The organism is Savagea serpentis (assembly GCF_015351395.1).
GTDB classification, from domain to species: Bacteria; Bacillota; Bacilli; order Bacillales_A; family Planococcaceae; genus Savagea; species Savagea serpentis.
Map to the genome: position 1 here is coordinate 1 of NZ_JADKPV010000005.1, position 57,671 is coordinate 57,671.

General features: G+C 39.9%; 54 protein-coding genes and 1 tRNA gene. 5 read left to right on the top strand and 50 right to left on the bottom strand.

Going from position 1 to position 57,671, the window contains the following annotated elements; translation table 11 throughout:
- Positions 1–66: 66 nt before the first annotated feature.
- From IRY55_RS09545 to IRY55_RS09600, 12 genes are all read right to left on the bottom strand, one after another.
- Complete coding sequence (locus IRY55_RS09545; protein ID WP_213086698.1) at positions 67–606, bottom strand: phosphoribosyltransferase family protein; 540 nt, start codon at positions 604–606, stop codon at positions 67–69.
- 10 nt (positions 607–616) lie between these two features.
- Positions 617–1,672: a SulP family inorganic anion transporter gene (locus IRY55_RS09550; RefSeq protein ID WP_194563095.1), complete on the bottom strand. Its 1,056-nt coding sequence runs from the start codon at positions 1,670–1,672 to the stop codon at positions 617–619.
- A gap of 270 nt (positions 1,673–1,942) precedes the next feature.
- The gene (locus IRY55_RS09555; protein ID WP_194563096.1) at positions 1,943–3,472 is read right to left on the bottom strand and encodes an acyl-CoA carboxylase subunit beta; all 1,530 of its coding nucleotides are present in this window, start codon (positions 3,470–3,472) and stop codon (positions 1,943–1,945) included.
- A 24-nt stretch (positions 3,473–3,496) separates the two neighbouring features.
- Positions 3,497–4,276, bottom strand: coding sequence for an enoyl-CoA hydratase (locus tag IRY55_RS09560; protein WP_194563097.1), 780 nt, complete (start codon positions 4,274–4,276; stop codon positions 3,497–3,499).
- The gene (locus tag IRY55_RS09565; protein ID WP_194563098.1) at positions 4,258–5,190 is read right to left on the bottom strand and encodes a hydroxymethylglutaryl-CoA lyase; all 933 of its coding nucleotides are present in this window, start codon (positions 5,188–5,190) and stop codon (positions 4,258–4,260) included. Before IRY55_RS09565 ends, IRY55_RS09560 begins: the two co-directional genes overlap by 19 nt.
- Positions 5,191–5,204: 14 nt before the next feature.
- Positions 5,205–5,417, bottom strand: a complete 213-nt coding sequence (locus tag IRY55_RS09570; protein ID WP_194563099.1) for an acetyl-CoA carboxylase biotin carboxyl carrier protein subunit — start codon at positions 5,415–5,417, stop codon at positions 5,205–5,207.
- A 17-nt stretch (positions 5,418–5,434) separates the two neighbouring features.
- On the bottom strand, positions 5,435–6,772 hold the full coding sequence (locus IRY55_RS09575; protein ID WP_194563100.1) for an acetyl-CoA carboxylase biotin carboxylase subunit: 1,338 nt from the start codon (positions 6,770–6,772) through the stop codon (positions 5,435–5,437).
- 2 nt (positions 6,773–6,774) lie between these two features.
- Complete coding sequence (locus tag IRY55_RS09580; RefSeq protein ID WP_194563101.1) at positions 6,775–8,418, bottom strand: AMP-binding protein; 1,644 nt, start codon at positions 8,416–8,418, stop codon at positions 6,775–6,777.
- 69 nt (positions 8,419–8,487) lie between these two features.
- The gene (locus IRY55_RS09585; RefSeq protein ID WP_194563102.1) at positions 8,488–9,627 is read right to left on the bottom strand and encodes an acyl-CoA dehydrogenase family protein; all 1,140 of its coding nucleotides are present in this window, start codon (positions 9,625–9,627) and stop codon (positions 8,488–8,490) included.
- Between the two features lie 84 nt (positions 9,628–9,711).
- On the bottom strand, positions 9,712–10,320 hold the full coding sequence (locus IRY55_RS09590) for a TetR/AcrR family transcriptional regulator (RefSeq protein WP_194563103.1): 609 nt from the start codon (positions 10,318–10,320) through the stop codon (positions 9,712–9,714).
- A gap of 359 nt (positions 10,321–10,679) precedes the next feature.
- Positions 10,680–11,576, bottom strand: a complete 897-nt coding sequence (locus IRY55_RS09595; RefSeq protein ID WP_194563104.1) for a 3-hydroxyacyl-CoA dehydrogenase — start codon at positions 11,574–11,576, stop codon at positions 10,680–10,682.
- Positions 11,577–11,657: 81 nt separating this feature from the next.
- Positions 11,658–12,611 (bottom strand): NAD(P)H-dependent flavin oxidoreductase, encoded by a 954-nt coding sequence (locus IRY55_RS09600; protein WP_194563105.1) that lies wholly within the window; start codon positions 12,609–12,611, stop codon positions 11,658–11,660.
- A 157-nt stretch (positions 12,612–12,768) separates the two neighbouring features.
- On the opposite strand from IRY55_RS09600, the gene chrA reads away from it, so the two are divergent.
- Both chrA and IRY55_RS09610 read left to right on the top strand, forming a co-directional pair.
- A complete protein-coding gene (chrA, locus tag IRY55_RS09605; RefSeq protein ID WP_235961117.1) occupies positions 12,769–13,935 on the top strand; it encodes a chromate efflux transporter in 1,167 nt (388 codons plus the stop codon).
- Between the two features lie 45 nt (positions 13,936–13,980).
- The gene (locus tag IRY55_RS09610; RefSeq protein WP_194563107.1) at positions 13,981–14,415 is read left to right on the top strand and encodes a hypothetical protein; all 435 of its coding nucleotides are present in this window, start codon (positions 13,981–13,983) and stop codon (positions 14,413–14,415) included.
- A gap of 51 nt (positions 14,416–14,466) precedes the next feature.
- On the opposite strand, the gene IRY55_RS09615 is transcribed toward IRY55_RS09610, so the two are convergent.
- The 16 genes from IRY55_RS09615 to IRY55_RS09690 all read right to left on the bottom strand — a co-directional run bounded on the left by IRY55_RS09615 (position 14,467) and on the right by IRY55_RS09690 (position 28,072).
- Positions 14,467–14,540: transfer RNA gene (locus IRY55_RS09615), tRNA-Arg, on the bottom strand.
- A gap of 69 nt (positions 14,541–14,609) precedes the next feature.
- Positions 14,610–15,104: a metallophosphoesterase gene (locus IRY55_RS09620; RefSeq protein WP_194563108.1), complete on the bottom strand. Its 495-nt coding sequence runs from the start codon at positions 15,102–15,104 to the stop codon at positions 14,610–14,612.
- Between the two features lie 16 nt (positions 15,105–15,120).
- Positions 15,121–15,708, bottom strand: coding sequence for an XTP/dITP diphosphatase (locus IRY55_RS09625; RefSeq protein ID WP_194563109.1), 588 nt, complete (start codon positions 15,706–15,708; stop codon positions 15,121–15,123).
- Complete coding sequence (gene rph / locus IRY55_RS09630) at positions 15,701–16,456, bottom strand: ribonuclease PH (protein WP_194563110.1); 756 nt, start codon at positions 16,454–16,456, stop codon at positions 15,701–15,703. Before rph ends, IRY55_RS09625 begins: the two co-directional genes overlap by 8 nt.
- 77 nt (positions 16,457–16,533) lie before the next feature.
- Complete coding sequence (gene racE, locus IRY55_RS09635) at positions 16,534–17,346, bottom strand: glutamate racemase (protein ID WP_194563111.1); 813 nt, start codon at positions 17,344–17,346, stop codon at positions 16,534–16,536.
- Between the two features lie 10 nt (positions 17,347–17,356).
- Positions 17,357–17,803, bottom strand: a complete 447-nt coding sequence (locus IRY55_RS09640) for a MarR family winged helix-turn-helix transcriptional regulator (RefSeq protein ID WP_194563112.1) — start codon at positions 17,801–17,803, stop codon at positions 17,357–17,359.
- 73 nt (positions 17,804–17,876) lie between these two features.
- On the bottom strand, positions 17,877–18,341 hold the full coding sequence (locus IRY55_RS09645; RefSeq protein WP_194563113.1) for an acyl-CoA thioesterase: 465 nt from the start codon (positions 18,339–18,341) through the stop codon (positions 17,877–17,879).
- Positions 18,342–18,467: 126 nt separating this feature from the next.
- Positions 18,468–20,120, bottom strand: coding sequence for a long-chain-fatty-acid--CoA ligase (locus tag IRY55_RS09650; RefSeq protein WP_194563114.1), 1,653 nt, complete (start codon positions 20,118–20,120; stop codon positions 18,468–18,470).
- Between the two features lie 12 nt (positions 20,121–20,132).
- Positions 20,133–20,840 carry a 2-phosphosulfolactate phosphatase gene (locus IRY55_RS09655; RefSeq protein WP_194563115.1) on the bottom strand — a complete coding sequence of 236 codons (708 nt, stop codon included), beginning with the start codon at positions 20,838–20,840 and terminating at the stop codon, positions 20,133–20,135.
- Complete coding sequence (locus IRY55_RS09660; protein WP_194563116.1) at positions 20,833–21,894, bottom strand: phosphotransferase family protein; 1,062 nt, start codon at positions 21,892–21,894, stop codon at positions 20,833–20,835. The genes IRY55_RS09655 and IRY55_RS09660 overlap by 8 nt, the downstream gene beginning before the upstream one ends.
- 59 nt (positions 21,895–21,953) lie before the next feature.
- Positions 21,954–22,520 carry a TetR/AcrR family transcriptional regulator gene (locus tag IRY55_RS09665; protein WP_194563117.1) on the bottom strand — a complete coding sequence of 189 codons (567 nt, stop codon included), beginning with the start codon at positions 22,518–22,520 and terminating at the stop codon, positions 21,954–21,956.
- Between the two features lie 52 nt (positions 22,521–22,572).
- Positions 22,573–23,340, bottom strand: a complete 768-nt coding sequence (locus IRY55_RS09670; RefSeq protein ID WP_194563118.1) for an SDR family oxidoreductase — start codon at positions 23,338–23,340, stop codon at positions 22,573–22,575.
- Positions 23,341–23,352: 12 nt separating this feature from the next.
- Entirely contained in the window at positions 23,353–24,561 is a 1,209-nt protein-coding gene (locus IRY55_RS09675; protein WP_194563119.1) for an acyl-CoA dehydrogenase, read from the bottom strand.
- Positions 24,562–24,865: 304 nt separating this feature from the next.
- On the bottom strand, positions 24,866–25,633 hold the full coding sequence (gene sdhB / locus IRY55_RS09680) for a succinate dehydrogenase iron-sulfur subunit (RefSeq protein WP_194563120.1): 768 nt from the start codon (positions 25,631–25,633) through the stop codon (positions 24,866–24,868).
- A gap of 27 nt (positions 25,634–25,660) precedes the next feature.
- A complete protein-coding gene (gene sdhA, locus IRY55_RS09685; RefSeq protein WP_194563121.1) occupies positions 25,661–27,406 on the bottom strand; it encodes a succinate dehydrogenase flavoprotein subunit in 1,746 nt (581 codons plus the stop codon).
- Positions 27,407–27,463: 57 nt separating this feature from the next.
- Positions 27,464–28,072, bottom strand: coding sequence for a succinate dehydrogenase cytochrome b558 subunit (locus IRY55_RS09690; protein ID WP_194563122.1), 609 nt, complete (start codon positions 28,070–28,072; stop codon positions 27,464–27,466).
- Positions 28,073–28,262: 190 nt separating this feature from the next.
- On the opposite strand from IRY55_RS09690, the gene IRY55_RS09695 reads away from it, so the two are divergent.
- Positions 28,263–28,679: a YslB family protein gene (locus IRY55_RS09695; RefSeq protein WP_328799652.1), complete on the top strand. Its 417-nt coding sequence runs from the start codon at positions 28,263–28,265 to the stop codon at positions 28,677–28,679.
- A 21-nt stretch (positions 28,680–28,700) separates the two neighbouring features.
- On the opposite strand, the gene uvrC is transcribed toward IRY55_RS09695, so the two are convergent.
- The 12 genes from uvrC to zapA form a co-directional block, all read right to left on the bottom strand.
- A complete protein-coding gene (gene uvrC, locus IRY55_RS09700; protein ID WP_194563123.1) occupies positions 28,701–30,491 on the bottom strand; it encodes an excinuclease ABC subunit UvrC in 1,791 nt (596 codons plus the stop codon).
- Between the two features lie 60 nt (positions 30,492–30,551).
- Positions 30,552–30,866 carry a thioredoxin gene (gene trxA / locus IRY55_RS09705; protein ID WP_194563124.1) on the bottom strand — a complete coding sequence of 105 codons (315 nt, stop codon included), beginning with the start codon at positions 30,864–30,866 and terminating at the stop codon, positions 30,552–30,554.
- A gap of 200 nt (positions 30,867–31,066) precedes the next feature.
- Positions 31,067–32,035: an electron transfer flavoprotein subunit alpha/FixB family protein gene (locus IRY55_RS09710; RefSeq protein WP_194563125.1), complete on the bottom strand. Its 969-nt coding sequence runs from the start codon at positions 32,033–32,035 to the stop codon at positions 31,067–31,069.
- A 32-nt stretch (positions 32,036–32,067) separates the two neighbouring features.
- Positions 32,068–32,841 carry an electron transfer flavoprotein subunit beta/FixA family protein gene (locus IRY55_RS09715; protein WP_194563126.1) on the bottom strand — a complete coding sequence of 258 codons (774 nt, stop codon included), beginning with the start codon at positions 32,839–32,841 and terminating at the stop codon, positions 32,068–32,070.
- A 65-nt stretch (positions 32,842–32,906) separates the two neighbouring features.
- Entirely contained in the window at positions 32,907–33,674 is a 768-nt protein-coding gene (locus IRY55_RS09720) for an enoyl-CoA hydratase (protein WP_194563127.1), read from the bottom strand.
- A gap of 94 nt (positions 33,675–33,768) precedes the next feature.
- Positions 33,769–34,350 (bottom strand): TetR/AcrR family transcriptional regulator, encoded by a 582-nt coding sequence (locus IRY55_RS09725; protein ID WP_194563128.1) that lies wholly within the window; start codon positions 34,348–34,350, stop codon positions 33,769–33,771.
- A gap of 136 nt (positions 34,351–34,486) precedes the next feature.
- A complete protein-coding gene (locus tag IRY55_RS09730; RefSeq protein WP_194563129.1) occupies positions 34,487–36,169 on the bottom strand; it encodes a long-chain-fatty-acid--CoA ligase in 1,683 nt (560 codons plus the stop codon).
- A gap of 239 nt (positions 36,170–36,408) precedes the next feature.
- Positions 36,409–36,822, bottom strand: coding sequence for a DUF350 domain-containing protein (locus IRY55_RS09735; protein WP_194563130.1), 414 nt, complete (start codon positions 36,820–36,822; stop codon positions 36,409–36,411).
- Positions 36,823–36,838: 16 nt separating this feature from the next.
- Positions 36,839–39,187 carry an endonuclease MutS2 gene (locus tag IRY55_RS09740; RefSeq protein WP_194563131.1) on the bottom strand — a complete coding sequence of 783 codons (2,349 nt, stop codon included), beginning with the start codon at positions 39,185–39,187 and terminating at the stop codon, positions 36,839–36,841.
- A gap of 15 nt (positions 39,188–39,202) precedes the next feature.
- Entirely contained in the window at positions 39,203–40,903 is a 1,701-nt protein-coding gene (gene polX / locus IRY55_RS09745; protein ID WP_194563132.1) for a DNA polymerase/3'-5' exonuclease PolX, read from the bottom strand.
- Positions 40,904–40,944: 41 nt separating this feature from the next.
- The gene (locus IRY55_RS09750) at positions 40,945–41,487 is read right to left on the bottom strand and encodes a CvpA family protein (protein ID WP_194563133.1); all 543 of its coding nucleotides are present in this window, start codon (positions 41,485–41,487) and stop codon (positions 40,945–40,947) included.
- A gap of 9 nt (positions 41,488–41,496) precedes the next feature.
- Positions 41,497–41,757 carry a cell division protein ZapA gene (zapA, locus tag IRY55_RS09755; protein ID WP_194563134.1) on the bottom strand — a complete coding sequence of 87 codons (261 nt, stop codon included), beginning with the start codon at positions 41,755–41,757 and terminating at the stop codon, positions 41,497–41,499.
- A gap of 141 nt (positions 41,758–41,898) precedes the next feature.
- Between zapA and rnhC the strand changes: the two genes are divergently transcribed.
- Positions 41,899–42,825 (top strand): ribonuclease HIII, encoded by a 927-nt coding sequence (gene rnhC, locus IRY55_RS09760; RefSeq protein WP_235961120.1) that lies wholly within the window; start codon positions 41,899–41,901, stop codon positions 42,823–42,825.
- A gap of 80 nt (positions 42,826–42,905) precedes the next feature.
- On the opposite strand, the gene IRY55_RS09765 is transcribed toward rnhC, so the two are convergent.
- The 5 genes from IRY55_RS09765 to IRY55_RS09785 are packed head-to-tail and all read right to left on the bottom strand — an operon-like array spanning position 42,906 to position 50,017.
- Positions 42,906–43,631, bottom strand: a complete 726-nt coding sequence (locus IRY55_RS09765; RefSeq protein ID WP_194563136.1) for a Cthe_2314 family HEPN domain-containing protein — start codon at positions 43,629–43,631, stop codon at positions 42,906–42,908.
- A gap of 19 nt (positions 43,632–43,650) precedes the next feature.
- A complete protein-coding gene (locus IRY55_RS09770; protein WP_194563137.1) occupies positions 43,651–44,829 on the bottom strand; it encodes a protein kinase family protein in 1,179 nt (392 codons plus the stop codon).
- Positions 44,830–44,856: 27 nt separating this feature from the next.
- Positions 44,857–47,820, bottom strand: coding sequence for a type III restriction-modification system endonuclease (locus IRY55_RS09775; RefSeq protein ID WP_194563138.1), 2,964 nt, complete (start codon positions 47,818–47,820; stop codon positions 44,857–44,859).
- 14 nt (positions 47,821–47,834) lie between these two features.
- Positions 47,835–49,793 carry a site-specific DNA-methyltransferase gene (locus tag IRY55_RS09780; protein WP_194563139.1) on the bottom strand — a complete coding sequence of 653 codons (1,959 nt, stop codon included), beginning with the start codon at positions 49,791–49,793 and terminating at the stop codon, positions 47,835–47,837.
- Between the two features lie 17 nt (positions 49,794–49,810).
- The gene (locus tag IRY55_RS09785; protein ID WP_194563140.1) at positions 49,811–50,017 is read right to left on the bottom strand and encodes a helix-turn-helix domain-containing protein; all 207 of its coding nucleotides are present in this window, start codon (positions 50,015–50,017) and stop codon (positions 49,811–49,813) included.
- Positions 50,018–50,277: 260 nt separating this feature from the next.
- On the opposite strand from IRY55_RS09785, the gene IRY55_RS09790 reads away from it, so the two are divergent.
- Complete coding sequence (locus IRY55_RS09790) at positions 50,278–50,436, top strand: hypothetical protein (protein WP_194563141.1); 159 nt, start codon at positions 50,278–50,280, stop codon at positions 50,434–50,436.
- Positions 50,437–50,724: 288 nt separating this feature from the next.
- On the opposite strand, the gene pheT is transcribed toward IRY55_RS09790, so the two are convergent.
- From pheT to IRY55_RS09815, 5 genes are all read right to left on the bottom strand, one after another.
- Positions 50,725–53,139 carry a phenylalanine--tRNA ligase subunit beta gene (pheT, locus tag IRY55_RS09795; protein ID WP_194563142.1) on the bottom strand — a complete coding sequence of 805 codons (2,415 nt, stop codon included), beginning with the start codon at positions 53,137–53,139 and terminating at the stop codon, positions 50,725–50,727.
- 13 nt (positions 53,140–53,152) lie between these two features.
- Positions 53,153–54,190, bottom strand: coding sequence for a phenylalanine--tRNA ligase subunit alpha (gene pheS, locus IRY55_RS09800; RefSeq protein ID WP_194563143.1), 1,038 nt, complete (start codon positions 54,188–54,190; stop codon positions 53,153–53,155).
- Positions 54,191–54,513: 323 nt separating this feature from the next.
- The gene (locus IRY55_RS09805; RefSeq protein ID WP_194563144.1) at positions 54,514–55,260 is read right to left on the bottom strand and encodes a TrmH family RNA methyltransferase; all 747 of its coding nucleotides are present in this window, start codon (positions 55,258–55,260) and stop codon (positions 54,514–54,516) included.
- A gap of 128 nt (positions 55,261–55,388) precedes the next feature.
- Positions 55,389–56,324 carry an ornithine carbamoyltransferase gene (gene argF, locus IRY55_RS09810; protein WP_194563284.1) on the bottom strand — a complete coding sequence of 312 codons (936 nt, stop codon included), beginning with the start codon at positions 56,322–56,324 and terminating at the stop codon, positions 55,389–55,391.
- Positions 56,325–56,535: 211 nt separating this feature from the next.
- A complete protein-coding gene (locus IRY55_RS09815) occupies positions 56,536–57,624 on the bottom strand; it encodes a M42 family metallopeptidase (RefSeq protein WP_194563145.1) in 1,089 nt (362 codons plus the stop codon).
- Between the last annotated feature and the right edge of the window lie 47 nt (positions 57,625–57,671).

Below are 57,671 nucleotides of genomic sequence, written 5' to 3' on the forward strand. Positions count from 1 at the left end.
GCAACTTCTCCAAAATCACATTTACCATTACTTCGTATCTTTTTCGTTCATCTTCCTGTACTATCTTTATGAAAATAGTGGCAACTCCTCTAAATAAATAATATCATCTCGCTCTGCCGCTGATCCTTCTGCTAATATGGCTGCTTTTGCAACGACGACGCCACCTGCTGCTTCGACTAGTTGTTCTAAAGCTGCGAGCGATTGTCCTGTGCTAATGACATCATCGATTAGCGCGACACGTTTTCCTCGAATTGCTTCGACGTCTTTTTCGTCCAAACATAGCATTTGCTCTTCTGTCGTCGTAATCGACTTTACTTTCTGTATGAGCGGTGTACCCATATATGCTTTAATACTTTTTCGTGCGACGTAATAGCGCGACATATGTAATACAGCACTCACTTCATGAGCGAGCGGTATCCCTTTCGCTTCCGCTGACACAATGACATCAACTTCCGGCAAACGTTCTGCTAAAAGAGGTGCTGTTGCTTTGACCATTTCTGTATCACCTAAAAGAACGAAACTCGCAATGACCGTATCTTCTGAAACTCTCATTAATGGAAGTTCTCTTGTTAACCCTGCTACGTGTAATGTATATGTTCGTTTCAATTTTCTCATCCTATTCAAATAATGATAATAATACTTGTGTGATAATTCCAGCAAGCATTCCTAAAAATGGATCTGTTAGCGCTGTGACTGCCATCGTCACGCCACCTACAACAGAATCTTCGCCTCCCGCTAATGCTGCTGTCGCATTCGTCGGTAATGTGACAAGTAATCCTAATACGAATAAAAAGCCAGCGATGCTCGTACTCGGAATAAATCGTCCAATTTTCGGTAAAAGTCCTGCAAGTAAAATGACTCCCATCATCACCATCATTAAAACACCAGCAAAGACAGCATGTGGTGCGGTAGAAGTAGCGGATATAACGACTTCTACTGGAGCTCCTCCAAACAATGCGGAAACCATATCTGCAATACTACTAATGACCGTTAAATGATCAACATTCACTTCTTGGTTGCCAATTTCACCGTTTATTTTTCCAAACGCGATATTCGCTCCTATGTTTAACGCAACCATAGCGAGTGCACCACGAATGACCGTTTGATTCACTGTTAACTTTTGCAATTGTAATTTCTCATTATCTAAAGGTGGAATCGGCGCAATCGTCCCCGCTATACGACCGACAATACTAGATAAGACGACAGAACCTAATATCGTATATACCAAGTCTTTCGTCAAAAAATAAATGAGCACCGCAGAGACTAAAGATGATGCCCCTACTAAGCGGTCTGTTTTCGTCATATCGATGGAAACTTTCGCTAACATAATCCCAACGCCCGCCATCATACCATTCGTAATGATCGGTCCGATAAATTCAACAATTTTTTCCAAAAATCCGAACAATCCGATGATGAGCATAATTGCTGCTCCAAAGAAAATCATCGAGAGACGTTCTTTCATCGTTTTTCCCATCGTACCAGCTACGGTAATCGTTTCTGCTTGATAAGAAATGACAGAGATCGATCCGACCGCTGTATTTCCAATCGCTCCTACAAAGAAGGCGAGCGCTGTTGGGACAGATGCAAAACCGAACGTTAATGCGAGTAATCCTTGAGGAAGACCATTTAATAAAACTCCTAATGCCGCTAAAAAATCCTTGAAATATTCCACAAAAAGGAACCACCTTTTCTTTAATTTGCCCTTTATAAAAAACGAACATTTTCTTGTTTTTTAACAAGAACGTTCCTAATTATACAGTGGTTGTTTTTTAAGTGCAATATCTTTTTTATCGTCTTTTTTTATATTCCAACAATAAAAAACAGAATTGTAAGCGAAGCGTACTCGCACAATTCCGTTTTCTATACTACTCTTAAACCAATTTCGTGAATATACATTTTAGCTTTATTAAGCTTCATAATTGCCATCGCATCTTCCTATCGATTAGACAGGATGAACGCCGTGTTTCCGTTCTGTGAATTGAAGTTCTTTCGTCTTATATAAGTCGAGTTGTGTTTGCAATACTTGACGCAAATCATTCGGGTGAATGACTTCATCAATAATGAGTTCTGACGCTAAACGATACACGTCAATTTCTTCTTGATATTCTTCCCGCATCTTTTGAACGAATGCCGCTTGTTCTTCTTTCGGTAGTTCGGCAATTTTATTAGCATACACTGCATTTACAGCAGCTTCAGGCCCCATAACAGCGATTTGTGCACCATCAAATGCAATGCAACAATCAGGCTCAAATGCAGGACCAGCCATCGCGTACAATCCCGCTCCGTACGCTTTACGGACAATGACCGTTAACTTGGGAACTGTCGCTTCGCTCATCGCAAAAATCATTTTTGCACCATGACGAATGATTCCCATACGTTCTACTTGAGTACCGATCATGAATCCAGGCACATCCGCTAAAAAAATGAGTGGAATATTAAATGCATCACATAAGGAAATGAATTTCGCTGCTTTATCTGCAGAATCATGGAATAATACGCCACCCTTCACTCGAGGTTGATTCGCAATAATTCCGACCGATTGCCCATTAACTCGCGCTAATCCTGTAATGAGTTCAGCGGCGAATAATTTTTTCACTTCACACCACGAACCTTCATCGATAAAACGCTCTATTAAATCATACATATTAAACGGGGCATTTTGGTTTTTGGGTACTATTTCATCGATTGTCTTTTCAAATGTCGCGGGCATCTTTGGACTTTTCACTTCTGGTTTATGCTTATAATGACTTGGGAAGTAGCCGATATATTTGCGCGCATATTCAATCGCTTCTTCCTCCGTTGTTACGAGCACATCGCCTACACCTGAGACTGAACAATGCATGCGTGCGCCACCCATTTCTTCCAACGTCACTTTCTCTCCAATAACCATCTCTGCCATGCGAGGTGATCCGAGATACATCGAGGCATTTCCTTCAACCATAATCACGGTATCACAAAAAGCAGGAATGTATGCTCCACCTGCTGCTGACGGACCGAATAGTAAACATACTTGCGGTACTTTACCACTCATTTTGACTTGATTATAGAAAATACGTCCCGCACCGCGACGTCCTGGAAACATTTCAATTTGATCCGTAATTCGTGCGCCTGCAGAATCTACTAAATAAAATATAGGAACATTTAATTTATTCGCTTTTTCTTGAATGCGGATGATTTTTTCAACTGTACGCTTGCCCCAAGAACCTGCTTTTACAGTGGAGTCGTTCGCCATCACGCATACCGTTTGTCCGTTAATTTTACCCATTCCTGTAATGACGCCATCTGCTGGTAAATCTTCTTCTAAACAATTCGCAAAGATGCCATCTTCTGACTGAAGCCCATCGTCTAATAATAAACGGAGACGCTCTCGCGCAAATAACTTTCCTTTTGCAGCGTTTGCTTCATGATACTTCGTTCGTCCTCCTTTTAATACTCGCTCTAAAATTTCACTTCCACGTTTTTCTTCACTCATATTTATTTCCCCCTACTCCTATTGTTATTTCCCTTTGTAGTGCGGTGTGCGTTTTTCTTGGAAAGCTTGTAAACCTTCTAATCGATCTTCAGTCGGGATCAGTGTGGCATAAGCGAGCGATTCGATTTGGAGTGCTGTCTGTATGTCCGCTTCCACTCCTTGATTGATCGCTACTTTCGCTTGTCGAAGGGCAAGTGGTGCATTTCTAGCAATTTGCTTTGCATATTTTACAGCTTCTTCTTGTAAATGCTTCGAAGAATAAAGCGCTTCCAATATTCCGTAACGAACAGCTTCCTCCGCTTGCAAGCGACGCGCACTATAAATGAGGGATTTCGCTTTGCCGATGCCAATGAGACGCGGCAATCGTTGTGTTCCTCCAGCTCCTGGAATAATGCCGAGCGAGGTCTCTGTCAAGCCCACTGCCACATGATTACCAGCGATTCGTATGTCACATGCGAGCGCGAGTTCTAACCCTCCTCCAAATGCCACACCATTCAATACAGCAATTACCGGCTGTGGCAACAATTCCACTTTCCGAACGACCGAGCCAATAAGAGTGACCGTTTGACTTACCTCTCGTTCCGACATGCCTTTGCGTTCTCTTAAGTCCGCTCCTGCACAAAATGCTTTCTCTCCTGCGCCTGTCAATAAAACAACGCGGATGTCGAATGTTTTCGCAACTTCATCTAATGCTTCACTAAGCTCGTTTAATAATTGAATAGACATCGCATTTGCCGCCTCGGGACGGTTCAACGTAATGCGAGCAATCGTACGTTCAATCACTTCTATCTTGACGAGTGACATGGATGCTCCCCTTCCTTTCCTAAGCGATAAATATCCATTTGCTTGGACTTAACGGGTTCTCCTAATTGTCGTTCGATAAATAGGGCAGCTTGTAACAGTTTGTCCATATCGATACCTGTTTGTATCCCCATCCGATGGAACATGTATAGCAAGTCTTCTGTCGCAACATTCCCTGAAGCCCCTTTTGCATAAGGACATCCTCCAAGGCCGCCGAGTGAACTATCAAATTTAGTAATTCCCATTTCAAGAGATTTCACCACATTCGCTAATGCTGTTCCACGCGTATCATGAAAATGCATCGCAAACTGTTCTGCTTCATACTTAGCAAGTAATACATCGAGTAGTGCTTCCACTTCATTCGGCGTCCCTACTCCTATCGTATCGCCTAATGAAATTTCGGTAACACCGAAACTAAATAGTCGATCCACCACTTCTAATACTTTTTTCGGTTGAATGTCTCCCTCAATCGGACAAGCAATGACGGTAGAAACATATCCACGCACAGTCATGTTCTCTTTTAGTGCTTCTTCAATGACTTCTTGTAATACTGGATAGGTGTCTTCGATCGTTTTATTAATGTTGCTTTGATTATGACTTTCACTCGCTGACATAAATACACTCGCTTCATCAATATTTACTTCAAGCGCTCGCTCAAGGCCTCGCATATTCGGCACTAATGCCGCATAAGTGATATCATGTTCTCTTTTGATCGAGCGCAACACATCCGCTGCATCCGCTAATTGAGGAATCCATTTTGGATGAACGAACGATGTCACTTCAATATAAGATAAGCCTGTCTTCGACAACATATTTATCCATTCAATCTTGTTCTGGGTATCGATTAATTGCGTTTCATTTTGCAAACCATCCCGTGGCCCTACTTCTTTTACGACTACTTTTTCTGGTAATTGCATACGCTTTATGCTCCTTATTCAATTTCAACGAGAGGTTCATCCACATTGACGAAATCCCCTTCGTTCGCCACAATTTTAGTCACTGTGCCTGCTACTTCAGCCGAAATGGGAATTTCCATTTTCATCGACTCTAAAATGACAACGTCTTGTCCCGCTGTTACTTCGTCACCTTCACTCACCAAAATTTTCCATACTGATCCTGCCATAGATGCTTTTACTGTCGTCATATAAATCCCTCCGCTTTTTATAAGTAATATTCATCAACAAATTTAGTCGTTGTCTGTCCTTTTTTAAACTGTTCATGTGTAATGACATCAACAATCATAGGTATGTTCGTTTCAATTCCTTCAATTACATACTCTCGCAATGCTCGTTCTAAACGTTCAATCGCCTCATCGCGCGTACTCCCCCATGTAATGAGCTTGCCTATCATTGGATCATAGAAAGGTGTGACTACTGAGCCACTTTCTACCCCTACTTCATTCCTTACCCCTCTTCCTTCAGGTAAAACAAAATTGGTAATTGTTCCTGGAGATGGGAAAAATGTCTTTGGGTTTTCAGCATAAATTCGAACTTCAATCGCATGCCCTTTTTTCTCCACATTGCTTCGAGTAAAACTTAATCGTTCTCCATTTGCTATTCGCAATTGCGCTTCCACTAAATCTAATCCTGTAATTTCTTCCGTCACTGGATGCTCAACTTGCAACCTAGTATTCATCTCTAAAAAATAGAAGTTTTCATCAGCGTCCACTAAGTATTCAATAGTTCCCGCATTCGTATATCCGATATGTTTTGCCGCCTGTTCACTCGCTACTAGCATTTTTTCACGTGTTTCTGATGAAATAAATGGAGAAGGAGCTTCTTCAACTACTTTTTGATTGCGGCGTTGAATGGAACATTCGCGATCAAATAATGCGACAGCATTGCCATGTTCGTCTACGATGAGTTGCACTTCGATATGATGCGCGTCTGCGACGAAACGTTCCATATACATCGTTCCTTCACCGAAAAATGATTGCGCACGCTTTTGATTCCCTTCGAAAGCTGAAGCCATTTCTTCTTCACTATGAATGAGTTGCATCCCGATGCCACCGCCACCTGCCGAAGCTTTTAACATAATAGGATAGCCGATTTCACCGGCGATCTTCACTGCTTCTTCTGCATCTTGTATCGCCGCGTCAATGCCTTCTACAACTGGAACACCTGCCCCTTTCATCGTTTTGCGTGCTTCAAGCTTATCTCCCATTTTGGACATAACATCTGCTGATGGACCTATAAAGACGAGATCCACATCTTCGCACGCTCTAACGAACTGGGCATTTTCTGAAAGGAGACCGTATCCAGGATGCACGGCCTCTGCTCCCGTTTTTTTTGCAATTTCTATAATTTCATCGATATTTAAATAGCTCTGGGCGACAGGAGGCTTTCCTACACAATAAGCTTCTGTAGCTTCTCGCACATGCAAACTATTTTCATCTGCTTCTGAATAAATAGCCACTGTTTCAATTCCAAGACGGTCACACGTTCGAATAATTCGACGCGCAATTTCTCCACGATTGGCGATGAGAATTTTTTTAAACATCGTTATTCCCCCGTTCCTAGTTCTCGAATAAACTGTTCTCGCAACTTAAATTTTTGAATTTTCCCCGATGCTGTCATCGGATATTCTGCCGTAAAGATGATATAACGCGGAATTTTATGACGTGAAATTTTATCCTTACAAAACACTTTAATCTCTTCAGCCGTTGCATGTTCTCCTTCTTTCAAAATAATCCATGCTCCTACTTCTTCTCCATAGCGCTCATCTGGAACACCTGTCACTTGAATATCAAAAATTTTCGGATGGGTGTATAAAAACTCCTCAATTTCACGTGGATAAATATTTTCTCCACCTCGGATAATTACTTCTTTCAAACGTCCAGTAATTCGAACAAATCCCATCTCATCCATCGTTGCTAGATCACCAGTTTTTAACCAACCATCCTCAGTAATCGTTTCTTTCGTCTCTTCAGGTGCATTATAGTAGCCTTTCATGACATGATAGCCACGCGTCCATAATTCCCCTTGTTCTCCGATGTTAGCATCCTCATTCGTTCCAGGGATGACGATGCGCACTTCAACATTTGGCATCGTACGCCCGACCGTTTCGACTTTCGAAACAAAATCATCATCATAACGTGTTTGGGTGATGACTGGTGAAGACTCTGTTTGCCCATAGCAAATTGTAATATCTGTCATCCCCATTTTATCAATGACGCTCTTCATCACTTCCACAGGACAGTTAGATCCAGCCATCACACCTGTACGTAAAGAACTAACATCATATTCTTCAAATTTTGGATTGTTCAAAATACTAATGAACATCGTCGGCACTCCATGAACTGCTGTACATCGTTCCTTTTCTACTGCTCGCAATACTTCTTCCGCATCAAACTCTTGGATTGGCACCATCGTTCCGCCTTGTGAAACAATCGTTAAACTTCCGATAACACAACCGAAAGTATGGAAAAAAGGTACTGGAATACAAAGTCGATCCTGATGCGTTAAATTCATATTATTCGCGATACTACGAGCGTTGTTAATTAAATTGTAATGGGTCAACATCACACCTTTAGGAAATCCAGTCGTTCCTGATGTGTATTGAATATTAACAACGTCATGAGGAGTCAATTCGGCATGGCGAGCATCGAGCTCTTCGTCTGTTACAGTTTGCGCAGCTTCCAATAAATCATCCCAACTTAACATACCTGGTTCTCGACGCTTTCCAAGTAAAATGACACGTTTCAAATTAGGCAAGCGCTCACATTGTAAATTCCCTGGTTCGCTTTTTTCAAGCTCTGGACAAAGTGATTTTAATGTTTCAACATAAGAATTATCACGATAACCTTCAATTAAAACGAGCGTGGTCGATTCAGACTGTTGCAGTAAATATTCCAATTCAGTTTCTCTGTAATTCGTATTCACTGTGACCAAAGTAGCTCCCATCAATCCCGATGCATATTGCAATTGAATCCACTCCGGAACATTCGTCGCCCAGACTGCCATATTCTCCTCGATTTCTAAACCGAGCCCCATCAATCCTTTTGCCACATTACGAACTGCTTCATAAAATTGTGCATAAGTTAAACGTAGATCACGGTCTGGATAAACGACCGCCTCTTCGTTCGATCGTAACTTTGCTTGTTCTGCTAACATTTGGCCTATTGTTTGTTCTACTAATGTCGTCATGTAAATCCCCTTTCATCTTTCCGCCTTTAAAGTACTTGATGACCGAAAACAATAGTGACAAAGTGATTTTTAACAGCCGATCGCGCGTGAAATAACGATGCGTTGAATTTCTGACGTCCCTTCCCCAATTTCCATTAATTTCATATCTCTTAAATGACGCTCGACGTCATATTCTTTCATATACCCGTACCCGCCATGTATTTGAATCGCTTGATTACATGTACGGAATCCCATTTCTGATGCAAATAATTTCGCCATAGCAGCCTCTTTATTGAATGGTTTATCATGATCTTTTAACCATGCTGCTTTGTGTACCATATTTCGTGCAAGTTCAATTTCCATCGCCATATTTGCAAGTTTAAATTGTGTCGCTTGAAATTGGGATAATGTTTTACCAAATTGCATACGCTCCTTCGAATAATGGAGCGCTTTTTCGTAGGCCGCTTGCGCAATCCCTACTGAAAGTGCAGCGATGGAAATACGACCACCATCCAATGTCTTCAAAAATTGTGAAAATCCACGCTTCGGATCACCGAGAATATTTTCCGCTGGTACATGTACGTCTTCTAAAATAATTTCACAAGTGTTCGAACCACGAACTCCCATTTTATTGTAGTTACAATTGATCGTGACACCTTTCGTGTCTGTCGGTACGATGAAAGCAGTAATAATTTTTCTACCTGCTTCTTCTCCTGTTACAGCAGTCACAATAATTTGACGCGCAAATCCTGCGTTCGTAATCCATACTTTTTCTCCGTTAATAATATATTCATCTCCGCTTTTTTTCGCTGTCGTACGTGTTCCTCCAGCGTCGCTCCCTGCACTCGGTTCCGTCAGTCCAAATGAACCAAGTGTCTCTCCTTTAGCAAGCGGTACGAGCCATTCTTGTTTCTGTTCTTCTGTACCAAATTGATAAATCGGCGTCGCTCCGAGACTGAGCGCCGCTGCGTAACTTAATCCCGTTCCACCACAGGCACGCCCGATTTCCTCAACTGCTAAAGTGTACGAAATCGTGTCCGCTCCAGAGCCCCCATACTCTTCAGGAAACGGCAATCCCATCAGTCCAAGTTCAGCCATTTTATGAAATGTTTCGATTCGCATCTCTGCTTTTTCATCAACTTCTTGCGCATAAGGCTTCACTTCATTTTCTGCAAACTCTCTTACCATGTCCCGAATCATCTTCTGTTCTTTCGTCAATTCAAAGTTCATGTATATTTCCCCCTTTTAAATGAAACCGACTAGTCGGTCTGTGAATGGTTAATATAAAAACCAGTGGTCATTCACCTGGTTCCTTTACAAGTAGTATGGAGTTGCTTCAACTTTCCCTTTTTCCGTCACAATCGAGCGTAAAATCATATCGACAAAAATAGAAGTAATATCTTCCATCGCCAGCTTCCCTTTTTTGTCAAACCATTTATGTGTCCAGTTCACCATCCCTGTAATGGATAAAGCGACAATCGTGACCGGTAATTCTTTACGAAAATCCCCAGTTTCTTGCCCTTCTCGTATAACTTCTTCTAAAATTTCCCGATATCGTCTACGTTTCGCTTTCATTTCAGGATGATAACGTTCCGGTAGTGACTGACTCTCTTGATAAAACACTCGAATATGCGGTTGGTACATATCAAATACTTTCGTAAAAGATACGAGCATTTGTACGAGTCGAGCTACCGGCGTCTCGTACTCTTCACAAATTCTTTCAGAATCTCGAATGACATAAGTAATAAAGACGTCGTGAATTTCATAGAGCAATTGATCTTTTGAAGTGAAATAGTGATAAAATCCACCTTTTGAACTTCCCGCGGCTTGGACGATATCATTTACTGTCACATGATTATAGCCGTGCTCTTCAAACAATTGTAAGGAAACTTCAACGAGACGTTCTTTTAAATTTTTTTTCATATTTTCATCATTCCCTTACTTCGCTCATCAGCTCATTGACTGTACACAATTAACCGATATAGCCGAATTTTGTTAGCGCTTTCAAAATGTTTAGCGATGAACTTATATCTATCATACAGAGCACTTTCCAATCATTCCAATACATAAAATGAATAAACATTATGCTTAATCGTTATAAATGATTTTCTTTTAATTTATCGCCTCTCTTTTTATATGCAAAAAGTGTTAGCCTATCCTTATCGACACTAAATTACTTCATTAAAAATCCCCTTCGTAAGGGTGGACAATATTTATCTCGAGGTACAATCACTAATGAACAGAAAAAAGCGAAATCGCTAAAATCGATTTCGCTTTTGTTGTTATTTCAAAAACTCAGGATGAGCAAAGCTTGGATTTGGATATTTATAAAACCCTTCTCCCGTTTCGCGCCCTAATTTTCCTTGATCGATGTATCGTTCTTTCAACAATTGAGCTAAGCGGATGTAGTTATCATTTTTTGTAGCTTCCGCCTTCATTTGAACGATATTGTACGCTGTCTTAATTCCAACAATGTCTAAAATAGCAAACGGTCCAAGTGGAGCACCTGTGCCGATCATCCATGTTTTATCAATCGTTTCAGGATCTGCGACTTCATTCACATAGAGCATTTCTGCTGCATCTAATAGTGGGACGAGCAATGAATTTAAAATGTAACCAGGTTGTTCTTTATACAATGGAAGAGCGACCATGCCAATCGATTGAGCAAAGTGAACGACTTCGTCGAAATACTTTTGTTCTGTCCCTTCATGCCCCATCACTTCAGCTGTATTGTTACGCCAAATGTGATTGGCAAAGTGAAGAGCTAAAAACTTTTCAGGTCGACCTGTTGCTTCCGCAAATTGACTCGGTAAAAGCGTCGATGTATTCGTCACAAATACCGTATATTCAGGTGCTAATGTTGCTATTTTTTTATAAAAATCTACTTTGATTGTAATCACTTCTGGAATCGCTTCAATGACAAGATCGGCTTCTTTTACAGCCTCAGCTAAGTCGCTCGTATACGTCAAACGCTCGTGCGCCGCTTGTAACTGTTCATCTGTCGCTTTTAAATCTTGTCGATACGGTTCATTGAGTGCCGCTGTGCGTTCTTTTGCTTGTGCAATCGCTTCTTCAGAAATGTCATACAATGTGACATCATATCCAAAATATGCTGTTTGCATTGCAATTTGACTGCCTAAGACGCCTCCACCTGCTACTGTTACATGCTGATAATTCATAATCATCCTCCTCATTATTTTAAAATAGAGATGTTCTCTTTTATCATAGCGGACTTCTACACCTGTTACCAGCATTTACCTTCAGCTTAATATTCGTTTTTTAGCCTCTTCATATTGCATACTGAGCGATTCGATATACTCAGAAGCTTTTTGAATTTCTTTCACTGCTCCAATCCCTTGCCCCGCTCCCCAAATATCTTTCCACGCTTTATGCGCACTATCTCCGCCAAAATTCATTTTTGTCGGATCGCTTTCAGGAAGATTGTCAGGATCCATACCTGCTGCGCGAATAGAAGGCGCTAAATAATTGCCATGTACGCCCGTGAAGTAATTGCTGTACACGATATCGTCCGAATTGCTTTCAACGATCGTCTGTTTATAATCTTCTACTGCATTCGCTTCTTCTGTCGCAATGAACGGTGAACCGATATAGGCAAAATCTGCCCCCATCGCTTCTGCTGCTAACACACTACCTCCTGTTGCGATTGATCCTGCAAGCGCGAGTGGTCCGTCAAACCATTCTCGAATTTCTTGGACGAGCGCAAATGGACTTTTAACACCCGCATGTCCGCCAGCTCCGGCAGCGACAGCAATCAAGCCATCCGCTCCTTTTTCAATCGCTTTTTTAGCGAAGAAATTGTTAATGACATCATGAAATACAATCCCTCCGTATTCATGCGCTGCTTCATATATATCTTCTCTCGCACCGAGTGATGTAATGATGATCGGTACTTTATACTTTTGACATAAAGCCATATCTTCCTCTAATCGCTCATTCGACCGATGAACGATTTGATTAATCGCAAAAGGTGCAGCAGGACGTTCTGGATTTTGTTTATTGTAAGCGTCTAATGTTTCGGTAATTTCAGCGAGCCACTCATCGAGTTGCGATGAAGGTCGAGCATTCAATGCAGGCATCGAGCCGACAATTCCTGCCTTACATTGTTCGATAACGAGTTTCGGTGTGCTGACGATAAACATTGGAGACCCGATGACTGGAATACGTAATTGTTCTTTTAATTGAAGCGCTTTCATTTTTATTTCCCCTTTCGTAACGAATGAACATTCATTCATAATTTATGTAAATTTTATCATAGTTTATACATAAACTCTACTTTCTACTCGTTTACAAATGATTAACATTCGTTCCGCTAGAATTATGCTACTGTAAATGTAAAAGGAATGATTGGTTTTGAAACATTATGTAGACATTTTTACGATTGCGTTAAGACTCGGACTCACTTCTTTCGGTGGTCCCACTGCGCACCTCGCCTATTTCCATAATGAGTATGTGAAACAAAAACGTTGGCTATCGGAAAAAAGTTATGCAGACCTCGTAGCACTTTCTCAGTTTTTACCAGGCCCTGCAAGTAGCCAAGTAGGAATCGGCATTGGATTGTATCGAGGGGGATTGCTTGGTGGAATACTTGCTTTTCTAGGATTCACTCTTCCTTCTGTCTTTTTACTCATCGCTTTCGCTATGTGGTTTCCTACTGACTTAGCCTTTGCAACAGGTCTGTTGAAAGGTTTACAGCTCGTCGCTGTCGCTATTGTGGCGCATGCGATTATTGGAATGAGTCAATCACTTGCTTCTGATGCTCCTCGCCAATGGATTGCTTTTGTTGCGATGGCTACAATGTTACTCTTTCCTCATCCATTTATTCAAGTCGGAATTATTCTCATTGCAGCTTGCATTGGACGATTGCTTTTTACTCAAGGCATATCTCGAGAAAACTCTACATCTGACCGTGTTCCGATTTCAAAAAGAGGAGGGAGCATCGCTTTATTTCTCTTTTTCTTCTTTCTTTTTGCTCCACCAATTATCTTAGTATGGAAAGACATTCCGATGCTTTCTTTTTTTGAATCATTTTATCAATCAGGAGCTCTCGTTTTTGGAGGCGGTCATGTCGTCTTACCTCTTTTAGAACAACAATTCGTCTCCCCGACCGGCTTGTCAGGAGAAACATTTTTAGCTGGATATGGTGCCACTCAAGCCGTTCCAGGGCCGCTTTTCACATTTGCGGCATATTTAGGAGCCGTGCTCAACGGTCCGATTGGTGGATTGTTTGCAACATTTGCGATGTTTTTACCTGCTTTTTTATTGATCGTAGGCGCTCTCCCATTTTGGGATCTGTTGCGCAATAACGCGCATATGCAAGGATCAGTAAGCGCGATGAATGCCGCTGTACTCGGATTATTAATCGCAGCATTTTATGATCCGATTTGGACGAGTTCGATGACATCTTCTGTTCATTTTACGATTGCTAGTCTACTCTTCCTTCTTTTACAGTTTCAAAAATGGCCTTCTTGGAAAATTGTCTTACTTGGTGCGATGATTGGAGCATTTTTTCTTTCTTAAATCCTCTCTTCCTTTCTGTTAAACTAATGAAAAGGAGGGAATGTTTTGAATTTCAAAAAAAGTCATCTCGTTCATGCGAGTCGTCCATTAAGTGGGTATTCACTCGATACGATTGAACGAGAAATCGAAACATTATTCGATGAATTGTACAGTACAATCGAACTGAAAAAAGGAGATTTTAGGCAGATGAGCGCCTTTGATTTAGATGTCATCATCGCCGTCATTGAGGCACAAAAAGCACGTCGCAATGATTCTGCATTTATTTTAACGATTTTTTCCAGTTTAATTGCACTCGCTACGGTAGCTACTACTGATTTAATTGAAAGTTGGACGATCAGTCATTTGCTCACATTCGTCTTCATTTGGATTGTATTGCTCATGTTAGTCGAACGTTTTTTTGACCATCGCAATGAACGACTTGTTTTACTCGGGGAATATTTAGCTTTATATAAAGAATATAAATTTTCAAAAGACATATAAAAAGCGTACATCGCCTAAAACTAGGTGATGTACGCTTTTTACTTATGATGACGTCCCAGAAGGGATTCGAACCCCCGACCGTTCGCTTAGAAGGCGAATGCTCTATCCAGCTGAGCTACTGGGACTTGTACCGCTCCCTCATCCGAAGAAACGGACATCCATTATTATATGAAATATATCTCGTTTTGTCAATGCTATTTAAAAATTACTTCATGTACGATGATTCCTTTCGGTGTTCGGTACGTTACTTTCACACTGCCATCAATGCGAACATCTAAAATAGCGAATGTCGCGGGATGCCCACCACGTGGACGGGTGAAGCTTCCTGGATTCAAATAGAGTATATCTCCCACTTTTTCTGCACCGAGCTGATGAGTATGACCGAATAAAACAATATCCGCATCCACTTCTTGTGCCCGATAATCTAAACGTTGCAAACCGTTATAAATATCGTATAAATGACCGTGTGTAATAAAAATCGTCTTACCACCTAGTGTGACAGATAATTCTGTTTCGTATCGTACATCTCGATCATTGTTACCACGGATGCGATACATTCCTTGCATCACTTTTGCTTCGTAATCCAATTCACTATCCCCTGCGTGAAAAATCGCATCGGCTTGATACGCATCTAGCACTTGTCGAAACTGCGTATCTCCATGCGTATCGCTGACGACGATTATTCTCATAGTGTCATCCCCTCTTTTAAATAAGTTGATCGAGTTCTTCTTCTAACTGACGCAATGCTGCCCCGCGGTGGGAAATTTCACCTTTCTCTTCCGCTGACAATTGAGCCATCGAGCGATTTAAAGCAGGTACAAAGAAAATTGGATCATATCCGAACCCGTTACTTCCTACTCGCTCTGTTAAAATTTCTCCTTCACAAGTTCCCTCATACGTACGTGTCGGTAAATTAGGACCTGCGATAGCGAGCACACATTTAAAACGTGCTTGACGATTGTCTACATTCTCTAATTTTTGAAGCACTAAGTTAATATTGGCTTCGTCGTCTTTATCGAGTCCTGCGTAACGCGCTGAATAAACACCCGGATCCCCATTAAGCGCATCAATTTCCAACCCTGAATCGTCTGCAATGACATTCATTTGAAGTAAACGCGCCGCCCCTTCTGCTTTTAAAATCGCATTTTCTTCAAATGTCGTACCTGTCTCTTCAATATCGATATATTCAGGCATATCTTGAAGCGTACGCACTGTAATACCGAGCGGTTTAAACAAAGCTTCAAAGTCTTTCGCTTTGCCTAAATTATTCGTTGCAATTAAAATTTCATTCATTCGTTTCATCCTGCCTTCCGATACTTTGTGCTACTTCACCTAAAACGTCACGCTGTAAATTGATCAATTGTTGAATACCACCTTCTGCAAGTTCAATCAAATCAAACATTTCGCGTTTCGTAAATGTCGCTTCTTCTCCCGTTCCTTGCAATTCTACAAATTCTCCATTCGATGTCATAATGACGTTCATGTCGACATCGGCACTTGAATCTTCCACAAAATCTAAATCGAGTACGAGATTTTCGCCTACTTTACCGACGCTCGTCGCTGCTAAATATTGTGTTAATGGGAACGTTTCAAAACGTTCTTCTTGATCTAATTTATCAAGGGCTAATGCAAGTGCGACAAAAGCTCCTGTGAGCGATGCGGTACGCGTTCCACCATCCGCTTGAATGACATCACAATCCACCCAAACTGTTTTTTCTCCTAACGCTTCTAAGTTCGTCACCGCTCGTAAAGCTCGGCCGATGAGACGTTGAATTTCCATCGTACGACCTGTCACCTTACCGCGTGATGATTCGCGTGACGTACGTTCGGTCGTCGCACGTGGAAGCATAGAATACTCCGCCGTAATCCACCCTTTTCCTGTTCCGCGAATAAAGTGGGGTACGCGCGTTTCAATCGTCGCATTACAAATGACTTTCGTATTGCCTACTTCGATGAGTACCGAACCTTCTGGATGAATGATAAAATTGGGTGTCATCGTTACTGGGCGTAATTGTTGTGCTGTTCTGCCGTCGTGTCTCATAATCGAGCTCCTTTTCTTTTTATAATCTCTCTTTATTGTACACAAAAAAAGCGCAAGTTCCTATGCCTTGCGCTCGTTTATTTCTTTGATTGAATAATTGTTTGTAAATGAATTTTTTCAACAGTTGCTTCTTGAATTTGTAACCAATCTTCCACAATGTCACGAAACTTATCGACCTTGCCCGTCGTGTAAAATCGATATGTCGCATCAGGTTGTGTCGACGCTATGCCAAAATGATGTAAGACGCGTTTCACATCGACGACCGTTTCGGTGGCGGATGAAATAATTTTCGCATCAGGTAATGCTGCTTGAATATGATGTTGTAATAGTGGGTAATGCGTACAGCCTAAAATCGCTGTATCGAACTCTTTGCGATTAAGATCACGCAATGTCGCGTCTACAATATCGCGTGCTAAATCTGTTTTATAATCGCCACTTTCCACGACAGGAACGAAACTCGGACAAGCGAGCGCTTGAACTTTCGCATGTGGAGCGTGACGTAAAATCGCTGCATCATACGCACGGCTATTAACGGTTCCTTGTGTGCCGAGCACGACGATTTCATCTCGTTCTGACGCTTGTAAGGCCGCGCGTGCACCAGGTTCAATGACACCGATAATCGGAAAATCGAAGCGTTCCTGTACAGTTTCTAACGCTGCTGCTGTCGCTGTATTACAAGCAATGACGAGCATTTTAATACCGAGTACTTCTAGAGCTTCTGTCATCTCTACTGTAAACTGTGTCACTTCTTCTGTCGTACGGGGGCCGTATGGACAACGCGCATCGTCTCCTATATAGATGATGGATTCATTCGGAAGTTGTTGAATGAGTTCTTTTGCTACTGTTAAACCGCCTACTCCTGAATCGATGACGCCTATTGGTGCTTTCACACTATCTCCTCTATTCTTTCTTCATTTCTTCGTGCAAAGCACTTAAATATCGTGAAAATTGCTGAACCTCATCTTCCCCTAAATGAGTGAGCATGTTTTGTAAATATGTTTGTCTCTTTTCAATCACTTCTTCGATAATACGTTCACCTTCTGGTAATAAATGAATGCGCACGACGCGGCGATCTTGTTCATCTCGGACGCGTTTCACAAGTTCATTCTTTTCCATGCGATCGACGAGATCTGTTGTCGTACTGAATGCCAAGTACATCTTTGCTGATAAGTCCCCTATCGTCATATCCCCTAATTCAAACAACCATTGTAGTGCGATAAATTGCGGAGGTGTAATTTTATAGTTCGTTAAAATTTTACGACCTTGTTGTTTAATAATTCCAGCGATATGTCGTAAATCTTTTTCCATTTGCGCAATTTCAGTATGACGTTGATCGGATTGAGTCATTTCTTCCCCTCCTTCAAAACGATGACATACTGTATATTGTCGCCTTTTTCAACCGTTTGTGCAACTATTTTTATTACACATTTACTCGATTCAGTTCTTCAATCAGTGTCTTTTGTGTATCATTCCATGGATACGGTTTTCCTGTATGTTTATCGATTTGGACGATAACACCGCGCCCTGTGAAAACGACTTGTTCTTTTTCGTTTTTCCCCATGTAGTGAATATCGAGCGATGTATTGCCTAAATAATGCACTTTTACATACACTCGAATTTCTTCTTCATAAAAAATTTGATGTAAAAAATCACATTGCATATCAGCTACGACAGAAAATTTATCAATTTCTTCTACATGTTTAAAATTTAAAATTTGAACACGCTTTAAATATTCAATACGAGCATGTTCTAAATAACGAAATACTTCAACATTATTCAAATGACCAAACGCATCTAAATCACTAAATTTTACGCGGATTGGTACGTAAAAATTAAAATCCTTTTGCCACTCTTCCCAATTTTGTATATATGTTGCTTTACTCATAACATTCTCCCTTTCTAAACGTTCTTTCTCTTTACTTTACATCATTTTTTAAAAATAACAATACTTTTAATGAATAACCATTCATTTTCTGCTCAAAAAAAGGATGGCTAAGCCACCCTTTTCACTTTATTCTCCTATTTTATCTTGCAACTGTCTCCAAAGTACCTTTCCGCTACTCGTCATTGGGAACTCTTCCCAAAATTCAATTTCACGTGGGTATTTATAGGCGGACATTTGTTGTTTCGACCAATCGATTAGTTCTTCTGCTGTCACTTTTCCTTTATAGTCCTCTTTTAATATAATGAGTGCTTTTACTGTTTCTCCACGCTTTTCATCGTAGGAACGTACGACGCAAGCTTGTCTTACAGCAGGATGACCAAACAAAATGGATTCAACTTCACTCGGCCATACTTTATAGCCAGAAGCATTAATCATACGTTTCACTCGGTCGACCATAAAGAAATAGCCATCTTCATCTACTTTGACGATATCCCCTGTTTTGAAAAATCGCTTTCCATCAATCATAACAAAGCTGTCATCATCTGGTCGATTATAATATTCAATGAGCATTTGAGGTGCATGCACTAACAATTCTCCTTCTTCACCAATCCCTAGCCATTCTCCTGTTTCCACGTGCCTGACACGCGCATCGACACCGAATGCCGGGATTCCGAGACATTGGAGTTTCGGCCGTTCAGGAGGATTAAAATGCGTATGAGACATCGTTTCGGATAATCCATAGCCTTCGACATAACGAAGCCCTGTCACTTCATACAGACGTTCTCCTACCGCTTCTGGCATCGTCGCACCCCCGCCACCGATAATGAGTAAAGAAGATAGATCATAGTCATAAATATTACTTTGTGATAAAAAATCAATGACCATCGTACTTATATTAATCCAGTTTGTACAACGATACGTTTCAATCGCCCGCGCCGCATATCCTTTATCCCAACGTGTTAATAAGACGATTGTACCGCCAGCATAAAGAGGCGCAAATCCACTATGGACGAGTCCTGTCACATGGAATAATGGCAATGTGGCGAGCGCTACTGTATCTGACGTCATCGACATCCAATGTGCCGCTCCAACGACATTCGCCTGAATCGTGCGATTCGTATGTACACATCCTTTCGGTTCACCTGTTGTACCCGAAGTGTAAGGAATCATTGCGACATCATCATTTTCTCCTGTATCATCTAGTAATGTACTTGCTCTTTGCAACGCTTCTTGCCAAGGAATAGTATGGGGGAATCTTTTGCATGGCTCCTTGACAATATCAGGTAAAGCACTCACTGCTTTTTCTTCCTCAATATAGTCACGATACGTTGCAATAATCGGATTTTCTAATTGTCCATCTCCAACAAAGACTTCTGCAATTGGATATAATTCTTGAGAAATGCAAGCATGATGAATATCTCCATCTTGTAAATAAAATTGTAGTTCAGGCGTTTTACTCATCGGGTTGATCGGTACGGCAACTGCGCGATTGCGTAAAATAGCATAAAGTGCGATTAAGTATTGTGGTGCATTTTGCATAAAGAGCATGACATTTTCGCCACGCTTCAACTTCCAATGAGTTGCCATAAAAGCTGCTAATGTGTCGACTTCTTCAATGAATTGACGATAGGTCAAGGCACGTCCATAATATTCAATAGCCACTTTATTAGGATATCGCTGAGCAGAAATACGTAAGTTTTCATACAAGGTTGTCTCCGGAACGGTAATTGTCTTCGTTAACAATGGTGGCCAATACTCAAAGTGTTTCGTCTGTTGCATAGCTTCTCCCTCCTAATGGATATAGTGTTGAATCATTCCTCGTTCATAATACGGAATGACACGCATCGTATGTTGTTGTGCTACATAAGCAAGTTCATTTTCATATCCTTGTTTCATTAACATTCTTCCCGTCTTCGATTGCCGTAATCTCGATTTAGCTTTCGTCGCTTTTTGATCATAAGTCGCATAAGCCACTTCAGCTCGTTCTGTTAAGCGAGTATGAGGATGTTGCTTTAACCATTCCGCCATCCATTGCCCTGCCCCATATACATCTTCAATCGCCAATGCGCCATGAGAGCCTGCGCAAACGAGCGTCCAATTTTCTTCTTGGAAAAACGCTTCAACGATCGCTCGATTGTTCAATAAAGAACCGATTAATACACGCTTTGCCCCTTCACTTTTTCGAATGGCAAGCGTCCCATTCGTCGTCAACATGACGACTTGTGTCGGAAGATGACTTTGAATGAGTGCAGTCGGGAGCGGTGGCGCAAAATACGGCTCAATCGGACGGCCATCTTTTTCCCCGATTAGTTGACTGCCTGCTAAAGCATGATGCCGTTCAAGCGCTTCTTTCTCACTCTCCGCTGGGTAGATTGCTTGCACTCCTTTTTCCATTAACGTCACAATCGTCGACGTTGCTAACAAAATATCAAAAACGACGACATTTTGTCCTTGAATATTTTCTGGTATCTCATCTTGCGAAAAAACGACATCAATCATAGGCTTCATCCATCGTTTGAACAGCGAGTTGAACCATATTGGATACGAGACGATTAAAATGTTTAAAGCGCGAGTCCGTCGTCTGGCCTTTCGCATATCGATAGTAAATTTGTTGGCCAATAACTGCTAATTTAAAGTAAGCGAATGTCATATAATAATGAATATTCGATACGTCGCGACCACTTTTTTTAGCATATGCTTCGATAAATTGCTGACGCGTATAAAAGCCGTCCATCATCGTAACAGGCGGTGTCCCGAGCGCATATTTCAAAATATCGGGATCATCCGGCTCAATCCAATAACTCATCGCAACCGCTAAGTCAACGAGTGGATCTCCGACGGTCGACATTTCCCAATCGAACAAACCTGTCATTTGTGATAAATCTTCTGAAAACATCGCATTGTTTAATTTATAATCGTAATGAATAATCGTCGCTTGTGCCGTCTTCGGAACATGCGTCACTAAATAATCCATTAAGCGTTCAACATCGGGTAATTTTGTCGTTTCGACACGTTGATATCGTTTCGTCCAACTGTTCGCCTGTCTTTCCATAAATCCTTCTGGCTTCGTCATTTCAAGTAAATTTGCCTTTGCTGGATCGACCGCATGTAACTGTACAAGCGTATCTACCATGAGATGCGATAATTGATTACCCATCGATGCCTCATAAGTGATAGAAGATGGTATTTCTGTATCAAATACGAGTCCCTTACGGCGTTCCATAATGAAAAATGGAGCGCCGATGACGGTTTCATCATCAGAAAAAGTGTATGGCTTCGGTGCAATTTGAAAGTGTGAGTGCAGTCTGCTTAACCATGTATATTCTCTTTCCATATCATGCGCTCTCGGAGCGATTGGACCGAGTGGCGGACGACGGAGTACCGCTTCCCAATCTCCCCTTTTTAATAAATACGTTAAATTTGAATGCCCTGCGCTAAATTGTTTAATTCGAAGAGGCTCATGAGGTACTCCTTCAATATGTTGGTCGATATAGTCATTTACTTGATCGAGAGGCAGTTGTTCTTCTTTTCTCACTTCGATTATTTCAGACATAGTGTTCATCCCCCTTTTATACTGACTAGTTAGTATGTTCGAAAGAAGGATGAATGTTCTCACCCTTCTTTTACAATTCCTTTAAAAAAGATATCGCTATACGCATCACTTAATTGAGCCGCTGTCAAAGCTCCGTGTGGATTAAACCAATTATAGCTGTAATTCGTCAAACTTAAAAAAGCAAATGCTGTAATCGCTGGATCTAGTGATTCTAATAATTCTCCTGCTTCAATTCCTTGACGGATCACTTCTTCAATGACGAGTCTAAATTCATCACGTTTCTCTTTTACTTCAACGCTATTCGTATCCATTAAATGACGCATTTCACGCAAGAAAACACGTGCTCGCGCTCCTTGAATTTCAATGTCTTGAATGAGTAGATGAAACATTGCTGTTAGCTGGTCTTTCGCTGTTTCATATTCTGCGATTACTTGTTGTTGGCGATGTAAAAGATCGTCAATGTATTGCGTATGAATATCCATCAACAATTGCTCTTTCGATTGAAAATAATAATAAAATGTTCCTTTCGTTACGTCGAGTGCATCGACGATATGTTGAATCGATGTTTCGGTAAAGCCTTGTTTTTCGAAGAGTTCAATACTCGTTGCGATAATTTTATTTTTCATGTATACCACACTTTCTTTTTCATACTCTTCTACAAATTTACCACACCTTTTACTATAACGCACTCGCTCCGCCATCTACGGGTAAAATGACGCCTGTGACATAATCAGATGCCCTACTTGCTAAAAAAAGCGCCGGTCCTTTTAAATCGGAATCACTTCCTAAACGGCCAAGCGGGGTACTTTTACGGATTTCCTCCCCTCCGTGTTCAATTAGTACTTTCGACATTTTTGTCGGGAAAAAACCTGGCGCTAAAGCGTTAACACAAATGCCTGAGGCTCCCCATTTCACCGCCAAATCTTTCGTAAAGGTCATCAACGCTCCTTTGCTCGTGTTATAACTTAAGGTTTGCATAAAGGGCGGTGTGCCTCCGAATCCAGCGATGGAAGCGATATTAATCACTTTCCCCGATTTATTTGGAAGCATGACGTGACCGACTGCACGGCACATGAGAAATGCACCTGTAACATTTACATCCATCACTTTTTGCCAACCTTGTAAAGGCGTTTGTTCAATCGGTGCTGCCCATGAAGCTCCGCTATTATTCACTAAAATATCAATCGTTCCAAACTGATCCACTACTTGGCGCACGACTTGCTCGACTTCTTGTTCATCTGTTACGTCACAATGAATCCCTAACGTCGTGACGTGATAGTCATTTGCAAGTTGCATAGCCGCTTTTTCACAAGCTTCTCCGTCCCTTGAACAGACAATGACATTCGCTCCTGCTTCCGCATACGTTTCGGCAATTTGGTAGCCGAGCCCCCTCGCTCCGCCTGTAATGAGCGCTACTTTTCCTTTCAGTGTAAACATTTCTTTCATTTCCTCAACCCCTTATGAATATTTTCGTAATTCAAGTCGTGCAATTTGGCGACTATGCACTTCGTCTGGCCCATCTGCTAAACTTAATGTTCGAGCATTCGCGTACATATGTGCTAATGGAAAATCATCGCTCACACCAGCACCCCCAAATACTTGAATCGCACGATCAATTACTTTTTGAGCCATACGCGGAGCGACTACTTTGATCATCGCAATTTCTGCTTTCGCCTCTTTATTGCCAACTGTATCCATCATGTAAGCTGCCTTTAATGTGAGTAAACGGGCTTGTTCAATTTCCATTCTCGAGTCTGCAATCCACTGTTGGACGATACCATGGTGCGCGATCGGTTGGCCGAATGTACTTCTGGAAAGTGCTCGTTTTGACATCAATTCAATCGCACGTTCTGCCGCTCCAATTAAACGCATGCAATGATGGATTCTTCCTGGTCCGAGACGTCCTTGCGCGATAGCGAATCCTTTCCCTTCTCCCCATAACATATTGCTCGCAGGCACACGCACATTTTTAAATTCCACTTCTCCATGTCCTTCTGGGGCACTATCATAACCGAATACAGGAAGCATCCGTTTCACAGTGACGCCTGGTGTATCCATCGGTACGAGAATCATCGATTGTTGTTCATATTTCGGTCCATCTGGGTCACTTTTTCCCATAAAGATGGCCACTTTACAACGTGGATCCCCAGCACCCGATGTCCACCATTTCGTCCCATTCAAAATGTAGTCATCTCCGTCGCGTACGATACTCGATTGAATATTCGTCGCATCGCTTGAAGCAACAGCTGGCTCTGTCATTGCAAAACAAGAACGAATTTCACCTGCAAGTAATGGTTTTAACCATTGTTCTTGCTGTTCTTCTGTCCCGTATTGCACGAGCACTTCCATATTTCCTGTATCGGGTGCGCTACAATTGAACACTTCTGGCGCAATAGCAGAACGACCCATAATTTCACAAAGTGGTGCATATTCTAAATTTGTCAAACCTGCTCCGAATTCATCTCCTGGCATGAACAAATTCCATAACCCTTGCTTTTTCACTTCTTCTTTCAATTGTTCCATAATAGGGGGAATCGTGCTGAATCGATCCTCCATCGCATCGAGTTGTTCTTTGTATACGCTTTCATTTGGATAAATATAGGCTTCCATAAAATCGGTTAACTTACTTCTTAACTTCTCTACTTTTTCAGAATAACTAAAATTCATCTCTACTCCTCCTCATTGTGCTAAGAATCAACGTAAAAAACTAATATACTCACTTTCCATACTTTATTCTTTTATTTCACACCTTTATACTAACCAGTCGGTATGTTATTTATAATATATTCTTTATCCTTTTAAAAAGCAAGTATTTTTGTATTTGAAACAAATTTTTAATGCTTCAGCTTATTTAAGTAATCGTTTTCAATGAAAATATTTTTCGTATGATGATGTTTCATTTAGATGAAAAAAGACAATATTTTTTCCAAACAAAAAACTCACCCTAAATTTAGGGTGAGTCCTGTAGATTTTAGTCTACCATATGGTCGCTTCCGAAGAAGTTTTTGAACATTTGAACTGTTGTTGCACGGTTAAGTGATGCGATTGACGTTGTCAAAGGAATCCCTTTCGGACATGCTACGACACAGTTTTGTGAGTTACCACATTCTCCAAGTCCACCGTCTTTCATAATTTCTGCAAGACGCTCATCTTTATTCATTGATCCTGTTGGATGTGTGTTGAATAAACGAACTTGTGAAAGAATCGCTGGTCCAATGAAGTCTGTTTTATCGTTAACGTTAGGACATGCTTCTAAACATACACCACATGTCATACATTTTGATAATTCATAAGCCCATTGACGTTTGCGTTCTGGCATACGTGGACCTTCACCTAAATCATATGTTCCATCGATTGGAACCCATGCTTTTACTTTCTTAAGTGAGTCAAACATAAATTCACGGTCGACGATTAAGTCACGTACGACTGGGAATGTTGACATTGGCTCGAGAGTAATCGGTGATGGTAATTGGTCAATTAATGCTGTACAAGATTGACGTGGACGTCCGTTAATAACCATTGAACATGCTCCACATACTTCTTCAAGACAGCTCATTTCCCAGTTAATTGGTGTCGTTTTCTTACCGTCTTTCGTCACTGGATTACGTTGAATTTCCATTAACACAGAAATAACGTTCATGTTTGGACGATATGGGATCGAAAACTCTTCCCAATATGAATCAGAGTTAGCCGTGTCTTGACGACGCACTTTTAACTCGATTGTCTTATTCTCGCTCATTTCGTATTTTCCCCTTTCCTCTTATTACTACGATTTTGAAGTGTAGTCACGTTTACGTGGTTTCACTAATGAAACATCTACATCTTCATACGATAATTTAGGAGCTTCTGGCGTAAATTCAGCGATTGTTGTTTTTAAGAAGTTCTCGTCGTCACGTTCTGGGAATTCTGGTTTGTAGTGAGCACCACGGCTCTCGTTACGGTTAAGAGCTCCGAGCGTAATAACGCGCGCTAATTGTAACATATTCTTTAACTGACGAGTAAATGTCGCACCTTGGTTTGACCATTTTTGTGTATCAGTAATGTTAATGTTTTCATAGCGTTCGAGTAATTCTTGAATTTTCACATCTGTAGCTGCAAGGTCTTTGTTATTACGAACAACTGTAACGTTTTTCGTCATTACTTCACCAAGCTCTTTATGAAGCATGTACGCATTTTCAGTACCGTTCATTGCGAGCGTTGCGTCCCATGCCGCTTGTTCTTCTTTAATTGCATTGTCGAATACTGATGATTCAACATCTTCTGCACTCTTATCAAGTCCATTAATGTATTCCACAGCTTTCGGTCCAGCAACCATTCCACCAAATACAGCAGAAAGTAATGAGTTCGCACCGAGACGGTTCGCACCGTGTTGTGAATAATCAGCTTCACCTGCTGCAAATAATCCAGGGATATTCGTATGTTGATCGTAGTCTACCCAGAGGCCACCCATTGAGTAGTGGACAGCAGGGAAAATTTTCATCGGAACTTTACGTGGGTCTTCCCCAACGAATTTTTCGTAAATTTCCATGATTCCACCGAGTTTAATGTCAAGCTCGTGTGGATCTTTATGTGACAAGTCTAAATAAACCATGTTCTCGCCGTTAATACCGAGCTTTTGGTTTACACAGACGTCGAAAATTTCACGTGTTGCAATGTCACGCGGAACTAAGTTACCGTAGTCAGGATACTTCTCTTCTAAGAAGTACCAAGGTTTACCATCTTTATACGTCCAAACACGTCCACCTTCACCACGTGCTGATTCACTCATGAGACGAAGTTTGTCATCTCCTGGAATCGCCGTTGGGTGAATTTGAATGAACTCACCGTTTGCGTATTTCGCACCTTGTTGGTAAACGATTGAAGCTGCAGAACCTGTATTAATAACAGAGTTCGTTGACTTACCGAAGATAATACCAGGTCCACCTGTTGCGATAATAACCGCATCTCCACGGAATGATTTAATCTCCATCGTTTTTAAGTTTTGTGCTTTAATTCCTCGACAGACACCATCGTTATCAAGAATAACTCCTAAAAACTCCCAATGTTCATACTTTTGAACGAGTCCAGCTACTTCATGTGAACGCACTTGCTCATCTAAAGCATATAATAATTGCTGTCCTGTTGTCGCACCAGCGAATGCTGTACGGTGGTGTAAAGTACCTCCGAAACGACGGAAATCAAGTAACCCTTCATTTGTACGGTTAAACATAACACCCATACGGTCGAAAAGGTGAATAATTCCAGGTGCAGCATCTGTCATTGCCTTAACAGGTGGTTGGTTCGCTAAGAAGTCTCCACCATATACTGTATCATCTAAATGGATCGCAGGTGAGTCACCTTCACCCTTCGTGTTAACAGCTCCGTTAATACCGCCTTGGGCACATACGGAGTGTGAACGTTTAACAGGGACTAAAGAAAACAAGTCAACAGGCATGCCAGCTTCAGCTGATTTAATTGTTGCCATAAGACCTGCAAGACCGCCACCAACGACGATCAATCTACCTTTTGCCATTATTGTTTCACTCCTCAATATTTACATAATCTCAAAATCTGATTTGCATCTAACTGCTTACATAAATCCTAAAATCGCACGGATACCAATGAATGATAATGCGATGAAAATGAGGATTGATACGTAAGAGAAAATTTGCTGTGAACGTGGAGATTGTGTAATACCCCAAGTTACGAGGAAAGCCCAAATTCCGTTAGCTAAGTGGAATGTCGCAGCGAGAACTCCTGCAAAGTAGAAAATAACCATTCCAGTAGATTGGAAAATATCAGCCATCATATCGTAGTTCACGTCAACACCAAGTGCCTTTTGGATACGCGTTTGGTAAATGTGCCATGCGATAAAGATCACTAAGAACACTCCCGTTAAACGTTGCAACTTAAACATCCAGTTGCGGTATGTACCGAAACGACCTGTGTTGTTTTTCGCAGTAAATGCGATGTAAACACCGTAGAATGCGTGGAACATTAATGGGATGTAAATTACTACCCACTCCAACACATACAAAAATGGTAAGCTTCCCATGAAATCGGAAGCTGCGTTAAATGCTTCTTCACCACGCGTTGAAAAATAGTTAATGATTAAGTGTTGTGTTAAAAATAACCCAACTGGAATGACTCCGAGCAGTGAATGAAGACGACGTAAGAAAAAATCTGATTCTCTCGACAAGTCTTTTACCCTCCCTTATAGCTGAAGCACGTCAATTTAAAAGTAAACTTTTCCGACGTACTCCTTTCATGTTACAATGTGATTACAATTTCATTGTACTCCTCACTACATAAGAAATCAAGATGTCGAAAGCTTTTTCAATCGATTCTCAATTACATATGAAGTTGATTTGAAATTTTGGAAAAGGATGGTGAATACTTTGGCTAATAATGAAACAGTACGTCCTACAAAATTCGGTTACGAACTATTAAGATATCACGTTATTCCAGCTATTTTAGGAAAACACGAAGACGATATCCTCTATTGGGTAGGAAAAGAAATCGCTCGTGAATTCCCTTTATTTTCACTCCAGGAACTTCCTGATTTTTTCAGAGAAGCCGACTGGGGGAACTTATCTATTGAAAAAGAAAAAAGCGACACTATTGTTTACGCATTAACTCGGCCGACGTTAGAAGACTTCGAGCAAGCTTCACACGCTTTAGAAGCTGGATTTCTAGCTGCACAACATGAAGCATTACAAAAAAGAGTGACGGAATGTTACGCTGAAAAAAACGCTAAAAAACAAGTCATTTTATTTGAGGTGAAATGGGATTCTTCAAATAAATAAAAAAAGGTCAACGGTGAATATTCACTGCTGACCTTTTTCTTTTTCATTCAATGTTGCGAGTAATTTCTCAGCGATTGCTTCGGGTATTTTTAGTTTTCTCAATTCTTCAATCGACGCGTTTTTAATATGTTCTACGGAACCGAAGTGCATTAACAATCTTCTTTTACGCTGTTCGCCAATTCCCTTCACTTCATCTAATTTAGATTGAAAAGCATGTTGTTGACGTTTCGCTCTTTGGAACGTAATCGCAAAGCGATGCACTTCATCTTGAATGCGCTGCAATAAATAAAAGGTGTCACTCGTCTTTTTCATTTGAACGATGTGCGGTGGATCTCCGAATAACACTTCATTCGTATCATGATCTTCATCCTTCGCTAATCCAAGAATAGGTATAGTTAAACCGAGTTCATCTTCTAACACTTCTCGCGCAACAGACATTTGCCCTTTCCCACCATCGATGACGATCAAGTCAGGTAATGGTTTCTCCTCTTTTAATAAACGAACGTAACGTCTCCGAACGACTTCACGCATAGCACCGTAATCATCATGTGCACTCGCTTCTTTTAAATTATATTTGCGATATTCTTGTCTTCTCGGTTCCCCGTCGACGAAAGAAACCATTGCCGAGACAGGATTCGTCCCATGTAAATGAGAATTGTCGAACGCTTCGATGCGCAAAGGGGTTTCAATGCCGAGCAATTCTCCTAAGTGGACACATGCTCCGACTGTACGCTCGTATTTTCGCTCTACTAATGTTAATTTTTCTCGCAAAGCGACTTGTGCGTTGTCCATCGCTAAATCAAGCATATGTTTTTTCTGTCCCCGTTGCGGAATATGAACTTTAATGGAGAGTAGTTGGGCGAGTAAATGGTTATCCATTTGTGATGGAATGAGTACTTCTTTCGGTTTCAAATGTTTTCCATCATTATAAAACTGACCAATAAATGTTAAAAGTTCCTCTTGTGGTTCTCGATAATAAGGGAAAATCGATACATCTCGTTCAATCAACTTTCCTTGACGCACGAAAAATACTTGGACACACATATATTGTTCCGTTACCGCATAACCGAAAATATCTCGATCTGTGAAATCACTCGTTGCCATCTTTTGTTTTTCCATAACAGATTCAATATGAGCGATTTGATCACGGTATTCTTTAGCTCGTTCGAACTCTAATTTCTCTGATGCGTCCATCATTTTTTGTTCGAGCTCTTTTTTTACATCTCCATATCCACCTTTTAAAAATCGACTCACTTCTTTAATCATGTCTTCGTAAGTCGTTTCTGGAACGTCATAGACACAAGGCGCAAGGCATTGTCCTAAATGATAGTATAGACAAACTTGTTTTGGCAAATGACGACATTTTCGAAAAGGATAAATGCGATCGAGTAGTTTTTTTGTTTCTTGTGCTGCATAAGCGTTCGGATACGGCCCGAAATACTTTCCTCTTCTTTTTTTTATGTTGCGTGTTACGAGTAAACGTGGATATTTTTCATCTGTAATTTGAATATATGGATACGTCTTATCATCTTTTAACATAATATTGTAGCGCGGGTCATATCTTTTAATTAAATTTAATTCTAAGACGAGTGACTCTATTTCTGTATCTGTCACAATGTACTCAAAATCGACAATCTCTTGTACGAGGCGGGCTGTTTTCCCATCATGGCTTCCTGTGAAATAGCTACGTACCCGGTTTTTCAGAACTTTCGCTTTTCCTACATAAATGACTTCACCTTTGGAATCCTTCATTAAATAACAACCAGGACGCTCTGGTAAAATCTTTATTTTCTCTTGTAATTGTTCATTCATCATCTCACCTACTAAAAAGACTAGGCTGCCTTAGGCGACCTAGTCTCATTTTGTTTTATCTTATAGGTGCTTTTCGATTAAAGCAACTAATTTTTCTTTCGGGTTGAAACCAACTACCTTATCTACTGCTTCACCGTCTTTAAATACGATGAGTGTTGGGATTGACATAACGCCGAATTGTGCTGCTGTTGTTTGGTTGTCATCAACATCAACTTTAACAACTTTTGCTTTTCCATCTACTGCGTCAGCTACTTCTTCAAGTACTGGAGCAATCATTTTACAAGGTCCGCACCATGGAGCCCAAAAGTCTACGAGTACGACACCTTCTGCGATTGATTCTTTAAATGTTGCGTCTGTTGCATTAATAATAGCCATAATTAAAATCCTCCTTAAGATTGTCATTGAACAATTCATTCATTTTGAATTATAACAGCTCATACCCCCAGGGGCTAGTTGTTTGCTCAACGTTTATTTCATTTTAAGTATACCATAGGCCTTTTTCTTTGAATATTGTTTTGCCTATTGAGCAAAAAATGGGAAACGAATGGATTATTCGTCTCCCATTTTCCTAATTATTAAATTGCCTTTTTCACTTCTTCAATTAAGATTGGCATTACATCGAATAAATCTCCGACAATTCCGTAATCTGCAATTTTAAAGATCTCCGCTTCTGGGTCTTTATTGATTGCTACGATAATTTTTGAGTTCGACATTCCAGCAACGTGTTGAATTGCTCCAGAAATTCCGACTGCGAAGTAAAGATCAGGTGTTACAACTTTACCCGTTTGACCAATTTGTAATGAGTAGTCACAGTATTCAGCGTCACATGCTCCACGTGATGCTCCTACTGCTCCGCCGAGTAATGTTGCAAGTTCTTGAAGTGGTTCGAAACCTTCTTCACCTTTCACACCACGTCCACCTGCTACGATTACTTTCGCTTCTGATAAGTCAACACCTTCTGTTGATTTACGTACAACATCTTTAATGACTGAACGTAAGTCCACGATTTCTGCACTCACTGATTCAGCATCCGCTGATTTGCCTTCGTCTTTTTCAAGTGGCGTAATGTTGTTCGGACGTACTGTAACAAATGTTAATCCGTCATTAATTTTCACTTTTTCAAACGCTTTACCTGAATAGATCGGGCGAACGAATACTGCGTCGTCTCCTTCTCCTTCAATTGACGTTACATCTGAAATAAGACCTGCATCAATTTTCGTTGCGATTTTCGGTGATAAATCTTTCCCTTGCGCTGTGTGACCCATCACGATTGCGTCTGGTTGCTCTTGTTCATATGCTGCCATGAACGCTTGGCTATAGCCGTCTGATGTATATTGTGCGAGTTTTGCATCTTCTACAACGAGCACGCGATCTGCGCCATATTGTGCGAGCTCATTCGCATACCCTTTCACATCGTCACCGATTAAAAGAGCTGTTACTTCTGCTCCACCGCTGATTGTTTTCGCTGCTGCAATCACTTCGAATGATACGTTACGCAATGCATTATCTTTCACTTCACCTAATACGAGTACTTTTTTAGACATAATGATTCCCTCCTACACGTTTTTATCTATGATTACAATACTTTCGCTTCGTTTTTCAATAATGAGACGAGTTCAGATACTTGATCTGCAACTTCACCTTCAAGAATTTTACCTGCTTCTTTCGCTGGTGGTAAAAATACTTCAACTGTTTCTGTTTTCGCTTCGACATCATCTTCGTCTAAGTCGAGATCATCCAACTCAAGCTCCTCGAGTGGTTTTTTCTTCGCTTTCATAATTCCTGGAAGTGACGGATAACGTGGTTCATTCAATCCTTGTTGTGCCGTTACGAGAAGTGGTAATTTCGTTTCAATTGTTTCTGTATCCCCTTCAACATCACGCACGATTGTTACGTCGTCTCCATCTACTTTGATGTCTGTAATTGTCGTAATGCAGTTGATGCCGAGCATTTCTGCTACACGTGGTCCTACTTGACCTGAACCACCATCAACCGCTACGTTTCCAGCGATGATGAGGTCTACTTCTTGATCTTTCAAGTATGTCGCGATAATTTTAGCGATTGTAAATTCATCCATCACGTCGAGGTCATCTTCTGTGTCGATTAACACCGCTTTATCTGCTCCCATTGCGAGCGCTGTACGAAGTTGCTTTTCAGCTTCTTCACTACCGATTGAAAGTGCTGTCACTTCACCACCGTGCTCATCGCGTAAAACGATTGCTTCCTCTACCGCGTACTCATCGTATGGGTTGATGATAAACTCCGCACCATCTTCGTTAATTTGACCGTCATTGATGACAATTTTTTCCTCTGTATCGAATGTTCTTTTTACTAAAGCTACAATATTCATAATAGAACCCTCCTGTTCAATATTTAATGCTTAAATTATGATTAACCGTTCATAGCGAACGTTAATTAACTAAAATTCGGTTTGCGCTTTTCAATAAAAGCTTGAATACCTTCTTTGGCATCGGCTGTTTCAAACACTTCACTGAATGCTTGTCTTTCATTTAAGAAGCCTTCATCTTCTGGCAAAGCGATTGCTTGATGAATAAGTTGCAATGCCGCTTTTGTCGAAGCGGGACTTTTTGATGCCAATTTCTGTGCAAGTTGAATTGCTTCGTCTACTAAGTTCGCTTCGTCTACTACTTTTGTAACCAGTCCTATTGCATGTGCTGTCTCTCCATTAATTGGTTCAGCTGATAAAATCATTTCAACAGCATGTGCTTGACCGACGATACGTGGTAGACGTTGTGTTCCTCCATAGCCTGGAATTAACCCAAGCTGTAACTCTGGCAAGCCTAGTTTGGCGTCTTTTGTAGACAATCGAATGTGACAACTTAATGCTAACTCCAGACCCCCACCTAAAGCCGCTCCATGAATAGCTGCAATCACTGGTTTTGAAAATGTTTCAATACGCTTGAATACTTCTTGACCTTTCCTTCCCAGTTCTTCAGCGCCACTCTTGCCATCTAGTTCGGTAAATTCTTTAATATCCGCTCCCGCAGAGAAAAATCTACCTTCACTATGTAAAATGACTGCCCGGATATTGGAATCGCTTTCAATCTTATTTAAAAGTTGATCAATCTCGCCCACTATCTTCGAGTTCAAAGCATTTGCTGGAGGATTGTTAAATGTAATGATTGCGATTTCGTTATTAACATCCATTTTTGGTAATACCATCCTATCACCCCTTTTTATGTCATTCACTTTACTACAATTTATTATGAGTGTCAAAATGATAGTGCGAAAAAATTCGCACTCATTTTGATGCGTGTTACTTTTTTAATCCATGAAGAATCAATTGGTGGACTTCGTCAGTTAAACTGACTAAATCATGTTTTTGACCTGTCATGACCCATGATGTGGATGTTTCATCGATCATTCCAAAAATCGCTTGACGCAATAGACGAATGTCGATTGAATCTTTCAATACTCCGTTTTCGATTCCCTCTTTTAAAATATAATCGTAGAGGGAAAGATATTCTCTTAAAATATCGCTAATTTTTGTTCGTAACGGTTTGCGAGTTTGACGCAACTCTAATTGTGTGACAATCGCTAAATGGTGGTCATTTTGTAAAATCGTATAATGATTTTTTACAAGTTCATACAATTTTTCTTCGGTGGAAATGGGTCGATGTGCAATTTCACGGAGTCTTTCGATAAATACCCCCATCTTCTCTTTAAAAACTGAGATTAAAATATCATCTTTATTTTTAAAGTATAAATAGATTGTTCCATCCGCTACACCCGCTTGTTTTGCGATCTTTGCAACTTGCGAGCCATGATAGCCATTTTCAGCAATTACAATAACTGCTGCATCGATAATTTGCATGTACTTCGGTTTTTCTCTTTTCATCATTCCACCACCTTGCGCCTCTGCTCTCCAAATTCATTTATGAATGAATACTCGTTCATATTTCGTGCAAAGAAATAGTGAATGAACGTTCATTCACTATTCATATTACACATTAAATTTTATTTCGTCAACACTTTTACTTCTTTTTTGTTTTTTTCTTCTCTTCATCAATTAATACTCGACGTAAAATTTTACCGATAGCTGTTTTCGGTAAATCTTCTCTAAACTCATAATAATGCGGAACTTTAAATGCTGCAAGATGTTTTCGAGCAAATGCATTTAATTCTTTTTCAGTCACTTCATAACCAGGACGTAGAACGATAAAAGCTTTTACTGTTTCTCCACGATATGGGTCAGGTATACCAATGACGACAACTTCTTGGACCGCTTCATGTTCATAGAACACTTCTTCAATTTCTCTCGGATAAATATTAAATCCTCCGGCAATCACCATATCTTTTTTACGATCGACGATGTAAAAATATCCATCTTCGTCCATATAGCCTAAGTCTCCAGTTAAAAGCCAACCATCCCGGAATGTCTCTTCTGTATCTTGCGGACGATTCCAGTATCCTTTCATTACTTGTGGACCTTTAATGGCAATCTCACCGACATATTCAGAACCTACCGCATCACTATCATGTGGACCTAAAATGCAAGCATCTGTATTTGGCCATGGGACACCGATTGAACCAACTCTATCTTGTTCTTTCCAAACGAAATTAGCATGAGTGACAGGTGAAGTTTCTGTTAAACCGTAACCTTCTACAAGTCGCCCACCTGTCAATTTTTCGAATTTCTTTTTCACTTCTACCGGAAGTGGAGCCGATCCGCTAATACAAGCTTCAATAGACGACAAATCGTATTTTTCGATTTTAGGATCGTTAAGCAAACCAATATAAATCGTCGGTGCTCCTGGGAAAAATGTCGGTCTTTGCTTTTCAATTGTTTTCAATACTTCCTCTGACTTAAATTGTGGCATTAAAACCATCTTATAGTGTTGCATCACCGAAAGCAATAAAACTGTTGTCATCCCGTAGACATGGAATAATGGAATGACTCCGAGTACAACTTCTTTCCCTTTATTCGACTTATAAAGCCAAGCATTGCACATCGAAACATTCGCGACTAAGTTTTCATGTGTGAGCATAACGCCTTTAGGAGGCCCTGTCGTTCCCCCTGTATATTGCAAAATCGCAACGTCGTCAAAAGAAAAGTCATGTTCGATTAATTCACCTTGTTCTCGTTCAACAATTTGTTTGAAATCCGAAATGTGGGAGTCTTTCGGAAAATCGACGATTACTTTCGTCTTTTTACGCTCGATGGAGGGGTACAATTTATTTTTAGGAAATGGTAAATAATCTTCTACCCCTGTCGTAATAATATGTTCTAATTCTGTCCGTTGACGAATGTTTGCCACTCGGGGATAGAGCGCTTTCAATGTTATGATCGCTTTCGCCCCCGAATCTTGTAATTGATACTCCAGTTCGCGTTCCGTATAAAGCGGGTTCGTTTGGACGACGATTGCTCCTGCATACAATACTCCGTAAAAAGCGATTGCTGCTTGCGGAGTATTCGGTAACATGACAGCAATTCGATCGCCTTTTTCGATGCCAACTTTTTGTAAATACGCACCTAATCGCTTCGCTGATTGCATCATCTCCGCGTAAGTTAACTCTTTCCCCATAAAATGAATCGCGATTTGTCCGCCCGATTCTGTGCCCGCTTCACTCAAATAAGATTGAAGCGTTCTTTCATCGTACTGGATCTCTTTTGGAATTTCTTTTGGATATTGTTTAAGCCAAATTTTTTCCGTCATTTCTATTCCCCTTTCTATAACATGTTCTCTCACAATTGAATACGCTTACATTTTACGAAACAATCGTTTATACACATATTATATAATGATAACAAAAAAAATGCTAGTAAACGCAAAGGTTCACTAACATTTTTCCTTTTAAGATGGACTGTTCGTCATCATCCAATAAACTCCGATGGCGATAAAAATAACACACGCTAAAATAAGGATTTTAGATAAGCGCTCCATTTGATCGACTCCTATGCAATACTTGCTCCAATAACATACGACAGACTAATTGAAATGGCCATTGAAATAAATCCGACAGCCCGATTATCGTTTTCAATTTCTTCATCTACATGAAATTTCGGTGTTAAAAATTCAAATAGCCAATAGGCGAAAACGAGTAGTGTGAAACCGTACAATCCCCATCCGATCATTGTCGGCAACGAGGTATGTTGCTGTATGGAAAAGCGGAAAATATTGACAACCCCGAAAATTTTACCTCCTGTTGCGAGCGCGACAGATAAATTGCCGTTTTTTATTTCTTCCCAGTTATTGTATTTTGTAACCATTTCAAATAAAACCATTGAAACGATTAAACAAAGTACGACTACGCTGAAATAGCCTGCTGTTTCAACGAGTGGATGTGACCAAAAGTTCGTTTTCATCATAGATGATTCTCCTTCATCATTTCAATATAGCGACTGTTACACCGTATCCACCTTCACCCGCTTCACCGAAACGATATTCTTTTACACGCGAGTGACGTTTTAATACTTTTTGAACACCTTTCATTAAGGCACCTGTTCCTTTACCATGAATGATTGAAATTTGATGTAAGTTCGCTAACAATGCATCGTCAATATATTGCTCTGTTCGCTGAATCGCTTCTTCATAGCGCATCCCTCGAAGATCGAGCTCCATTTTAGCTGGTGCCCGGTGACGTTGTACCGTCGTGACAGGTTTTTGCTCTTTTTCTGGTTTTACATATTCTAAACGGTCTTCTTGCAAGTTCATTTTTAATATACCGATTTGCACGACCCATTGTCCATCATCTAGCTTGTCAACGAGTGTTCCTTTTTGACCATAGTCAAGAGATTTCACTTCGTCACCCACTTTTAAAGGTCGCATCGTCGTCTTTTTAGGGCCTTCTTTCTTCACTCGTTCTGGTTTTGCCCCTTCTAAACGTTTGCGCATTTCGATCAACTCATGCTCTTTGACGTCAGCGCGTGCATACAGCCTTAAATCCCGTAGCTCTTGCATCACTTCTTCCGCTTCAGCTTCCGCTTTCGCTACAATTTTCTCCGCGCGATGTGTCGCTTTTTCTACAAGACGCTCTTCATTTTTGCGAAGCTCTTCTAACTCTTGCTCAAGCTCTTCACGCAATTGTTCTGCTTCTGCTAGTTGCTTTGCCATTTGCTCAGCATCTTTTTCTGCATCCACACGACTCTTCTCAAGGCTTGCAATCATCGTATTCACTTCACCACGATCTTCCCCTGTGAAAGATCGTGCGCGGTCAATAATATGATGTTGCAATCCGAGACGATCTGAAATTTCGAATGCATTACTGCGCCCAGGTACTCCGATTAATAAACGATACGTTGGGCTCAATGTATCGATATCGAACTCCACGCTCGCATTGACGACACCAGGTCGATTATAACCGTAAGCCTTCAATTCTGGATAGTGAGTCGTCGCCATAACACGTGCACCTGTTCCGTGTACTTCATCCAGTATAGCGATCGCAAGTGCTGCTCCTTCTTGTGGATCTGTCCCTGAGCCTAATTCGTCAAAGAGAAGGAGGGAACGTTCGTTAAATTTCTTTAAAATGCTGACGATGTTCACCATATGAGCAGAAAACGTACTTAAACTTTGTTCGATTGACTGCTCGTCTCCAATATCCGCATAGACCGATTCAAAGACCGCCACTTCTGAACCATCAAGTGCAGGAATCGGCAGACCTGATTGTGCCATAAGCGTACACAGTCCGACCGTTTTAAGCGTAACGGTTTTACCACCCGTATTCGGTCCTGTGATGACAATCGTCGTCACATCGTCGCCAAATTCAATCGTATTTGCAACTGCTTCTTCTATAGGAAGTAACGGATGGCGCGCTTTCGTCAATTTCATATACCCTTTATCATTCACTTCAGGCTTCGTACATTTATGTTCCGTTCCGTAACGTGCTTTCGCAAAAACGATATCGAATGTAGCGAGCACGTCAATTAAAGTGAATAGATCGTGCGCTACTTCTTGGACTAGTCCCGACAATGTCATTAAAATTTTATCAATTTCTTCTTTTTCTTTCATCTTTTGCTCACGAATATCGTTATTCGCTTGCACAACGCTATCTGGTTCGATAAATAATGTTTGACCCGACGCACTCATATCGTGAATAATGCCACCATAATGCGAGCGGTACTCTGCTTTTACTGGTAAAACGAAGCGGTCATTTCGAATCGTCACGATAGAATCCGAAAGCATTTTCGACGCATTTGCACCGCGTGTATAACTTTCTAAACGGCTACGTACGCGCGATTCGGCAGTGCGCAATTTTTGACGAATATTTCGCAACGTGCTCGAAGCGCTATCTAATACTTTTCCATTATCGTCAATCGCACGGTTAATTTCATGTTCTAATTGTGTAACAATCGGCAATTCATCTTTTTTCGCGACGAGTAACGGTATCGTGATTTCCTGTTCGTCGTTAAGCAATTCAATAAATTGACGCATTATACGACTCGCTCGTATCGTGCTCGCAATTTCCATCAGTTCTTGTGCAGATAGCATCCCACCAATTTGCGCGCGTTTGGCGTGGGGTTTTATATCGAAGATTCCGCCGAGTGGCGCATGTCCTCTCACACGCAAAACAGCGAGCGCTTCATCCGTTTCATTTAACATTTCCTGTACAGCCGTTAATTCCGTAGAAGGCTGAAGCGATTGAATCGCCTCTCTTCCAATCGTCGTCGCACAAAACGTCGCGACTTGTTCGATCACTTTATCATATTCTAAAGTTTTCAAGACACGTGATTCCATGTCTTACACTTCCTTTCATTTATGAACAATTCTTTCTAAAAATTGCTCTTTCGTCCACGTATTGACGATTTGTTCTCGTTCTATATACGCTTTTTGTGTATGCAATACACCGAGTTCCATATAATCCAATTGATCGATCGCATGCGCATCTGTATTGATTGCAATCCATACACCGAGTTCTTTCGCCAATTTTAAATGTTCCACACTTAAATCGAGACGATACGGGCTCGCATTTACTTCTACAATTTTATGATATTGCTTCGCCCACTGCAAAAATTGGGGAATGTTGATCGCATACCCATCTCGCTTGCCAATGACGCGTCCTGTCGGATGTGCAATCATGTCGACGTGAGGATTTTTCATCGCTTCGTGAAGACGGTGCATAATCTCTTCTTCTTTTTGATTGAAGCTCGAATGAATCGAAGCGATTACGAAATCCAGATTTGCAAGCACCTCATCATCGAAGTCGAGAGAACCATCTGGTAAAATATCCATTTCTGTCCCACTTAACAATAGAAAATCATCTATGTTCGATGCTGCAATTTCCTTTTGTTGTTCAAATAAGCGCTCTGGTGTTAATCCGTTCGCTACTTTTAAATATTGAGAATGGTCGGTGATGACCGCATGTGTATATCCTTTTGCTTTCAGCGCTTCTCGCATTTCACCGATAGAGAATGCCCCGTCTGACCACGTCGTATGCATGTGAAGATCGCTATTCATATGCTCAAGCTTCACCATGCGCTCCATTTCGTCTAACTTTTCTAATTCTGTCCCATTTTGGCGTAAGTTCGGTGGGATAAATGGTAAATCAAAATGATTGAAAAACTGTTCTTCTGTATCGAACGTTTGCATCGTGCCATCTTTCAAAGTGACACCGTATTCACTAATTTTTTCACCGCGTTCTTTTGCCCGTTGACGCATTTTTACGTTATGGTCTTTTGAGCCTGTAAAATGGTGAATTGCTGTCGCAAATTGCGTTGCTGTCACGAAACGTATGTCAACATCGACATATTCGTCAAAGCGAGCAGTAAAGGAAAATTTCGACTCCCCACTTCCGATAATTGAATCGATTGGTAGAAGCTCTTTCAACTGTTTCGTCACCGAGTCAGGTTCGTCTGTAACGACAATAAAGTCTAAGTCGCTACTCTCTTCTTCACGACGACGATAACTGCCTGTCGCTTCGTATTTCTTCACTTGCTCAATTTGATTGAGAGCTTTCTCCACTTCTTTCACCATTTTTTCAACGAGCCAAAGTGGATGTTTATCACTGCGTTCATTTAATTGTTCAATCGCTTCAATAAAGTTTTGTTCTGTCTTTTTTCCAAAACCGGGCAACTGACTAATTTCATTTGCTTTTGCTGCTTCGTATAGCGCTTCGATCGATTCAATGCCTAATGCTTCACGAATTTTAGCAATTCGCTTCCCTCCGAGTCCAGGAATCTTCAACATATCTAGCATCGACCTTGGAACTTTTCGTTCCAATTCTTTCAATGTTTCTGATTCTCCTTTTTCGATTAAATCTTGAATGACCGTTCCCGTACTTTTTCCAATCCCTTTCAGTTCGTAAATATCGTCCATTTCCGCCAAACTGCGACCATCTAACTCTAAAGTGTTCGCCGCCTTTCGAAAGGCGGATATTTTAAATGGGTTTTCCCCGAGTAACTCCATATGTAGTGCAATTTGTTCCAATGTGCGAATAATTGTTTTTTTGTCCATTTCCTCACCTCGAAAAAAGCTCCCCGCTCAATGTGGGAAGCTTAATTTGTCATATACGAAAACCACCAATTTTGCATAATACGCGACAATAATGGCGTATGTTCAAACATCATTCTCATGAAAAATGAGCGATTGACAATCCCTTGTACAAAGTCGAGAGGTAATAATGCCATCACCGAAAAAATAAAAAATAAAATAAAATACATTTCTATAAATCCGATCGCTGCACTTATAAATCTCGTTTCAAACTTCAATACATATGCATATCGCATATAATCAAACATGGCGACCACAATGAGTAGCAACACATAACTAACGAAAAACAGTGCGACGAATGCTAAAGCATTATAAAATGTAATGTCTAAATCGAGCTCTTTTGCAGCCCATGTCAGTTTTTCATGCGCTTGCACATTGGGATAAGGCACCCATAATACAAAATAAGAAGCAATTTTTTTATAAAGTAAATATGCGATTAAAATAGCGATCCAAAGTGCTGAAAAACGAATCGATTGCATAATAAGTCCTCGATGAAAACCTAAAGCTAAACCAATTCCTAATAATAATAGTATTAAAATATCAAACATCTCGGCCTGTCAACCCTTCAATTGTTCCAACTGTAGTTGTAATTGTTTTATTTGTTCTTTCAATTTCACTTGTTCGTTCACACTGTTCACAGCGGTGAGTACAGCGAGTCTCGTACTGTCTAATGCCGGATTTACTTTGCGTATTTCGCGCATTTTATCATCGACCATCGTCGCAACGAGTCGCATTTGTTCTCGGCTCTCTTTTCCAACAATCGTGTAAGATTGTCCATAAATATCGACTTCCACACGATTTTTCTCTTCATCCGCCACACTCTCAACCCCCTACCGACTGTACATTGAATGTTTATCATACCATGAAATGAATCATTGGATAAGAAAAATGATATACTAATTTTAACATAATGATGAATGAACGTATACGTTTGTTATCGAGAAAAGGATGGGATCTCTTTGAGCAACACGACCCTCGTCATGACAGAACGAGAAATTGAGCAATTAATCGAGCGTTATCAATCAAATAAAATCGAACGTAATGCCCCTGGTGTTCGCTTCTGTTTTAAAGTTGGAACGGTAACGGTCACGATTTACAATTCAAAAAAAGTACTCTTCCAAGGAGGAGGCGCAGCAGAACTCGCTCAACAATTCGGGTCCCCGAATGCTCCTTCTCCAAAGCGCCCAAGCACAAAAACGACAGAAACGCATTTACCAGAAAATCTTGCCGCACTCTCTGTGATCGGTTCTGATGAAACCGGTACGGGCGACTATTTCGGACCGATCACTGTCACTGCCTGCTTCGTTCCCGCTTCCGAAATCGGATGGGTGACGGAATACGGTGTAAAAGATTCCAAAATGTTAACCGATGATCTAATGCGCCAAATGGCACCCGCATTAAAGGAATCACTCATTCATAGTACGCTCGTTTTACCAAATCCAAAGTATAATGAATTACAAGCTTCTGGAATGAGCCAAGGCAAAATGAAAGGGATGATGCATAATCAAGCGTTATTGCACGTATTGCGAAAACTGGATGACACTCCATACGATTATATTTTAATCGATCAGTTCGCTGAAGCGAGCACCTACTATCGCTACTTATCAGACGTTCCAACGGTTGTGAACGAGCGCGTGCTATTTGCGACGAAAGCGGAACAAATCCATGTGAGTGTCGCTGCTGCTTCCATTTTAGCACGCGTCGCTTTTTTAGAAGAAATGGACCAGTTGTCAGAGCGAGCAGGTGTGACGATTCCGAAAGGAGCGAGCGCAAAAGTCGATCAAGTCGCTGCACGCATATGGAAACAGCAAGGGGAAGACGTATTGCGTAGTATGACAAAATGGCATTTTGCGAATACATTGAAAGCGAAGAAAAAATTGACGTAAAAAAGCACTCTAATGGGGATTGCTGGTAGTGATCAAAATAAAATATGCGGAATGACAGGCTTTAGACGGTTAGAAAAGGGCTACTCACTAGGAGTGCCCTTTTCTAGTTCTGTAAAAATATCGTCTAAAATTCTCTTTATAAATTTGATGGCTTTTAAGTAATCTTCCGTAACTCTTTTAAGTATAAAAATAGCAGGAGGTCTTAACTGCATACCAAAGTTAGAAAGACTAGTGATATTAGGTGAATTTCTATGGGTCATTTTGTTACGATATTCTTTAATATATTCAAAATTACCTTTCCATTTCTCTAAATCACCTTTAATTTCATCTGTTTCTTTAAAGTAATTATAAACATCTTTTGCAAATATCTTTTTATTTTTCCCTTGTGAATAATCATGAAAGAATGCTCCTGTATAGATTTTATCTATCGGTCTATTTATTTTCCAAAAAACATTACATAACTGTGCTAACATATCCCATAATGTACTAGTTCGAAAAATCATGTTTTCTATATAGTATAAGGCTTTCATTTCATTTTCTGATGGTTTTTCAAACATTTTATGTTCCATTAAGTTTTCTGATGGATTGCACTTTACAACCGCATCGAACGAATATTTTATTTTGGTATTTAAATCAATTATTGTATCGTAAATAGAACTAATAGCAAATATGTCAACTTCGTCTTCTTCGACTGTGTGGATTGCACCAAATATATATTTATTATCTCCATAACTTATATGGAACAGTGATTCATCAAAACTTATATTATCTACTTGCCCTTTTAACCAACCTAAAGATGTACCCATGCTAATCATCTCTTTAAACTTATATTAAATTATCAAATGTTAGGTTGTTAAAAAAATGTGTTAACTCTTCGACTGATTGAAATCTTTCTTCCTTTTCTGAGCATAGTCCCTTTTGCATTAAAGATTTAATATCTACATCATCTATGTTATTCAAATTGATTTTCCCTGTCATAACAAAAATAACTATTCTAGTTAATGCGTAAGTCTCGTGTACCATATCGTAAGTGTGGAAACCATCGACAATAAGCGATGGATCATTAAAATAACCTTTAAACTCAGTCCACATATTTGTCAATTGACTTTCTGGTATTTTGATTAGACCAAAATCAGCAATTTTAATGACGGTCACATCATCGTAAATCTTAATCAATATATTTTTCGGGCTTATATCTCTGTGTAAACTTTCTTTAGAATGAATATATTCAAAAGCCCTTAATATCTGTCTTACAATACCGATTCTTCTAGCAACATTTAATTTAGTATTATTTTTTTGAATGTATTCATCCAGTGTTGCATCCATATATTCCATATAATATTCATTTTTATTTTCATCATAATTATATACTTCTACTATATATGGTGACTTAAATCCTTTCATCGCATTAAATTCACGCTGAAATCTTTCTATTTCTTTAGCATTTAAATTATCTTTAGCTCTTTTAACTACAAAAGACTTTTTATAAAACGGGTCTTTATATTTATAAACATTAGCGTAGGAGCCTTCCCCAATAAACTTCAACTCAACATTTAAAGAATTATATAGAGATTCTATATCTATAGAATCCTGTGAATTAAAAATTGGTATTGTGTAGTACAGTTCGACTTTCTCCATAAAAGGCGGAATTTCACTTCCGCCTGAATTGGATAAAAAACTTTTCGATTTGTTAATAACTTTTTCGTAATAAGGGTCTATAGTGAATTTATAAGAACTATTTTTTAAACCTCGCTGCAAACCCTGAATGCACTCAATAGCTAATATTAAATCTCGACTATTATCTGCCCAAAAATGTGCTGTATTTTCTCTAGTAGGTAGACGACTATTCATAGCTTTATAATTATCTATTAATAAATGATGAATAGTAGAAAATATCTCTTGTAATTTAGAATTTTTAAATGTCTGGTACAAATCTTCATATTCAATGTTCTGATAAGGTAATAATTCACGATATACATTTTCTATATAATTATTGAACTTCAATAATTGAACCTCCATTCAAACTCATATTTACTTATCCCGCAAAACTTCCTTAATAATCTGTGCCATTTGCTTATTGTTTAGTTGATCATGGAAGTAAACTTTATAACCATCTTCAGATAAGGCATCAAAAAATACTTTTGCACATTGTATTTTTGCATTTTCTGTACCACGTATATTTGTTTTATCTTCAACATCTTTCGTTTCAACAACGATATTTAATTCTTTTTCACCCGTTGCTCGCCTAACAACATACATAAAGTCAGGGCTATACATTCCACCTGTTATTGTTGGAATTGCGATACTGTTTCGCGGTATCTTTCCGTAAACAATAACCTCTTCTATATCGGTAGAAATATTTTTCTGCTCCATCGGTGAATCGTAAGCAAAGGCATCATATAAGTACTTATCACTTGGTGTTCCAGGTGCAATTTTCGTTCCTATTCTACCCTGTGAAATAGTTTCTCGTGGAGTCCCATCGGCATGAGAAAGAGCTGTTGAAGTAACAGGTGTTTCACTTTTCGCATAATGGAAACGTCCTTGTAAGTTTGTATTCTTCCATTCATTAAACTTTTGAATAATGACACTTACAGAACTTTCATTAATATATTTCGAATCAAATTCACCGATCTTTTCTACATATTCACACAAGGCTTGATGAATTGTTTCAATGGGAATATTGGTACTTCGCATAATCCTAAGTAAAAATTCATTGTAAGGAATCGTTCTTGAAACAACATATTGTAAGCCTGTTTTATCCGCAATTGTCATGGTTGTACCATCACTTTGAATTACTTCACGTTGACTCGTCATCACAACATCTGTAAACACACCTTGCTCTTCTAAAATAGAAAGCACAACATCTTTCATATCTTTATCTAAATCTCTATCATAAAAGAGTAAGTAACGTTGGTTTATTTTTTCCCATAGTTCACGAATTTCATTATAAGCACCTTTACGAATTTTAACAGGTTTCGGTTTGTTTTTATTTCTATCTTTTACTTTTCCAGATGATAAGCCCATTTCAAAGTCTGGGAATTCTGCAAAAAACTCATCACGTTTTTCTACATTAATATTCATTTTGCGATCGATATACTGTTTGTCATATAAAATATCAAATAAATCATCAGAAGTAATCGCTAATTTTGAAGCTACTTTAGCAAGTTGTTCTTCTGTAATCATTGCAGCTTGTGGAATTTCTCCATTAATTTGTTCTACAAGCCTTTCTGCAAAGTCCGCTTCAGTAAAGTCAACGATGTAATTCAGTTGAAATTCTTCATTAGAAATACGGTTTCCATGTTCATCTACTGGAAGTCTGAGTCCACGTCCTACCTCTTGAAGCTTACTGTTTTCGCTACCACTTGAACGTAATTTAGCGATTGTAAAAACGTTAGGATTGTCCCATCCTTCTTTTAAAGTCCACTTTGAAAATAAGAAACGTAACGTATTCGGTGTACCATCTTTTTTCTTAAAAGATAATAATTGTTTTTTACCATGCAAGATGGTTTCCACTTCATTTGCAATATCTTCATCTGAATCACTGTTATCTTGTGAAAAATATCCCGCATGACAGGCACTTATATCAGCTAAACTAGCCTCTAAATAGGCTTTATACTCCGCTTCATATTCTGTTAATGTGGATAGTTCTTTTTCAATTCGTTCTTTTAGTAGTTGTTCGAATGTGTTTTTTAAATAAGGAACTTTCCCATCTTCACTATCTCGGTATGAAGCAATATCATCAATGAAAAACAATGCTAATGTTTTTATTTTAAAATTTCGTTCAGTAAAGTTTGTACGTTCCGTTTCAAAATGTCTTTCTAATGCCAAGCGCATCATTTGTTCTTGGTATGAAGTCATATATATATCTACATCAAGTTCCTCACCTGTTTGTTTCTCTATTCCATTCGAGAATACGACAAACGAGCCACCGATTGCTTCAATCGTAATCCCTTCAAAGGCCTGATGTATAACAGAAAGTGAATCTCCCTTTTTAAGAGTGAATGTCTTATTGGCTTCATCTTTCTTTTTATATTGAAAATTAACATAGTCATTTCTTTTTATCGTTGTAATTTTAACTTTTTCAACTTGCTTAGATATAGGTTCAAAATGTTCTTTTGCAACCCCTTTAATTAAATCTAAATTAAAGGCCTGACAAGCATTTAGATCATAGAGTAAATTTTGATAATCTTTTCTTGTTGTTCTGTTCTTTCCACGACCACTTGTCATATCGGGATAGGTAGCACCAAAACGAATAATGCTTTGTGGTTGTATTTCTTCTTCAATCACTTGATATGCCTTCTGATCACGTGAAAAACGATGTGGTTCATCAATAATGACAAATGGTTTTGTTGCTTTTAAGGCATCGAAGGGACGATAAAACCCTTCTGCACCATAATCATAATCATCACGACTAAGCAGACCATTTTTGCGAACTGTTAGTAATTGCATATTCACAAGCAATACATGAATTTTCTTTGTGTTTTGTGAAGAACCACGTACAAAATCACTAACAACACTCGGAAAATAAGTTCTCCCTTTTTTACAACTTTTTGGAGATTCTAACACACCAACTTCTATCTCCGTTCCATAACCACATACATCAGAAAAGTGTCTTTTCACATATTCATCTTGAAGAAAATGAGCAGTACCCGCCTTAATTGCTAATGAAGGTACAGCAATAATAAATTTATTAATGCCATATCTTTTATGCAGTTCATACATCATCTGTGTATGGACATAGGTTTTACCTGTTCCTGTTTCCATCTTGATGTCTAAACTTAAATGGTTAGTCGGTGGTGTAAACCCACGATATTCTGCTGGTAAATCTGATTGAATATTAGTGATATTATGCTTGATTATCTCATCAGTTAAGTCGATGGATGGATTTTCAAAATACTGTTTAGGAGGCTCGATTTGAACACCATTAAAAACAGCACTTACAGCATCAACTGCTTTTTGTTGATGAGGTAAACTACGTTGTAATATTAGTTCCAATGATATCCCTCCAATTAATAACGTACGTCAAAATTAATACGTAAATTTTTCTCCGTATCTTGTAGTCGCTTTAAATTAGTTTTGAGTGATTCAAGTTCTGTCCAGGTAAAGCTATAACCAAATAATACAATGTTTTCTGGATTAAAACTTCCATCCGTTTCATACTTCACAACAAGTTCTTCTATTGCCTCATTTGGCAATTCTGGATGTACTAAATATAAATGCTTGTCTTTGTAGTATGCTTCATAGTCTGCAAACAGAATTTTTTCCGCTTCAGTCGTGAGTCCATAGCCATCATTGTTTAACCATGTGGTGATAACTGTTGGAACACCGAATTCATCAAGTATTGTATTGTTGATAATCATTTCATCTTTCTTTGGTGTGAATTCTACTAATTTATTTATAGTATCATTTGTAGGTTTCTTTAGAATGAAATGTTTAAACCCTAAATCTTTCTTAAGATCCTCATTATTATCTTTTATAATATTAGAGCATTTAGTAATTCTATCACGACCAATTTGATCAATTGTTTTATATCCTGACTCAAAAGCAAATGAATTTTTTTGAACCTCTTCATCCAATTGAATCATTATATATTTGAGATTGTGATTGTTAAGTGTATTCGCATTCATAACTGCATGAGCGGTCGTGCTAGATCCAGCAAAAAAATCTACTATAATATCATTTTCATTAGTAGTAAATTCAAGAATCTGTTGTATCATTTCTACTGGTTTTGGATTATCAAAAACATCTCCACCAAATAGCTCCCTGAGAAATCTTGTATCTGTTGAATTATCAAAATACCAAAAACTATCTACTACAGTTGGGCTATCGCTATTTATATAATCCTTAAATCCTGGTGGAGTGTTAGGGTCACCATAATAAATAAGGTCTTCTTCTTGTAATCTCAGTAATTCTTCATAGGATTTTCCCCATCCTCTATTTGGTATAACACACTCTTCTCCAGTGTGCGGGTTAATTATAGTGTAATCTTTTGGTCCACCATTTCTAGATAAGTCTGCATCCTTAAACACTCCTTTATCATCAACTTTATTCCATCTACTTAAGTGACTATATTTTGGTCGTTTATACATATCTTTTACTTCTTCAAGTATTTTGTCGTTAGAATAACCTTGTTTTTTCAATCTAGAAAACAGAGCATGAATATCTCTTGTTCCTTTTTTTTGTACTCGCCATTTAACATTGTCTAATGAATCTTTACTTTTAACATAACAACATACATATTCAGTTGATACTCCGATTAAATTTGTTTGATTTTTATTGGAGTTGTTTTTATGAATATTCAAAGATACAAAGTTCTCTTCACCTAAAACCTCATCACACAACAACTTTAAATTTGCTTGTTCATTATCATCAATCGAAATAAAAATCACACCGTCATCAGATAGTAAATCTCTAGCTAGTTGTAATCTTGGATACATAAACATTAACCAAGCAGAGTGTGAAGCTGAGCCTCGTTTTGTTAAATCTAAAATTCTTTGTGCTTGCTCTTCACCTATACTTAATTTCTCCGTTAATTCTTCAATTGTAAAATTAAAGTTGTCATTATACACAAAGCCATCTGATCCTGTATTGTATGGAGGATCAATATATATGCACTTCACTTTACCAGCATAAGACTTTAATAAATGTTTCAAACCATCTAAATTATCTCCAGTAATATAAATGTTTTCACTATTTTTATTTTCTTCTTTTTGATTATGCTCTTCATTTGGCACAATAACTGTTTCGGTTTCTAAAGTCACAAGTAATCTAGCATAGTTTTTACCTAAAAACTTTAGCTCATAGCCTTCATTTACAACATTAATATCTTCACTTAAATATTCTTTGAATCTTTCAATATCAAACGAGCCATCTTCTTTAAAACAAGCTGGAAAATGTTCTTTCAATACTGTTATTTCCTTTTTGTTTGCCGATGCATTTTCATTCTTATCCCATGTATTTTTAATCATTCGTAAAACCGTCCTCTCTATTTATCAGATGTAAATTCCAAAATATCATCCACTTTACAATCTAAAACATTACATATCTTTTCAACGCTTTCTAATGAAATATATTGTTCACGTTTCATTCGAGTCATTATATTACCTGAGAAACCAGCCATCTTTTGTAGTTCACTATTTGAAATATCTCTATCAACTAGTAAATGAAAAAGTTTTTTGTAGGAAACAGCCATTTAATATTCCTCCCTTAAAGTTAAATGACAGTTCTATTTTATCATTTAATCGTGATATATTCACTTATTTTATAAAATGGTTCGAATAGATCAAATTATTCGCTTATAGGTGAGGGACTTATTTACAACTGTATAATTTTTTGAAGGGTTCATAAGTGAAAAGGCAGATTAGACAAACATACTGATGGAACATTTCCCTCACCGTTCTTGACAATTGAATAGCTAAAAAACTTTAAAGTCAAAGGAGGTGTGTATTTTCTGTGTGTGATATTGAAAATATTCCAGCGGAAATGAAAGAACACGATATATTTTGCTGCTGGAAAGAAGAAATGAGAAATGGAAAGAAAACGAAAGTACCGTACAACGTGAAAACTAGTAGTCGTGCAAGTTCAAATGATTTAAGCACTTTTTCTTCTTAAACTGTATCGGAGCAATTGAAATAGAACCAACTGTAAAGATGCAGACCAGTTGATTGGAACGTAAGGTGGCGACTCCTGCGGGAAAAGCATGAGTCTTGAGACCCCGCAGGAAGTGATTTTCTTCCGAGGAGGCTCAAGCCATGCCCGCGGAAAGCGTCCACCTGAAGGGCAAATCAACGGTGTTAGAAGGCAAGACAAAAGGCATAGCCGTGAATCTTACGACTATGCCAATTTTTAAAAACCTATTCATCACTATCAGCACCACACTAAAACGGAGTTCTTTTTTTACTATGCACGCAATGTTGCGTTCGCTTTTTCTGTTAATGCTTTTAATACTTTATCATGCGCTTGGACAACTTCTTCATCCGTCAATGTACGTGTCGAATCGAAATATGTGAGAGAAAATGCGACTGATTTTTCATCTGCTGCGACATTGTCCCCTTCATAAAGGTCGAAAAGGCGTACGTGTTTCAACAATTTCCCGCCTGCTTCCTGAATAATTTCTTGAAGCGTTGCCACTGTCGTATCGCGTTTCACAACGAGTGCGATATCACGTGAAATCGATGGATAGCGAGATACTTGTTCGTAAACGAGTGCTCCTGCTGTTTCATGTAAAATCGCATGTAAGTTCAATTCGAAGACGAATGTATCTTTCAAGTCTTGTTCTTTTTGAACTGTCGGATGGACTTGACCGACGAACCCTACAACGACATCGTCGAGTAAAACGTGAGCTGTACGGCCAGGGTGCATGCCGTCGATTGAAGCTGCTTCGTAACGAACACGTTGAGCGAGTCCGAGTTCAGCGAACAATCCTTCTACGACACCTTTTGCGACGAAGAAATCAACTTTTTTCGTTTCTCCTTGCCACATATGGTTAAGCCAGTCACCTGTCATCACCGCTGCGACACGTTCCACCTCTCTCGGAAGCCCATCTTCTTGCTTCCCTAAGTAAACGGAACCTGTTTCATACATGAGGACTGTTTCATTACGACGAGCCACGTTGTACGTTGCGACATCGAGCAAGCTCGGCACTAAGCTTTGACGCAATGTGCTATGTTCTTCACTCATCGGCATCATCAATTTCGTCAACGTATCTTCTTCGATTGCGTAACGTTGTGATTTTGCTTCACTCGTTAATGAATACGTGATTGCCTGATACAAACCAGCACCTTCTAAATAACGACGTACGATGCGACGTTTCGCTTGATAGTTCGTTAATTTCCCTGGTGTTGTCGCCGTCACTGGTAATGTTTTCGGAATGTTATCATACCCGGACATACGTGCAATTTCTTCCACGATGTCTTCTGGAATCGCAAGATCTACTCGACGCGTCGGCGCATCGATGATCATTTTTCCGTTTTCCACTGTTGTCGGAATGTTTAAGCGACCAAGGATCGATAACATTTCCGTTAAACTAATTTTCATCCCGAGACGATTGTTCACATCGTCTGGTGATAAAATAATACGTTTCGGTGTGCGATCGAGTTCGTCAATAGAAACTGTTCCTTCACACACTTCTCCACCTGCGTATTGAGCCATCAATTGAGCCGCACGCTCTCCTGCTAATAAGACGCGGTTCGGATCGACTCCTTTTTCGAAACGTGCACTTGAATCACTACGTAAACCGAGTCGACGTGATGTGCGACGGACCGTTGCTGGATCGAAGTATGCTGCTTCGATGACGACTGTTGTCGTATTTTCTGTCACTTCCGAGTTTCCTCCACCCATGACACCTGCTAATGCGACCGGCTCTTTTCCGTTCGTAATGACGAGGTCTGACGCTGTTAATTCACGTTCTTGCTCGTCTAATGTCGTCATCTTTTCGCCTTCTTCCGCTAAACGAACGACGATTTCTTTCGAGTTTAATTTATCGTAGTCGAATGCGTGAAGTGGTTGACCGAACTCTAATAACACGAAGTTCGTAATGTCCACGACGTTGTTGTGCGGGCGAATACCTGCTGACATTAAAACGTTTTGCATCCACATTGGGGACGGACCGATTTTAACATTTTTCACAACTTTCGCCGCGTACAATGGGTTTTGTTCTTTCGCATCAATTTGGACTGAAATATAATCCGATGCTCGTTCTGAAATCGGATCGTATTGCACCGCAGGCATTTGGATTGGTCGATCTAAAATCGCTCCTACTTCAAATGCGACACCGAGCATGCTCAGTGCATCTGAACGGTTCGGTGTTAAATCGAACTCATAGACGACGTCGTCTAATCCGATGTAGTCAAGCGCTGAATCGCCAACTTTCGCATCTTCTGGTAAGACGTAGATGCCTTCTGCGAATTCTTTCGCAACGACTTTTCCTTCTACTCCGAGCTCTTGAAGTGAACAAATCATCCCGTGAGAAGCTTCACCGCGCAGTTTCGCTTTTTTAATTTTAAAGTTACCTGGAAGGACAGCTCCTGGTAAAGCTGCAATGACTTTTTGTCCTTTCGCTACGTTCGGCGCTCCACAAATAATTTGTTGAAGCTCTTCTCCTCCGACGTTCACTTGACAAATGTTTAATCGGTCCGCTTCTGGATGTTTTTCACATTCCATTACTTCTCCGACGACAACATTTTGCATATCGTGTCCGCGTACGAGTACCGCATCGACTTCAATTCCTGAACGTGTAATGCGCTCCGCAAGTTCAAACACATCTTGATCATCTATTTTGACGTAATCGTTTAACCATTTCGTAGATACTAACATGTTCCGTTCCTCCTTATTGTTCTGTTCGCCCGAATTGTGAGATGAAGCGCATATCGTTCGTGAAGAAATGACGGATGTCTTCTACTCCGTATTTCAACATCGCGATACGCTCTTGACCCATACCGAATGCGAATCCTGTCATCGTTTTCGAATCGTACCCTGCCATTTCGAGAACGTTCGGGTGAACCATTCCACCGCCTAAAATTTCAATCCAGCCTGTTTTTTTACATACGTTACAACCGTCTCCGCCACATTTGAAACATGAAATGTCCATTTCGACAGAAGGTTCTGTAAATGGGAAGAAGCTTGGACGTAAACGAATTTCACGCTCTTCACCGAACATCTTTTTCGCAAATAAGTCGAGTGTTCCTTTTAAATCGCTCATGCGAATATTTTCTCCTACGACGAGTCCTTCGATTTGTGAGAACTGGTGTGAATGTGTCGCGTCATCTGAATCTCGGCGGTACACTTTACCTGGACAAATAATTTTAATTGGTGCGCCTTCTTTTTTCTCCATCGTGCGCGCTTGAACAGGTGATGTATGTGTACGCAATAATGTCTCTTCTGAAATGTAAAATGAGTCTTGCATATCGCGTGCTGGGTGATCTTTCGGTAAGTTCAAAGCTTCGAAGTTGTAAAAGTCACGTTCTACTTCTGGACCTTCCGCAATTTCATACCCCATACTTAAGAAGAAATCTTCAATTTCTTCCGCTACGCGTGTGATCGGGTGATGGTTTCCGACATTGACCGGACGACCTGGCAATGTGACATCAATCGTCTCTTTTGCCAATTGTTCATTCAATGCTTGCTCTTCTAAATCTGCTTTTTTACTTTCTAAAAACGTCGTCACTTCTTCACGAATGACATTCACTAATTGCCCAATTTTTGGACGTTCTTCCGCTGGAAGTTTTCCCATCCCTTTTAATAAATCGGTAATCGGACCTTTTTTCCCGAGATACTTCACTCGAATGTCATTTAATTCTTTCGTGTCGAGCGCTTCTTTAATTTTCAATAACGCTTCTTCTTTTAATTGCTGTAATTTTGTTTCCATGCTCTTGCTCCTTTCGATTATGTAAAAAATAAAAAGTCCTCGCCCCTATAAATATAGGGACGAGGACGAGTTCGCGGTACCACCCTGAATTACTGCTTTTATCAGCAGTCACTTCATTGTAACGATTAACGGCTCGGAACCGGCACACCTTTACACATTTGTGGTCCTGGTGGCTGCTCGTAGGGTGAACTTCGGCTAAGCTGTCATATTCGCATTTCCAGTCTACGATGCGAATTTCCTCAGAATGACAATCATAACGTACTCTTCCTACTCATCACGCATTTATTATTTCATTCATATCTAGTATATCAAGCTTTTTTCACTTATGCAAAGTGAAAAAGTAAAATCCCTGTCGCTATGCCGACATTCAACGATTCTGCACGACCAGGCATCGGAATGTAAATGACTTCGTCAGACATTTCTAACAAATGTGTGGCCACACCGCTTCCTTCATTGCCAACGATGATGGCAAATGACTCCGTCTCGACATCGCGATAATTGATCGCTTGCTCGGTCCAACCTGTTGCGAGTACTGGAATATGACGTGCTTGCAAGTGTTCCACTGCTTCTTGTAAATCCATCTGAATGATCGGGACATGGAAATGCGAGCCTTGTGCTGCACGCAATGTTTTTGAATTGTACGCATCCGCACTTCCCTTCCCTAAAATAATGCCGTCAACCCCTGCAGCGTCCGCTGTGCGAATCATCGTGCCGACATTGCCCGGGTCTTGGACTGCGTCGATGAGTAAAAAGCGTTTCCCTTTTACTTCGTCTAAACTCGATTGTTTCTTTTTACAATGCGCGAAAATCATTTGACTCGTTTCTGTCTCAGCGAGTAGTTTTGCAATTTCTTCTGTAATTAAAATCGTTTCAACATCATTTAATGAAAAAGGTGTAACGACATCTTCTGTCATCATTACTTGAATCGCTAATCCTTCTTTCATCGCTTCTTCTACGAGATGAAACCCTTCGACGATAAACTGTCCCGTCTGTTCACGCTCTTTCTTTTTATCGATTAATTTTCGCCACTGTTTGACGAGATTATTTTGACTCGATGTAATTTCTTTCATACCGATTTCCTTTCTATCATTGAGCTTCTTTTATTGTAACGTGTTTCGATAAAAAAAGAAGGTTTTCTGTACAAAAAAGCACCTTTTTCAAAATAGCGTTACGCCTTTTGAAAAAGGTGCTCCATCATTTATTGCATCACTGCTGCAAGTACTGCTTTTTGGGCGTGAAGTCTATTTCCAGCTTGTTGGAAAATGTGCGAGTTCGGTCCATCGATAACCGATGTTGTCACTTCTTCTTCACGGTGAGCTGGGAGACAATGTAAAAACATGTAATCGTCTTTCGCATGTGAGACGAGCGCATCGTTAATTTGATAATCTTTAAAATCTTTCAAACGTTGCTCAGCTTCTTCTTCTTGCCCCATGCTCGTCCAAACGTCTGCATAAATCGCATCCGCATCCGTTGCCGCTGCAATCGGATCGTTCGTCACCGTGAATGAACCACCGTTTTGTTCCGCAATTGCTTGCACTTTCGGAATGAGCTCTTCTGCGAATTCATATCCTTTCGGTGAAGCGACAACGCCATGCAAGCCGAGGTGAGCAGCTGCAATCATCAATGAGTGCGCCACATTATTACCGTCTCCGATATATGCAATTTTCAATCCTTTAATATTCCCTTTAATTTCAATCATCGTCAACATGTCCGCAAGCGCTTGACATGGGTGGAAAATATCCGTTAACCCGTTGATGACTGGAATGGAAGAATGTTCGGCTAATTCTTTCACCATTTCGTGTGAGTTGGCACGAATCATAATGCCATCCAAATATTCGCTCATTACATTCCCCGTATCATACACCGATTCCCCACGGCCAATTTGTAAGTCACGCGCATTCATAAACATACCGTATCCACCGAGTTGTTGCATTCCGACTTCGAATGAAATACGCGTACGCGTCGAATGTTTCTCGAAAATCATACCGAGCGTCTTTCCTTTTAAAATATCGACTGTTTCACCTGCATGTAGTTTCGCTTTTAACTTGACCGCATACTGTAATAAAAATTCGATTTCTTCGCTTGTATAGTCTAATAATGACAGCATATCTCTATTTTTAAGTTGCTGTAACATTTGTTGTTCGTTCGTCAATATTGTCAGCCCCGTTTCTTTTCAAACTGTATAAAAGGAGTATACAATTGTATAAATATAAAGTCAACTGTATTTTTATTTTAAAATCAAAAGATTTTATATGTTTTTATACAACTGTATTCATTTTTCTGAATTAATTGACGGTCTTTCACTAAAAAAGCGACCTTCCTCCGATGAGAAAGATCGCTTATGATTAACTTAATTTAATTTGGGCTACTGTATCTGCGTCTAATTTTTTAATGACTGCGACGAGTAAGTCGACTGCATTTTCATAGTCTTTACGGTGAAGCATCGCCGCGTTCGAATGGATGTAACGTGTTGCGATTGTGATCGCTAATGACGGTACTCCTTCATTTGACACGTGGATTGAACCAGCGTCTGTTCCTCCGCCTGCAATCGCATCGAATTGATATGGAATATCGTTTTCTTCTGCTGTTTCGACGACAAGATTGCGTAAACCGCGGTGAGAGACCATGGAAGCATCGTATAAAATAATTTGTGGGCCTTCTCCCATTTTGCTCGTTGCGTCATTTGGTGAAATTCCAGGTGTATCACCGGCAATGCCAACGTCTACTGCAAATCCGATATCCGGCTTCACTTGACGTGTCACCGTTTTCGCTCCACGTAAGCCAACTTCTTCTTGTACCGCTCCTGCACTGAATAAAATGTTCGGATGTTTTTCATCTTTTAATTTGCGCATCACGTCAATCGCAATCGCAATTCCAATACGATTGTCCCATGCTTTTGCTAATAAATAGTCTGGATTATTCATCACCGTAAATTCAAAATACGGCGCAACCATATCTCCTGGTAAAATGCCCCACTCTAACACTTCTTCTTTCGAAGCCGCGCCGATATCGATAAACATATCTTTAATATCTGCCGGCTTATTGCGTGCTGCCGCTGGTAAAATATGTGGTGGTTTTGAACCGATGACGCCTGTGATCGTTTTACCTTCACGTGTAATGACTGTCACGCGTTGTGCAAGCATCACTTGGCTCCACCAGCCGCCGACTGTTTGGAAACGTAAAAATCCTTGATCGTCGATGCGTGTCACCATGAAACCAACTTCATCTAAGTGACCCGCAACGAGGATGCGTGGTCCGTCTGCTTGTCCTTCTTTTTTAGCAATGAGTGAACCGAGGCCGTCATATGTAATCTCATCCGCATACGGTTCGATATACGACTTCATCACTTCGCGAACGGCGCGTTCGTTACCTGCGATTCCGTTCGCATCGGTTAACTCTTTTAACATTTGTAAATCTGCGTCTAATTTCGTCATCCTACATTCTCCTTTAATTCATCATCTTCTCTATTATAATGAATTCT

Coding starts and splice junctions, on each gene's coding strand:
- IRY55_RS09565 (WP_194563098.1), bottom strand. CDS start 5,190: ATGCAATTACCAGAAAAAGTAGTCGTAAAAGAAGTAGGGCCACGGGAT.
- IRY55_RS09730 (WP_194563129.1), bottom strand. CDS start 36,169: ATGACGGAAAAAATTTGGCTTAAACAATATCCAAAAGAAATTCCAAAA.
- sdhA (WP_194563121.1), bottom strand. CDS start 27,406: ATGGCAAAAGGTAGATTGATCGTCGTTGGTGGCGGTCTTGCAGGTCTT.
- polX (WP_194563132.1), bottom strand. CDS start 40,903: ATGGACAAAAAAACAATTATTCGCACATTGGAACAAATTGCACTACAT.
- IRY55_RS09590 (WP_194563103.1), bottom strand. CDS start 10,320: ATGAAAAAAAATTTAAAAGAACGTCTCGTTGAAGTTTCCTTACAATTG.
- IRY55_RS09580 (WP_194563101.1), bottom strand. CDS start 8,418: ATGACGACATTAGTAGAACAAACAATAGGCCAAATGTTAGCAGAACAA.
- rph (WP_194563110.1), bottom strand. CDS start 16,456: ATGAGACACGACGGCAGAACAGCACAACAATTACGCCCAGTAACGATG.
- IRY55_RS09780 (WP_194563139.1), bottom strand. CDS start 49,793: ATGATTAAAAATACATGGGATAAGAATGAAAATGCATCGGCAAACAAA.
- IRY55_RS09805 (WP_194563144.1), bottom strand. CDS start 55,260: ATGAAAGAAATTACATCGAGTCAAAATAATCTCGTCAAACAGTGGCGA.
- argF (WP_194563284.1), bottom strand. CDS start 56,324: ATGTTACAGCAACTTAAAAATAGAGATATGCTGTCATTATTAGACTAT.
- IRY55_RS09560 (WP_194563097.1), bottom strand. CDS start 4,276: ATGTCACTCGTCAAGATAGAAGTGATTGAACGTACGATTGCTCGCATT.
- IRY55_RS09640 (WP_194563112.1), bottom strand. CDS start 17,803: ATGACTCAATCCGATCAACGTCATACTGAAATTGCGCAAATGGAAAAA.
- uvrC (WP_194563123.1), bottom strand. CDS start 30,491: ATGAATGAACAATTACAAGAGAAAATAAAGATTTTACCAGAGCGTCCT.
- IRY55_RS09735 (WP_194563130.1), bottom strand. CDS start 36,822: ATGATGAAAACGAACTTTTGGTCACATCCACTCGTTGAAACAGCAGGC.
- IRY55_RS09585 (WP_194563102.1), bottom strand. CDS start 9,627: ATGAACTTTGAATTGACGAAAGAACAGAAGATGATTCGGGACATGGTA.
- IRY55_RS09670 (WP_194563118.1), bottom strand. CDS start 23,340: ATGAAAGAAATGTTTACACTGAAAGGAAAAGTAGCGCTCATTACAGGC.
- IRY55_RS09665 (WP_194563117.1), bottom strand. CDS start 22,520: ATGAAAAATAAAATTATCGCAACGAGTATTGAACTCTTCGAAAAACAA.
- IRY55_RS09815 (WP_194563145.1), bottom strand. CDS start 57,624: ATGACGAAATTAGACGCAGATTTACAAATGTTAAAAGAGTTAACCGAT.
- pheS (WP_194563143.1), bottom strand. CDS start 54,190: ATGGAAACAAAATTACAGCAATTAAAAGAAGAAGCGTTATTGAAAATT.
- IRY55_RS09725 (WP_194563128.1), bottom strand. CDS start 34,350: ATGAAAAGAGAAAAACCGAAGTACATGCAAATTATCGATGCAGCAGTT.
- IRY55_RS09765 (WP_194563136.1), bottom strand. CDS start 43,631: ATGGGTACATCTTTAGGTTGGTTAAAAGGGCAAGTAGATAATATAAGT.
- trxA (WP_194563124.1), bottom strand. CDS start 30,866: ATGGCTATTATTAATGCAACAGACGCAACATTTAAAGAATCAATCGCA.
- IRY55_RS09710 (WP_194563125.1), bottom strand. CDS start 32,035: ATGTCTAAAAAAGTACTCGTATTAGGTGAAGTGAAAGATAATGCATTG.
- IRY55_RS09595 (WP_194563104.1), bottom strand. CDS start 11,576: ATGAATTATCAGCATGTAACAGTAGCAGGTGGAGGCGTCTTAGGCAGT.
- IRY55_RS09715 (WP_194563126.1), bottom strand. CDS start 32,841: ATGAATATTGTAGCTTTAGTAAAAAGAACATTCGATACAGAGGAAAAA.
- IRY55_RS09645 (WP_194563113.1), bottom strand. CDS start 18,341: ATGAGTAAAGCAACATATATACAAAATTGGGAAGAGTGGCAAAAGGAT.
- IRY55_RS09625 (WP_194563109.1), bottom strand. CDS start 15,708: ATGAATGAAATTTTAATTGCAACGAATAATTTAGGCAAAGCGAAAGAC.
- IRY55_RS09740 (WP_194563131.1), bottom strand. CDS start 39,187: ATGGAATCACGTGTCTTGAAAACTTTAGAATATGATAAAGTGATCGAA.
- IRY55_RS09720 (WP_194563127.1), bottom strand. CDS start 33,674: ATGGTATTACCAAAAATGGATGTTAATAACGAAATCGCAATCATTACA.
- IRY55_RS09620 (WP_194563108.1), bottom strand. CDS start 15,104: ATGAGAATAATCGTCGTCAGCGATACGCATGGAGATACGCAGTTTCGA.
- IRY55_RS09570 (WP_194563099.1), bottom strand. CDS start 5,417: ATGACGACAGTAAAAGCATCTATGGCAGGATCAGTATGGAAAATTTTG.
- pheT (WP_194563142.1), bottom strand. CDS start 53,139: ATGTTAGTATCTACGAAATGGTTAAACGATTACGTCAAAATAGATGAT.
- IRY55_RS09675 (WP_194563119.1), bottom strand. CDS start 24,561: ATGAATTTTAGTTATTCTGAAAAAGTAGAGAAGTTAAGAAGTAAGTTA.
- IRY55_RS09555 (WP_194563096.1), bottom strand. CDS start 3,472: ATGAGTGAAGAAAAACGTGGAAGTGAAATTTTAGAGCGAGTATTAAAA.
- sdhB (WP_194563120.1), bottom strand. CDS start 25,633: ATGAGCGAGAATAAGACAATCGAGTTAAAAGTGCGTCGTCAAGACACG.
- IRY55_RS09660 (WP_194563116.1), bottom strand. CDS start 21,894: ATGTCTGAAATAATCGAAGTGAGAAAAGAAGAACAACTGCCTCTCGAT.
- IRY55_RS09600 (WP_194563105.1), bottom strand. CDS start 12,611: ATGAAAGCGCTTCAATTAAAAGAACAATTACGTATTCCAGTCATCGGG.
- IRY55_RS09750 (WP_194563133.1), bottom strand. CDS start 41,487: ATGTTTGATATTTTAATACTATTATTATTAGGAATTGGTTTAGCTTTA.
- IRY55_RS09655 (WP_194563115.1), bottom strand. CDS start 20,840: ATGATTGATGTCGTTTTTTCGCAAGATGAGATACCAGAAAATATTCAA.
- IRY55_RS09785 (WP_194563140.1), bottom strand. CDS start 50,017: ATGGCTGTTTCCTACAAAAAACTTTTTCATTTACTAGTTGATAGAGAT.
- IRY55_RS09650 (WP_194563114.1), bottom strand. CDS start 20,120: ATGCAACAGACGAAACACTTTGAGTATTGGCCACCATTGTTAACGAAG.
- IRY55_RS09575 (WP_194563100.1), bottom strand. CDS start 6,772: ATGTTTAAAAAAATTCTCATCGCCAATCGTGGAGAAATTGCGCGTCGA.